We start from the raw sequence: 42,872 nt of genomic DNA, 5'->3' as shown, positions 1-42,872 counted from the left end.
GTCATCGACGGGCCGCCCCTCTGTCATTTATCCCTTCGACTTGAAATTTGCCGCCTCGATGCCGTGCCGATTCAATAGCTTGTAGAAGTCGGTGCGGTTTCTCCCCGCCATGTTGGCCGCCAGGGTCACGTTCCCCTCCGTGGTGCGCAGCAGCCGGATCAGATACTCCTTCTCGAACTCGGCCCGCGCCTCGTTGAACGAGGGAATGCCGCCACCGCCGCCACTCAGGGCCGACTCCACCATGGCCGCGCCTATCACCGGGCTGCAGCAGAGGCTCGCGAGCTGTTCCACCACCCCGCAGAGCTGGCGCACGTTGCCTGGCCAGGCCGCGGCGGCCAGCAGGGCCAGCGCCTCCGGCGAGAAGCCGAGGGCGGCGCAATCGGGGTGACGGTTGCGGTAATCGTCCAGCGCCTGACGGGCCAGCAGGGGGATGTCCTCGCTGCGGGCGCTCAGAGGCGGCAGGGTGATGTTGGCCACGTTTAGGCGGTAGAAGAGATCCTCGCGAAAACGCCCCTCTTCCATGGCGGTCACCAGATCCTGATGGCTGGAGCTGATGACCCGCACCTCGGGGGTACCCTGACCATACTCCGCCAGCACCTGGAGCAACTTGGCCTGGAGTGACTCCGACAGATCCCCTATCTCGTCGAGGAAGAGGGTGCCGCCTTTGGCCTCGGCAAACAGGCCGGACTGGCCATCCTCGCCAAACAGCTGCAAGTCCAGCGCGGGCCAGGGCAGAGCCGCACAGTTGATGGTATGCAGCGGCTTGTCGCGGCGGTGGCTGGCCTGGTGCAGCGCCTGGGTCATCACCCCCTTGCCGACGCCGGAGGGACCCAGGATCAGCACGGGCACGTCCATGGTGGCGATGCTGCTCGCCTGGATCAGCAATTGCTCCATCTGCGGGTTACGGGTCTGGATGAGGGACTGCCACTCCTGCTGCTGCTTCGGACGGGTCAGGCTGAGAGCATGCTCTATGGTGACCAGCAGCTCGTCCTTGTCGATGGGCTTGGTGAGGAAGCTGAACACCCCGGAGCGGGTCGCCTGGATGGCGTCGGGAATGGTGCCGTGGGCGGTCATGATGATCACCGGCATGCCGAGCCACTGGGACTGGATCCGCTCGAACAGCGCCAGCCCGTCCATGCCCCCCATGCGCAGATCGCTCAGCACCAGGTCGGCCCGTTGCTGGCGCAGCCTGTCCAGCGCTCCTTCGGCGCTGTCGGCAGTATCTACCTCGTAACCCTGGCTGCGCAGGCGCATGCTCATCAGCTTGAGCAGGCTGGCATCATCGTCCACCAGCAGAATACGGCTCATCCTCTCACCCCCTCTTGGCGAAAAACGCGGTCATTGCGGCGCGGTCCGGAGCTGTCATGGCTGACCTCCCCCATTGAGCTTACGCTGGTTGAGCTGCTCGTCGATGGCGGAGAGCTGCTCTATCTGCTGGCGCAGACGCTTCACCTCCTGACTCTGATCGTCGCGGCGGCCGTCTCGCACCAGCAGCTCCTCCCCGAGGGCGATCCAGCTGCGCAGGAAGGCCTGGGCATCGAGACCGAGCTCCGGCAACAGAGCTTTCAGCTGATCCAGCCCGGCCCGGCGGCTGGCCACCGATTCGGACGGGTGGGTGTTGACCATGGCCAGGCTGACCCGGCTCTCGAGGTCGGTGGCGCCGGCCAGTCGCTGGCGCTCCTGCATCCGCTGCTGGGGATGGCTGGCCAGCAGCCAGTCCGAGTATTGCAGGCGCACCTGCATCTCCTTGTTGGCAAACTCCATCCGCCTGGCGATCGCCTCCTGGGAAGGCTCGGTGAGGCTGGTAGAAGGCAGCAGGGAACAGCCAGCGAGCAGGCCCATCATCAATACGGGAATCACAAATCGTTTCATCTTGAATGTCACTTCAGATCCTGGTGGGGAACAGGCACCTGCCCGCTCCTCTCAATATTCGGTGTCAAGGCGCCACCCGCACCTGCGGGGTCGCCGCCACGCCCGTCAGCTCGGGCGCACGTTCAAATCCAGCCGGAAACAGACATCCGCCTGGGCATCCTCGATCAGCCTGAGCTCGCCGCCCAGACTCATGGCAGACTCACGGGCAATGGAGAGGCCCATGCCGGAGCCTTTCAGCAATCCCTGGCGCACTATGCTGCCCTGCTCAAAGGGCTCGAAGATGCGCTCCCGTTCGTCTGGCGGGATGACAGGCCCTTCGTTGGCCACCTCCAGCCAGCCGCCGCCCGCTCCCGCCCCGGCGCGGATCCAGATCTGTCCGCCCCTGGCGCCATAGCTGACCGCGTTGGAAAAGAGATTGTCGAGGATGAGTCGCAGGCGGTAGGGCTCTGCCCGCAGGCTGATGGGCTCGGGCGGCAAGTGTACACTGATTTGCTTGGATTCCAGCGCGAGCCGGTACTCTTCGGACAAGTCTGACAACAAGGGCGCCAGGGGCACCTCGGACAGGGTGAACACCTCCTGCTGGCTGAGGCGATTGAAGTCGAGCAGCCGCTCGATCAGGGTCTGCAGACGGCGGCTGTTCTCCTCCAGCATCTGGCAGATCTCCTGCTGATCCCCGTTGAGGGGCCCCACCAGCTGCTCCGAGAGCAGATCAGCCCCCTCCCGCAGCACGGCAAGGGGGGTTTTCAGCTCGTGGGATACGTGGCGCAGGAACTGGTATTTCTGCTGTTCCAGCTCCTTGAGCTTGTCGTGCAGCCAGCTGATCCGCTCCCCCAGCAGCACCAGTTCGGCCGGGCCATCCACCGGGCGCTGATCCGGCTCGACGCCTGCGCCCAGACTCAGGATCCGCGACTCAATCTGACGTACCGGGTGGATGATGAGGTAGGTAAAGAGCAACACCAGCAGCAGGCTGAGCCCGACCACGAAGCCGCTGACCCACCAGATCTGCTGTTTCAGCTCCACGATGGCGCCCCGCATGCGGGTCACGTGATCATCCACCTGGCTGCGGGTGACCACTTCCAGTTGCTGGTTCAGTTCGTTGAAGTCGGTGAAACGGGGGCTGGTCGCCTCCTGCCTGGCCTTGCGCAGATCCTGCAGGCCATCGAGCCAGACCAGCGTCGCCTCGAGATCTCCGTAGACCTCGGCATCCGGAATGGAGTCCTGATGGGTCGCGAGCAGTTCCCGGTAGCGCACCAGCTGCTGCCGATAGCTGGCCAGGATGCGGTCATCACCCAGGACCGCATAGCGGCGCAGGGTGCGCTCCAGATCGATGGCCTGAGTGGAGAGCAGCGTCGCCCGGCGAGTGTCCCGCACCGCACGTTCCATCTCGTCGCTGGTGAGCTGGCCCAGGTGGGAGAGAGCCTGACTGTCGTGCCAGATCATGCCCCCCAGGGGCATCAGCACCAGCACGAAGCCCATCAGTACTACCTGGAGCAGGGAGCGGGGCCGAACCTTGGTCATCTTCTGCGGTCTCGATTCGTCATGGGGGAGCCAGCATATCCGCACTGCCCCAAAAAGCAAAACCGGCCATAAAGCCGGTTTGGTTGCTCACCGAGGCCGGATTCACGCCAGGCCGACGGACGCCACACAGATGACAATGATCATGGCAAGGGCCCCTGACGCGGCCAACAGTGCCCATTTCATTTCTACGCTCATGCAAACCTCCTTTCTGCCAATCAGCGTTGGATCACAACAGATAACGACATGTTAATTCATAGTGAATCCCATAACCGTGAGCTGCGTATATATTTCAGACGAGCCCAACCCAAGGAATGGAAAGCATGTTTTACCTCTGTAGCATTGGATCCAATCTCGACCCCGCCCTGCACGTCAGTCAGGTCGTCGCCGAATTGCTGGCCCGCTTTGGTCGCCTTCACCTGAGTTCCGTCATCCAGACCAAGCCCGTGGGCATGCATTCGCGCCACGACTTCCTCAACTGCCTGTTCGTCGTCCAGAGCGACCTCTCTCCCGTCCAGCTCAAGGCCGAGTTTGTCACCATGGAGCTGGCCCATGGTCGGGATCGCAACAACCCCCTGTGCAAGGTGGCGGACAGGCCACTGGACATCGACATACTGGCCTGCGGCGAACGGGATGACTTCGCCGAGGCCGGGGTGGATGCCTACCTGGGGGATCTGCTGGCGGAGATGTATCAGGGCGGCAGTGTGGACTCCGGCAAGGTGACCCTCGGCCTGCCGGGCAGCAAGGTGTTTGCGAAGCAGCGCATCGGCCAGGCCCCCATCCATCTCTGCCAGCAAGACGAGGCCCTGCTTCCCGGCAACGGCCACCCCGGCCCCCCTTCCCGGCACGCCGCCATCCGGCACCCTTGAGCCGTTCACACACATGAGGCGCCCAAAGGCGCCTCATGTCATGGCGGCCCGCCTTGCCCTAGATGACGGCGAGGGCGCGCCCCCCGTCCACCCGGATGCTGGCCCCGGTCATGTAGTCGTTCTTCATCAGCATCTGTACCGCCTGCCAGATGGGCTCCAGACCCCCTTCCCGCGCCAGCGGCGTCTTCGCCAGCACCTGCTGGCGCCAGTCATCCCCGTGCTCGTCGAGAAACAGGATGGGGCCAGGCTCTATGGTGTTGACCCGCACGGCGGGTGCCAGTTCGCGGGCAAAGCTCATGGCCAGGGAATGGGCTCCCGCCTTGGTGGCCACGTAGGCGGCAAACTGGGGCGCCGGGGCATGGATGTAGATATCGGTGATGTGGATGATGCCCCCGTTGGGCTGGCGGGCAAGGGCGGGGGCCAGCGCCCGGTTGAGCTGGAAGGGAGCCGCCATGTGTACCCGGTAGAACTGATCAAACTGGGCCAGCTGCACCGCAGGATCCGCCGCCTGGGGCTCGAAGGCGGAGGCATTGTGGATGATCAGGGCAAGATCCTCATGGGCCGCCAGCGCCGTCACCACGGCGCCCACCTCCTCTTCCCGGGTGAAGTCCGCCTGTACCAGCTCGACGCCCACGTCTCGCAGACGATCCAGCTCGGGCCGTTCGCTGCGATAGCTGCCCGTCACCTGCCAGCCAGCGGCCACCAGCTGTTCGCACAGATAGAATCCCAGGCGACGGCCACAGCCCGTTACCAATGCACGCATACCCTCTCCTTGTGGTTGTCGCCCTCCCCGATCCATGCAGGATCGCACGGAGGGCCCATTCATCGGCCATGACCTATCGATGTCCGAGGCAAAACCCATTGGCCCCCTGTCATGGCCACCGGGCATAGTGGTCCCATCGACCCCCATGGAGCCACCATCATGCTACAAATTCGCGATCATATGCAGCCATTGACCCACTCACTGCACCCCGGCCTCGGTCTGGCCGAGGCGCTGGACAGACTCCATCGGGCAAACCTGGGGGGCCTGCCGGTACTGGATGACCATCAGCACCTCGTCGGATTTCTCTCCGAGCAGGATTGCATTCCCGCCCTGCTCACGGGCAGCTATCACTGCGACACCCGTACTCTGGTCGAAGATCTGATGAGCCGGACCCCGCTGTTCGTCTCTCCTGATGACAACATCGTTGATCTCGCCCGCCAGATGGCCGGGGCCAGACCCAAGGTCTATCCGGTAATGGAGGGAGGCAAGGTGACGGGCATCATCAGCCGTCGTCAGGTGATGCAGGCCCTCAACACCCAAATGAAACAGTGTCAGGCAACCTGAGACAGGCCACCTCGCACACGTTTCATGCCGGCCACCCTCCCGCCCACAGCCGGCGAGTGGCTGGTCCATCCCGCCCGACTCTGCCACGGGGCGGCCTGTCGAGGCAGCGCCGCCCTCCTCCCACCGGCACCGTTCGTTTGTCCCCTCCCCATTTCAGGGTTTGCCATCCGTGGTCGTCTCTAGTTAGATAGGTGCCGGTCACAGTCCCTGCCGGATGCGACCCCGTCCCGAGTGCTCAGGAGATGTAACGTGCGACGCTTGCTCGTATTCTGCTTGCTGCTGCCCTGCTGGCTGTCAGCCAGGGAGCTGGTCATTGGTGGCATCCTGGAGCCTCCTCTCAAGTGGCTGGATGCACAGGGACACCCTCGCGGGCTGGATGTGGATCTCGTCACCGCCATCTTCGGCACGCTCCATACCCCCATCAGGATTGAGCTCATCGATTCGGGGGCCAGGCTCACCCGCAATGCCGAAAGCGGCTTCTATGATCTGCTGCTGACCCACTCCTACAAACCGGAGCGGGAGGCCTATCTGCTCTACCCCAAACAGGCCCATATGCTCCATAGCTGGCACTTCTTCATACGCAAGGAGTCCGCGGGCCGGATCCATTATGACCATCTGACGGATCTCAAACCCTGGCGTATCGGTGTCACCCGGGATTTCTCCTATACCCCCGAGCTCGCAGCGGCCATGACAGACCCGAGCTATCACTTCCAGGAGATCCCCATCAACCAGCTGCAACTGCGCAAACTCATCGCCGGTCGCATCGACGTGGTGCCCATGTCCCTGGTCACCGCCTTCACCCAGATAAGAGAGGAGGGACTGGAAGGCAAGCTCGACTACCTGCCAAAACCCCTCAAAACCAGTCCCTACTTCAATGTCTGGACCCGTTCCCGGGCCGATGCCGACACCCCGGCCCTGATGGCCGCCTATGATGCCGAACTGCTGCACATGAAGCGGGACGGCCGGCTCAAAGCCCTCTACGACAAATACGGCATCCCCTATATCGAACCCTGATCCACCGTTCAGGGTGTCATCACCCGCAGGGTCGAATTCTGCTGCGCGAACAGGGTCTCGCACGGGAGAGGGATCTCTACGCCCCCCTCAGACCACCCGACTCAGGGCTTCACATCCCGCAGGATCGGGTTTTGCAGCGAAATCAGCGTCTCGGTGGACTGGATCTCGTCGATGGTCTGGATCTTGTGGATCAGTACCGTCTGCAACTCGTCGATGGAGCGGGTCATCACCTTCATGAAGATGCTGTAGTGGCCCGTGGTGTAGTAGGCCTCCACCACCTCGTCCAGCGCCTGCAGTTTGGCCAGGGCCGACGGGTAATCCTTGGCGCTCTTGAGGTTGATCCCGATGAAGCAGCAGACGTCGTAGCCCAGCTTCTTGGGGTTCACCTGCACCCGCGTTCCCTCGATGATGCCCGCCTGCTTCATCTTCTCTACCCGCACGTGGATGGTGCCCGGGCTCACCAGCAGTTGTTTGGCCAGCTCGGCGTAAGGCAGGCGCGCATTCTCCATCAGGGCGGTGAGGATAGCCTGATCGAGATTATCGATCCGATAATTTTCTGACACTTTTTTGCGCTCCTTTTAATGATTCATCATTAATTGATGGCTTATTTTGAAGAAAAAAACACACAAAGCCTATTTCAATTATCGAATATTGAATTTAGTTGGCATTCTGTTGAAGAATCACCGCATTCAACGGATTCACGACAGGTAATTCAGCATGAAACAGCACTACATCCGCAGCCAACAGCAGATCAGCTTCGTCAAAGAGATGTTCTCCCGCCAACTCGCACTGCAACTCGGCCTGATGGAGGTACAAGCCCCCATTCTGAGCCGGGTCGGTGACGGCACCCAGGACAACCTCTCCGGCTGCGAGCATGCAGTGCAGGTCAAGGTGAAAACCCTGCCGGAGCACAGCTATGAGGTGGTCCACTCCCTGGCCAAGTGGAAGCGCCAGACCCTGGGTCGCTTCGGTTTCGGCCCGGGTGAAGGCATCTACACCCACATGAAGGCACTGCGTCCGGACGAGGATCGTCTCAGCCCCATTCACTCCGTCTACGTCGACCAGTGGGACTGGGAGAAGGTGATGCCGGGCGAGCGCCGGGATCTGGCCTATCTGCAGGAGACGGTGCGCGGCATCTGGGCCGCCATCAAGGCCACCGAGCGCGCGGTCTGTGCCGAGCATGAGCTGACCCCCTTTCTGCCGGCGGATATCCAGTTCCTGCACAGTGAAGAGCTGCTGACCCGCTACCCGGACCTCGATGCCAAGGGACGCGAGCGCGCCATCGCCAAAGAGCTGGGTGCGGTCTTCCTCATCGGTATCGGTGGCGCCCTCTCCCACGGCGAACGCCACGACGTCCGTGCCCCGGACTACGACGACTGGAGCAGCGAGAGCGAGCTGGGGCTGGCGGGTCTGAATGGTGACATTCTGGTGTGGAACCCGGTACTGCAGGACAGCTTCGAGATCTCCTCCATGGGGATCCGGGTCGACGCCGAGGCGCTGCGCCGCCAGCTCGCCATCACCGGGGACGAGGATCGCCTGCAGTACGACTGGCACCAGGATCTGCTGGCTGCACGGATGCCGCAGACCATCGGCGGCGGCATCGGCCAATCCCGTCTGGCCATGCTGCTGCTGCAAAAAGAGCACATCGGTCAGGTCCAGGTCGGCGTCTGGCCATCTGAAATGAAGGCTGCCATCCCAGACATGCTGTAACGAATTGATTTGATTGCATCTGTCCTCCTATCGCGGCAACACGGCGCGGGACAGACGCGATAGCGAAGCTGGTCAGCCGGGGTGGAGAGCGTATCCCGACTGACTGTAAGGCGGGCATGGTCGCTGACTGTGCCTGCCGACCCTGGGGCTTGCCCCTGCGATCCGCTCAACCCACGTCAGATCGCATCGAATACATTCCTCCCGGCAATCTTCGGATTGCCGTTTTTTTATGCAGGAAATCGGTACTCGAAACCGGCCCCGATCTGGCGCTGCCGCGGCAGCACCGCCTTCCGTTTGCCGGTGCAATGACAGGCAAACAGCTTCTCTACCGCCTCCTCCTGCAGATAAGTGCCGAGCGCCACCGCCCGCTGCGGGCCGGAAAACTTCAGATGCTGGCCGCCGATGACGGCGTGTATCCGCTCGTCGCCACACACCTCCTTGGCCCGCTCGAGGATGTTCTCGACCCCGGCGTGACCGCAGCCGATAAAGACGATAAGCCCCTGCTCACTCTTGGAGGCCTGCGCCGAGTCGCCACTGATAAGGTCTTTCTCCACCCGCTCGCCGCGCAGGAAGAGATCAGCTCCAGTTACGACAAACTCAGCGCCTCTCAGGCCATATAGAATACATTCCTCTCGGCAATCCTTAATTTTCTGATTTTTTATTTTGGCTCTTTTTGAATCTTTATTTTTCATTTAAAATGCACACTCTAATTTGTAATTTTCGGAGTTTTTCGTATGGCTAGATATGTGTTTCCAGACGTAAATGATCGTTCCCCAAATAATCCGATGGAAATTGTAGAGAAAGATCGTGTTCTCGGGCTTTACAATCAAGAGCATGGAGAAGATGCTCTTTATGTTACTGAAACAGTTAAAGAATGGTTTAAAGCGAAGGCTGGTGAGCAAGACTGGAGCAACGCGAGCTTTGCTGGTAATCAAGCAATTTTGACTGCGAACGTTAAAGTCGAAAAATAATGGTTATCTAAAATAGATGTAATAGAAGTAGCGCCATCATCTGATGGCGCTACTTCTTACTGACTCATGGTGAGACCATGACTATCGCACTCCAACAGCAACGACAGTCCCTTTTCAGGCAGGCAGCCGGGTAGATGAACATCATCATCCACCAAAACGGAAAACGTCAGCATCTCAATCACCCTGAAAACAAAACGCAGGCACGAGGCCTGCGTTTTTCATCGACAATCCCATTACTGGGTCATGGTGAGGCCGTTGCTGTCGGCCCCCAGCCGCAGTGTCTTGCCCGGGATGACCCGACCGCTGAGCAGGGCCTGGGCCAGCGGGTTCTCCACCTTCTGCTGGATCGCCCGCTTGAGGGGGCGCGCCCCGTAGACGGGATCGAACCCGGCATGAACCAGCTTGGTCAGCAGCTCCTCGCTCACCTCCACCTCGAAGCCCTGGGACTCCAGACGGCTCATCAGGCTCTTGAGCTGGATGCGGGCGATGGACTTGATGTGCTCCTCACCGAGGGGGTGGAACACCACGGTCTCGTCGATCCGGTTGATGAACTCCGGCCGGAAGCTGCGGGTCAGCACCTCCATCAGCATGGCCTTCATCTCGTCGTAATCCTTCTCGGAGTGGTGCTCCTGGATGAGATCAGACCCGAGGTTGGAGGTCATGATGACGACCGTGTTGCGGAAGTCCACGGTACGCCCCTGACCGTCGGTCAGGCGGCCATCGTCTAGCACCTGCAACAGGATGTTGAAGACATCGGGATGCGCCTTCTCCACCTCGTCCAGCAGGATCACCGAGTAGGGGCGACGACGCACCGCCTCGGTCAGATAACCGCCTTCTTCATAACCCACGTATCCCGGAGGCGCCCCCACCAGACGGGCCACGCTGTGTTTCTCCATGAACTCGGACATGTCGATCCGCACCATGGCGTCCTGGGTATCGAACAGGAACTCCGCCAGCGCCTTGCACAGCTCGGTCTTGCCCACCCCGGTGGGGCCGAGGAAGAGGAAGGAGCCGATGGGGCGGTTCGGGTCGGACAGCCCGGCACGAGAGCGGCGAATGGCGTTGGAGACGGCGTCCACCGCCTCTTCCTGGCCGATCACCCGGCTGTGCAGCTGATCCTCCATCCGCAGCAGCTTCTCCCGTTCTCCTTCCAGCATGCGGGCCACCGGAATGCCGGTCCAGCGGGCCAGGACGTCGGCGATCTCCACGTCGGTGACCCGGTTGCGCAGCAGGCTGGTCTCCTGCATCTCGGCCTGGGTGGCGAGATCCAGCTGTTTCTCCAGCTCCGGGATGCGGCCGTACTGCAGCTCGGACATGCGGCCCAAGTCCCCTGCGCGGCGCGCCACCTCGAGATCCTGACGGGCCTGCTCCAGCGCAGCCTTGATGTGCTGGGTCCCGGCGAGGGCAGCCTTCTCGGCCTTCCACACCTCTTCCAGCTCGTTGTATTCCCGTTCTTTTTCCGTCAACTCCTGATTGAGCAGATCGAGGCGCTTGCGGCTGGCGTCATCGTCCTCCTTCATCAGCGCCTGCTGCTCCAGCTTGAGCTGGATGATGCGCCGCTCGAGCCGGTCCAGGGATTCCGGCTTGGAGTCGATCTGGAGCCGGATGCTGGCCGCCGCCTCGTCGATGAGGTCGATGGCCTTGTCAGGCAGCTGGCGATCCGCGATGTAGCGGTGGGAGAGCTGGGCCGCCGCGACGATGGCGGGGTCGGTGATCTGCACATGGTGGTGCAGCTCGTAGCGCTCCTTCAGGCCACGCAGGATGGCGATGGTGTCCTCCACCGAGGGCTCCTCCACCAGCACCTTCTGGAAACGGCGCTCCAGCGCGGCATCCTTCTCCACGTACTGCCTGTACTCATCGAGGGTGGTGGCCCCGACGCAGTGCAGCTCGCCGCGGGCCAGGGCGGGCTTGAGCATGTTGCCCGCATCCATGGCACCCTCGCCCTTGCCGGCACCGACCATGGTGTGCAGCTCGTCCACGAAGAGGATGACGCTGCCCTCCTCCTTGGCCAGATCGTTCAGGACCGCCTTGAGCCGCTCCTCGAACTCGCCGCGATACTTGGCACCGGCCACCAGGGCCCCCATGTCGAGCGACAGCACCCGCTTGTTCTTGAGCCCTTCCGGCACTTCGCCATTGATGATGCGCTGGGCCAGCCCCTCGACGATGGCGGTCTTGCCGACGCCGGGGGCACCGATCAGGACCGGGTTGTTCTTGGTGCGGCGTTGCAGCACCTGGATGGTGCGGCGAATTTCGTCATCCCGGCCGATCACCGGGTCGAGCTTGCCGAGTTCGGCCCGCTCGGTGAGATCGATGGTGTACTTCTCCAGCGCCTGGCGATTCTCCTCGGCGTTGGCATCCTCCACCTTCTTGCCGCCACGGACCTTGTCGATGGCTGCCTCGAGTTTTTCCTTGGTCAGCCCCTGGGCACGCAGCAGCTCGCCCAGCGTCCCCTTCTCGTCCAGGGCCGCCAGCACGAACAGCTCGGACGAGATGAACTGATCCTTGCGCTGCTGGGCCAGCTTGTCGCAGACGTTGAGCAGTCGGCCGAGGCCGTTGGAGAGCTGTACGTCCCCTTCCACCCCGCTGACGCGGGGCAGGCGATCCAGCTCCTCGCCGAGGCGCGAGCGCAGGGTATTGATGTCGAGCCCGGTCAGGGTGAGCAGCGGACGAATGGATCCGCCGTCCTGATTGAGCAAGGCGCTCATCAGATGGACGGGTTCGATGAATTGGTGGTCACGACCCAGTGCAAGAGACTGGGCATCGGAAATGGCAATCTGGAATTTGCTGGTCAGGCGATCGAGGCGCATTGCACTCCCCCTTCAAGACAGACGCCGCATGCGCGGCAACAACATCGCTTTCTGACAAGGAACATGTGGTCTTGAAGGGCAATTTCAAGGGGTGGCTGTTTATTTTTTCCTCAATAGCAATGACCGAGGGAAAACGACCTCGCAATGGCAGCCTGTACCCTGAGCCTGCTCGGCAGCAAGACATGGCCGCCAAAGGGCCATCACCAGGGAGTGAAGAGGCGCTTGCGGCCACTCGCGAGCGCCTCTTCGGCTATTTTTCCAGCCACACAAGGGAGGCCATGCGACCCGTCTGCCCGTCGCGGCGATAGGAGTAGAAGCGCTCGCTGTCGCTGAAGGTGCAGTATTCGCCGCCATAGATGGCGGTGACGCCGGCGCGGGCGAGGCGCAGTCGGGCCAGCTGATAGATATCCGCCAGCCATTTCCCTTCGTTGAGGGATGGCACGAATGCAGTCGCCGCTTCCGCCTGCTCCGCCATGAAGGCATCGCGCACCTCGCCACCCACTTCGAACGCGGCGGGACCGATGGCCGGGCCCAGCCAGGCCAGGATCTCGCCAGGCTCGCAGCCCATGGCGGCGATGCTTGCCTCCAATACGCCCCCCTGCAGTCCGCGCCAGCCGGCATGGGCCGCCGCCACTACGGTGCCTGCCCGATCGCAGAACAGCACCGGCAGGCAGTCGGCAGTCATCACGATGCAGGCCTGCCCCGCCTCACGGGCACAGGCGGCATCGGCATCCGGTACGCGCTCATAACGGTCGCTCACCGGATGGACGGCGATGCCATGTACCTGGTTGAGCCAGTTGAGAGTGCCGGGGATCCCCGCCACCTGCTGCAGTCGGGCGCGGTTGGCCTCGACCCTGGCCTGTGCATCGCCCACATGGGCCCCGAGGTTCAGGCCGGCAAAGACCCCTTCGCTGATGCCGCCGTCCCGAGTGGTCGAGAGAGCCCTGACATTGCCCGGTGCGGGCCAGTCGGGTGCGATCCAGTTCATCTGTGGCTCCTTTCGTTCATATGAAAACGGGGCCCCTTGGCTGCAACCAGTCAAGGGGCCCCGCATCAGATCATGGAGGGCAGGTTACGGCAGGAATCGTCGCAAGGCCGCCCCCGGGATCAGTTCCAGACCAGATCGTCCGGATTGGCCAGGGTATCCGCCCGCAGCACTTCCATCAGCGCCACCATGTCCTGCGGCGTGGGGGAGTGCCACTCCATCACTTCACCCGTGATGGGGTGCGCCAGCTTCAGCATGGTGGCGTGCAGCGCCTGACGGTGGAAACCGCGCAGGGCCTCGGTCAGTTCGGGGGTGGCGTTGCGCAGCAGACGCAGACGACCGCCGTAGGCGGGATCCCCCACCAGCGGATGCTTGATGTGGGCCATGTGGACACGGATCTGGTGGGTACGGCCGGTCTCCAGCCGCAACCGCAGACGGGTGTGACCACGGAACTTCTCGTGCACCCGGTAGTGGGTGACGGACTCGCGCCCGTTGGGCACCACTGCCATGTGGGTACGCTGGGTCGGGTGACGACCGATGGGGGCATCGACGGTGCCGCCGGCGGTCATGTGACCGATGGCAATCGCCTCGTACTCACGGGTGATCTGGCGTGCCTGAAGGGCTTCCACCAGGTGGGTCTGGGCGGGAATGGTCTTGGCCACCACCATCAACCCCGTGGTGTCTTTGTCCAGACGGTGCACGATACCGGCGCGGGGGACCTCGGCGATGCCGGGGTAGCGGTGCAGCAGGGCGTTGAGCACGGTGCCGTCCGGCGTACCGGCGCCCGGATGAACCACCAGACCGGCCGGCTTGTCGATCACCAGGATGTGTTCATCTTCATAAACGATGTTCAGCTCGATGTTCTGGGCATCCCAGCGGGTGTCGTCTGCCAGTTCCACATTCACATGTACCTGCTGCCCGGCCACCACTTTCTCGCGCGGGGTATTGGCAACCTGACCGTCCAGGGTCACTCTGTCCTGTAAAATCCACTCCTTGATGCGGGTCCGGGAGTAGTCGGGAAACAATTCGGCCAGGGCCTGGTCGAGTCGTTGCCCGAATTGGTGATCCTGAAATTCGCCTGTCAGTTCAATATGCTGGCTCATGTATGGTCTCTTGAGCGGGGGTATCAATTCGAAATAATCCGGGTATTCTAGCTTTTCTTTTAGCCAAGCATAACGGATACTTTGCCAATTTCGTGGAAATGGACCGGATGTTGTTGATGGGAAAGAAGTCTCACCTGCTGATGTCGCTCGCCTTGGTCGCTACCCTGATCACTGGCTGTTCCAGCACCAAACCCAAGGTTCCCGACGAACCGCCGGAAGTTCTGTACCAGAAAGCCCGCATCAAACTGGATACCGGCAACTACCTCAATGCCATCGAACTGCTGGAAGCGCTGGACTCTCGTTACCCGTTCGGTGCCTACTCAAACCAGGTTCAGCTCGATCTCATCTATGCCTACTACAAGCAGGATGATACCGCCCAGGCGATCGCCAATATCGACCGTTTTATCCGCCTGAACCCGGCGCACAAGAACATCGATTACGTCTTCTATATGCGCGGCCTGACCAACATGGCGGCGGATTACAACTTCTTCCAGGATTTCCTCGGCATCAATCGGGATGACAAGGACCCCTCCTACGCCCGTCAGGCCTTCCAGGACTTCAAGACCCTGCTGCAGAACTACCCCAACAGCAGCTATGCAGCCGATGCCCGTGCCCGCATGATCGGCCTGAAGAACCGTCTTGCCCGCTATGACCTGGGGGTAGCCGAGTACTACGTCAAGCGTGACGCCCTGATCGCCGCCGCCAACCGCGCCAAGCTGATCGTCGAGACCTATCCCGACACGGTGGAAACCGAGAAGGCGCTGGAGATCATGGTCAACGCCTATGACACCCTGAAGATGCCGACCCTGGCCCAGCATGCCCGAGAAGTGCTTGCCAAGAACTACCCGGACAACCGTCTCGGTCGCGGCTGAGTAGCGAACGGACAATGAAAAACCGGAGCCACTGGCTCCGGTTTTTTTATGGCCGACGGCGGCACTCCGGGGTCACTGGCGCTTACCCTGCTGCTTGGCCCGCATGATGTTGATGATCTCGATGTCGGTATCCAGCATCCCCTCCCTGGAGAGGCGACCCAGGTTGGCGATGGTCTGGTCCACATCGTCCGAGACGATCCCCTCGCTCTGGGGCACGCGCAGGTTGTTGATGGCCATCAGCGAGGATTTCACCGCCGCCGAGGTGGAGGTGGAGACCTTCATGGAGCAGGCGCTGCCGGCGCCGTCGCAGATGATGCCGGAAACATCCCCAATCATGTTGTTGATGCAGTGGCTGATCTGCTCGAACTGGCCCCCCAGCAGCCAGGTGATGGCGGCCCCCGATCCCATGGCGGCGGTACTGGCGGCACACAGGGCGGAGAGCTTGTTCTGGTAGGCCTTGATGTAGATGGCCACCAGGTGGCTCATCACCAGGGCACGGGCCAGCTGCTCGTCATCGGCCTTGAGGAAGCGGGCGGCGGCGACCACCGGCATGGTGGCGGCAATGCCCTGGTTGCCGGAACCGGAGTTGGACATGGCGGGCAGCATGGCGCCATCCATCCGCGCATCGGAGGCGGCAGACGACAGGCGCATGGCCAGGGTCATCAGGTCGTCGGAGAGCAGCTTGCGCTCCACCTGATCGGTGAGGATCTTGCCGATGCGCAGGCCATAGCCCTGCAGCCCTTCGTCCGCCAGCGCCTGGTTCATGGTGGCCGCCTCGCGGATGAAGTCGATCTCGGCCAGCGGCACCTCCAGGGCGAAGGCCACGATCTCCTTCAGGGTCATGGCGGGCTTGCCGGCCTTGGCTGGCTGGATCTGCACCCCGGGGGCGCTGTCCTGCACCATCAGCACCTCGCCATCCTTCTCCATCAGCACGATGCGGGTGTGGTCGGTACAGATCACCACCCGGGCGCTGTGCCCCTCCACTTCGGCCAGCACCTCGGCGTAGAGCACGTCGGGCACATCCTTCACATCCACCTCTATGGTGGGCAGCAGCCCCTTGGCCGCCTCGACCTGATCCGGCGTGAGGCTCTTGAGCACCTCCAGCCCGGCATCCGGGTTGCCACCGGTGATGCCGACGGCGGCGGCCACCGGCAGGCCGATCATGCCGGTGCCGGGCACCCCGACCCCCATGCCGTTCTTGAACAGATTGCCGCTGACCCAGACGCGGGTGCGAGTCGGTACCTGCCCCAGCAGCTTGCGGCAGTTGGCCGCCGCCAGGGCGACCGACATGGGCTCGGTGCAGCCGAGGGCCGGCACCACTTCACGCTTGAGCAGGGTAATAAAGTCGGTCCATTGTGCATTCATTGCGATGTGTCTCATGTTCATGGCGCCCGCGTGCGGGCTCGTCATTGTTGTTCGGCCAGTTCCGCCTTGTGATTGCGGATATGCAGGTAAACGGTATGGCGGGAGATGCCGAGCAGTTCGGCCACCAGTTGGGCGGCATCCTTGATCTCGAAGATGCCCATGTCGTAGAGCCGGTGCACGATCGCCTTGTTGCGCACGCTGCTGCCCAGCCCGGGATCCCTGTCCACCTTGGCGATCACCTGCGCCACCAGATCATCCACCGAGCTGGCGAAGGTCTCGGTGCCGTGGGCAGGGGGCACTGCGGGCGGGGCAAAGGTGTCGAGCAGGCTGCCAAGGGGCGTGTCCAGGCTGAAATTCACGCACAGCATGCCGATGGGTTTGCCCTCGCGGTTGCTGATGGTGATGGACGAAGACTTCAGCAGGGTGCCCTCCCGGGTGCGGGAGAAATAGCTGCTCCACTGGCTGCCGGCGGCACTGTGCAACTTGTCGAGCGCAAAATCGGTGACCGGCGCTCCCTCCTGGCGGCCGGTGATGTGGCCGTTGGCAATCTTGATGACGGAGGCGTGCAGACTGTCAAAGGCGTGCAGCACCACCTCGCAGCCCGGGCCAAACAGGGCGGACAGCGCCGCCACCGCAGGCTCGAAGCTGGCGATCAGATGGCGCTCTTCATCGGTCAGTGTGCTGGCGTCGCGCAAGGGAGCTACCTCGGTCATGGGGTCATCCGGTCAACGTTGGGTAAGGATATTCAAAGCGGACTCAAATAAAATTGAGCAAATCCGCTTTTTGCGCGGGCATTATGCCCGACTGGTGAGACAACACCACAAAATGTGAGCAAAATCACGACTGAAATGACAAAAAGGCCCCATGAGAGGCCTTCAAGGTGGTTTTTTGGTGCTTTTGCTCAACTTTAATTGAGCCAGGGCTCGTCAGTCAGTCCGGACAGGCAGGCACCACCGCCTGTCTGTTCCCTGCCACGGTCATCCACTCTGGTCATAAAAAAAGGGGGCCGAAGCCCCCTTTTTGTCTCATCCGGTCAACGCTTACAGCGCCTTCAGGATGGCCTCGACGCTGGCCTTGGCATCGCCAAACAGCATCTGGGTGTTCTCCTTGAAGAACAGCGGGTTCTGGACACCGGCGTAGCCAGTGTTCATGGAGCGCTTGAAGCCGATGACGTTCTGCGCCTTCCACACTTCCAGCACCGGCATGCCGGCGATGGGGCTGCCCGGATCTTCCATGGCGGCCGGGTTGACGGTGTCGTTGGCACCGATCACCAGCACCACGTCGGTGTCGGCGAAGTCATCATTGATCTCGTCCATTTCCAGCACGATGTCATAGGGGACTTTCGCTTCCGCCAGCAGCACGTTCATGTGACCAGGCAGACGACCGGCCACCGGGTGGATGCCGAAGCGCACCTTGACGCCGCGATCACGCAGCTTCTGGGTGATCTCGGCCACCGGGTACTGGGCCTGCGCCACCGCCATGCCGTAGCCTGGGGTGATGATGACGGAGCTGGCGTTCTTCAGCATGTCGGCCACGTCTTCGGCGTTGGTCTCGCGGTATTCGCCCAGCTCCTGCTCGGCGGTGGAGGCCACGCCGTCGGAGCCAAAGCCTCCTGCGATCACGGAGATGAAGGAGCGGTTCATCGCCTTGCACATGATGTAGGAGAGGATGGCACCGGAGGAACCCACCAGGGCACCGGTGACGATCAGCAGGTCATTGGAGAGCATGAAGCCCGCCGCCGCCGCCGCCCAACCGGAGTAGGAGTTCAGCATGGAGACCACCACCGGCATGTCCGCGCCACCGATGGAGGCGACCAGGTGCCAGCCGAAGGCGAAGGCGATCAGGGTCATCACCAGCAGGGCGAAGGTGGAGCCACCGGCGTTGACGAAGTGGATCATCAGCGCGATGGAGACCACCACGGCCAGCAGGTTCAGCTTGTGGCGGTGCGGCAGCATCAGCGGCTTGGAAGAGATGAGGCCGCGCAGCTTGCCGAACGCCACCACGGAACCGGTGAAGGTCACGGCACCGATGAAGACGCCCAGGAACACTTCCACCAGGTGGATGTTCAGCATGGCGCCGGAGAGGTGCTCGACCTGGGCGACGCTTGCCGCCTGCTCGAACGCCGCCCGGGCGGCTGCCAGGGTCGCATCCAGGTTGGAACCGACGGAGACCACCACTTCAGCGGGGGCGGAGGGGTGCAGATCGATGAAGCTGTTGAAGCCCACCAGCACCGCTGCCATGCCCACGAAGCTGTGCAGCACGGCCACCAGCTCGGGCATCTCGGTCATCTCGACCTTGAGGGCCAGACGCACGCCGATGGCGCCACCGATGGCCATGGCCAGGATGATCCAGTGGACGCCACTGGTTTCCGGGTTGAAGACGGTGGCGAGCAGGGCGATGGCCATCCCCGCGATACCGAACAGGTTGCCATGCTTGGCCGTTTCTTGCTTCGACAGTCCCGCGAGACTGAGGATGAAGAGCACGGCGGCAACGATATAGGATGCTGTTACCAGTCCTTGAGACACGTTAAACCCCCTTAATCCTTACGGAACATCTTCAGCATGCGCTGAGTGACGGTGAAGCCACCGAAGATGTTGATACTGGCAATCAGCACGGCGACAAAGGCCAGCACGGTGACCAGGGTCGACCCTTGTCCAATCTGCAACAGCGCACCGACCACGATGATGCCGGAGATGGCATTGGTGACCGACATCAGCGGCGTGTGCAGGGCGTGAGAGACGTTCCACACCACGTAGTAACCGACCACGCAGGCCAGGATGAAGACGGTGAAGTGGGAGAGGAAGGCGGCAGGCGCCACGGCAGCCACCCAACCGAAGGCGGCGATGCCGAGGGCACCGAACACGAACTTCTTGTTGGAGGGCTTGGCCTCTTCCTTCTTGGCGGCCGGTTTGGCGGCAGCCGGTTTCTGCGGGGCGGCAGAGACGGAGATGGCGGGGGGCGGGAAGGTCACTTCACCGGCCTGGACCACCGTCATGTTGCGCTGCACCACGTCTTCGAAGTCGATGGCGACGTTGCCGTCCTTCTCCTTGCACATCAGCTTCATCAGGTTCACCAGGTTGGTGCCGTAGAGCTGGGAGGATTGGGCAGGCAGGCGGCCCGGCAGATCGGTGTAACCGATCACCTTGACGCCGTTGTCGGTGACATGCAGTTCACCCGGTACCGTGTATTCGCAGTTGCCGCCGGCCTGGGCCGCCATGTCCACGATGACGGAGCCCGGCTTCATGCTGTCCACCATTTCCTTGGTGATGAGCTTGGGTGCCGGCTTGCCCGGGATCAGGGCGGTAGTGATGATGATGTCCACTTCCTTGGCCTGCTGGGCGAACAGCTCCATCTCGGCCTTGATGAACTCTTCGCTCATCACCTTGGCGTAGCCGTCGCTGGAAGCGCCATCTTCGCCGCCGAAGTCCAGCTTGAGGAATTCCCCACCCATGGACTCGATCTGCTCGGCCACTTCCAGACGGGTATCGAAGGCACGCACGATGGCACCGAGGGAACCGGCGGTCCCGATGGCGGCCAGACCGGCCACACCGGCACCGATGACCAGCACCTTGGCGGGCGGTACTTTACCGGCGGCGGTGATCTGGCCGGTGAAGAAGCGACCGAACTGGTGCGCGGCTTCCACGACGGCGCGATAGCCACCGATGTTGGCCATGGAAGAGAGGGCGTCGAGGGACTGGGCACGGGAGATCCGCGGCACCATGTCCATCGCCATCACATTGATGTTGCGCTCGGAAAGCTTCTTGACCAGCTCGGGGTTCTGGGCGGGCCAGATGAAGCTCACCAGGGTGGCACCATCCTTAATTTGTGCGATTTCGGCCTCGGTCGGCGCGTTGACCTTGAAGACAAGGTCGGCTTGCCAGACGTTCGGTACCACGCTGGCACCGGCAGCCTCGAAGGCGGCATCATCGAAGCTGGCTCGCAGGCCGGCACCGGCCTCGATGGCAACCTCGAAGCCGAGCTTTTTCAGCTGCTCGACAGTGGCCGGGGTCGCTGCGACCCGGGTCTCACCGGCGAGACTCTCTCTCGGTATTCCAATCTGCATGACTATTCCCTGATGGTTAATAAACAATCATCGCCAAGTCTCTCATGTCTGAGGGGACAAGGCATGATCAAAGTGCAGGTCACGGGCCCTTTGTTATGAAAATCAGCAGGCTTCACCTCGACCTCCTGTCACGGTCAGGCCCCCGCTTTTCAGGCGCGAGGGTGATTAGTATCAAATTTTGGAGTTTTATTACAACCACGGCCCCGGGCGGGCGGGTACAGAATTCAGCCCATCCCGGACCGTGATTAAAAAAAACAAACCAAATTAGGGGCTTATACCAGCAAAAAGCGCTAAAAAAAGTGATCCAACCAGTCAAAAAAAATGTTTAACCCGGCCTCTACCTTAGCGTTTTTTGTTCTTACGAAATCTGCCGTTGGCTCATCTGATGAGATGAAAAGGGAAAAAGTAACCATTTTGCAACGATCAGGGGGCCGCGTCCCCGCCTGCTGGCGGGTTCGGGCCCCCTGGTGCAACCGGGCCTTGGGCCCGGTTCAGGCGTGCTCTGCTTACCAGGCAGCCTCATAAATATGCCGGCTCTGGGCCAGGTCGATGTCGCCGTGCTCACCCAGAGCGGTCATGCCGTGCTCTTCGAGCTTGGCCAGCAGGGCGTCGATCCGGGCGTCGGCCACGTAATCCCGCAGCCGGGTCTTGATCCCCATCCGCTCGAAGAAGTCGCGGGTGGCGGCGATGGCACCGTCGATACGCGCCTCGTCACTGCCGCTGCGCAGATCCCAGACCCGCTCGGCGTATTGCAGCAGCTTGGCGCGCTTCTGCTCGCGCTTGGCCTGCAGCAAGGCGGGCAGCACCACCGCCAGGGTCTGGGCGTGGTCCAGACCGTGCAGGGCGGTGATCTCGTGGCCCAGCATGTGGGTGGCCCAGTCCTGGGGCACACCGGCTCCGATCAGGCCGTTCAGTGCCAGGGTGGCGCTCCACATGATGTTGGCACGCACGTCGTAGTTTTCCGGCTCCACCAGCGCCTTGGGCCCCTCTTCCGCCAGGGTCAGCAGCAGCCCTTCTGCAAAGCGATCCTGCACCTTGGCATCCACCGGGTAGGTGAGGTACTGCTCCAGGGTGTGGATGAAGGCATCCACCACCCCATTGGCCACCTGACGGGCGGGCAGGGTGTAGGTGAGCACGGGGTCGAGCACGGCGAAGCGCGGCATCACGAAGGGCGAGAAGAAGTGCTGCTTGTCCCCAGTGCTCTTGCGGGTGATGACGGCGCCCATGTTCATCTCGGAACCGGTGGCCGGCAGGGTCAGCACGCTGCCCAGGGGAATGGCGGAGGCCACCTCGCCCCCGACGGTCTCGAGGATGTGCCAGGGATCCCTGGCCGGATCGTAGTGAGCGGCCGCGGCGATGAACTTGGAGCCGTCCAGCACGGAGCCGCCACCCACCGCCAGCAGGAAGTCGACCTTCTCGGCGCGGGCCAGTTCGACGGCGCCCATCAGGGTCTCGTAGGTGGGGTTGGGCTCGATGCCGCCAAATTCAAACAGGGTCAGGCCGGCCAGCTCGCTGCGGATCTGGTCCAGCAGGCCGCTGCGCACCACGCTGCCACCGCCGAAAGTGACGAGGATGCGGGCGTCGCTGGGGATCTGGCCGCGCAGCTGGGCCACCTGGCCCTTGCCGAACAGCACCTTGGTGGGGGTGTGCAGGATGAAGTTGTTCATGGGATCTCCCGGGGTGGTCGTAGTCGGTAAGGTATGGGTTGCATTTTTCTCTTATAACCCCCTACCATCAAGGGGGCTTTCTGCCGATTTCTTGCCTATTTCTACTGAGCCTGGATAAATGAGTACAAATCAGCCCATCGCGGTGACCCACCAGTCCGCCCTCGCCAGCCGACTCGCCGCCCTGGCACCCCACCCGGGGATCACCGCCGCCCCCGTGCCCGGCGTGCACCTCATCTACACCACGGAGCATCACGACCGCATCCCGGTGCTCTACCGCCCGCGCATGATCATCATCCTGCAGGGGCACAAGGTGGGCTATCTCTCGGACTTCACCTTCCGCTACGACCCCGAGCATTACCTGATGATGACCCTGCCGCTGCCCTGCGAGTGCGAGTGCTTCGCCTCCCCCGAATCCCCCCTGGTGGGGCTCTCGGTGGAGATCGACGTGGCGGCGCTGCAGGCCCTGCTGCTGGAGATGGGGGACGCGGCCCCCGCCCCGGCGGAACCGGGTCGCGGCGTCGTCTCCGTGCCCCTCTCCGAGACCATGCTCTGCGCGGTGGAGCGCCTCATCGACGTGATGGACAAGCCGCTCCACGCCCGGGTGCTGGGGCCCCAGATCGTGCGCGAGATCCTGTTCCACGCCCTGCACGAAGGGGGGGCCCCCGCCCTGCTGGCCATGGCCAGCCGTCACAGCCAGGTGAGCCAGATAGCCCGGGTGCTGCGTATCATGGAGCAGCGCTTTACCGAGAACCTGACGGTGGAGGAGCTGGCCCGGGAGGCAAACATGAGCGTCTCGGCCTTCCACCACCACTTCAAGGCGGCCACCGCCACCTCGCCCCTGCAGTACATCAAGACCCTGCGCCTGCACCGGGCGCGGCTGATGATGCTGCACGACGGCCTCAAGGCCGGGGTGGCGGCGGACAAGGTAGGCTACGAGAGCGGCTCCCAGTTCAGTCGCGAATACAAACGCTTCTTTGGCAACACCCCGAGCGAACACGCGGCACGCTTCCGCTCGGGACAACTGCGTATCGTGGAGGGATGACATGCGCACACTGATCCTGCTCGTTCTGACCCTGCTGGCCACCGCCTGCACCGGCATTCCACCGGGGCACCAGGTGGTCAAGCCCTTCCAGCTCGACCGCTACCTGGGCACCTGGTACGAAATCGCCCGCCTCGATCACGGTTTCGAGCGCGGCCTGAACCGGGTCACCGCCACCTACAGCCTGCGGGATGACGGCGGTGTCAGGGTGATCAACCGGGGGCAGGACGAACAGGGGGAATGGCGCGAGGCCGAGGGGCGCGCCTACTTCGTGGGCGACAGCGACGAGGGGCGCCTCAAGGTGAGCTTCTTCGGCCCCTTCTACGGCAGCTACAACGTGCTGGCGACGGACTATGACCTCTCCCTGGTGAGCAGTTACAACCTCCAGTACCTCTGGATCCTCTCCCGCACGCCCCATCCCCCCAAAGAGAAGGTAGAGGCCCTGGTCGAGCGGGCCCGGGGGCTCGGCTTTGCCACCGACCGGCTGATCTGGGTCAGCCAGGATCCGGCGGGGAACGCCCCATGAGGATCTTCCTGGCCACCCCCGGGGACATTCCCCGGGTTACCCCCCTGTTCGTGCAATACCGGGCGTTCTACCAGCTGCCTGCCCGGCCCGAGGCCGCCGAAGCCTTCCTGCTGGAGCGCTGCACCGCCGGGGAGTCGGTGCTCTTCGTGGCCCAGAGCGAGGAGGGAGAGGTGCTGGGATTTGCCCACCTCTATCCCCTGTTCTGCTCCCTCGCCCTGAAGCCCGTCTGGCTGCTGTACGATCTGTTCGTGGCACCGGCGGCCCGCCAACAGGGGGTGGCCCAGGCGCTGCTGGCGCGGGCCGATCGCCACGGCCAGGAGACGGGCGCCGCCTTCCTGATGCTGAGCACCGCCACCGACAACCGGCAGGCTCAGGCCCTCTACGAAGGGCACGGCTACCAGCGGGACAACGAGTTCTACAGCTACATCAAGCCTCTCTGAGCCTCTGCCTGCGCCCGTTGCAGGGCCAGGACCCGATATTATTCAGCAGGTGCATGGCGAAATAATATCCATACACAGGATGAATAAAGGCGACCCCGGGGTCGCCTTTGTCACATCCGGGTCGCAGCCTAGAGCCGGAAGCGCCCGATCTCCTGCTCCAGCCGCTCGGTGAGAGACTTGAGCTGGGCCGCCTGGGCGGCCTCTTCGCCGGCCTGGGCCGCCAGCGCCTGGGAGACGTGGCGGATATTCTCGGTGTTGCGGCTGATCTCGCCGGTCACCGAGGTCTGCTCCTCGGCCGCCGCCGCGATCTGGGTCGCCATGTCGCTGATGGCGCCGATGGCCTCGTTGATCCTGCCCAGGCTGAGATTCGCCGCTTCGGCGTCCTCCACGCTGGTGCCCGCCAGCTGGCGGCTGGTCTCCATGCCGCCCACCGCCTTGCGGGTGGTCTGCTGCAGCGCCTCGATCATCTGCTGGATCTCGGCGGTGGAGTCGTGGGTGCGGCGCGACAGCACCCGCACCTCGTCCGCTACCACGGCAAAGCCGCGCCCCTGCTCCCCGGCCCGGGCCGCCTCGATGGCGGCGTTCAGAGCCAGCAGGTTGGTCTGCTCGGCGATGCCGCTGATGGTGGCCAGAATGCCGCTGATCTGCTGGGCGTGTCCATCCAGCTCGTGGATGGTCTGGCTGGCGTCGGAGACCTCCCCCGCCAGCCCCGTGATGCTGCGCTGGCTCTGGCCGACCTGGGACTGGCCGGCCACCGCGAGGCGCACCGCATCGCCGGCGGTGTTGGCGGCAAACTCGGCGTTGCCGGCGATTTCCTGGGTGGCGGAGGCCATCTCGGTCACCGCGGTCGCCACCATGACGATCTCGTCCTGCTGCTGGCGCACCCGCTGGCTGCGGGCCTCGGCCCCCACCGCCTGGGTGCGGGACTGGGCCGCCAGCTCGACGGTGACGTCCCGCAACCGGCTGACAATGCCGTGCAGCCTGGCCACGAACTGGTTGAAGTTCTGGGCCAGCTGCCCCACCTCATCCTGGCTGCGGGTGGCGATCTGCACCGTGAGATCCCCCTCCCCGTGGGCGATGTCGGCAAGCGCCCTGGAGACCCGTCCCAGATCCGCGAACAGGTAGTTGAACATGGCGATGAGCAGGGCACCGAACACCAGCAGCAGTACCAGGGTCAGCCCCACCAGTTGCCACAGCAGGGAGGCGAGCGGCGCCTCCAGCACCTCCTTGTACATCACCATGGCGAGCAGCCAGTCGGTGCCGGGCACTCCCTGCACCGAGAGCAGCACCTCGCGCCCGTTCAGGTTGGCGCCGTGCAGTTCGCCGTCGCGGCTCCACGCATCCAGCGCCGCCCCGGTGAGACCGGGATCCAGCTCCGCCACCTGCTTGAGCGCCAGCTCCTTGTTCGGGTGGCCGACGATGAGGCCGGTGCGGTCGAGCAGCATGGCGTAGCCCTCTCCCTGCACCTTCATGGCCAGCACCTCGTCGATGAGGGCGTCGAGGGAGAGATCCGCCCCGGCCACCCCGATCACCCGGCCCTGGTGGCTCACCGGCTCGGCCAGGGTCACCACCATCTGCTGCATGGTCACGCTGACATAGGGCGGCGTGACGATGAGCTTGCCCGCCTTGTCGGCGTTCTGGTACCAGGGGCGGGCCCTGGGGTCATAGTTGGCGGTGTTGAGGGCGGGATCGTGGCGGGTCATCTCCCCCTGCGCCGAACCAAAATAGGTGAGGCCGAAACCGCCGGAGGTGCGGGTCTGCAACAGGTGGGGCACCAGGGCCGTGTCGGGGTCGCGCGCAATGACAGCGGCCAGGGCGTCGACCGCGTGCTTGCGATCCTCAAGCCAGTTGCCGATGGCCACCGAGTGGGCGTGGCCGTAGTTGACCGCCTCGCTCTGGATGGCGTCAAGGGTGCGGGATTTGAGGGTGTGGAAGGCGACAATACCGAGCAGGGCTGCCATCAGCAGCACTACCCCCAGGCTGGCCGCGAGCAGCTTGCCGCGCAACGAGAGAGTCATGACAACGAATCCTTGTGGTAGCCGGGGGCCGGGAATACCCCCATCTTGGTAGTTCTATCGGCACAATGATGAACGGTCTTTAGTGAATCCTTATATTTTTTCATCTATCAACAACAGAACGCACTACCAGCAACAGACTGTTCACTATTCCATGCTGACACCCGCAGGCACCACAAGGCCGCCCGAAGGCGGCCTGTCACTTACCCCTGATAGGCACCGGCGGAGTAGGTCAGCTCATAGCTGTGGCTGTAGATCTCGATGATGTTGCCGAAGGGATCTTCCATGTAGACCATGCGGTAGGGCTTCTCGCCCGGATAGTACTCGCGCACCGGCATCCGCTGCTTGCCACCCGCTGCGACGATGCGCGCCGCCAGCCCCTCGACATCCGGATCCTGCACGCTGAAGTGGAACACCCCGGTCTTCCAGAATTCGAAGTTGTTTTCGCGCTGCTCGCTGTTGGGGAACTCGAACAGCTCGATGCCGATCTTGTCGCCGGTGGAGAGATGAGCGATGCGGAAAGAGCCCCAGCCCGGGCCAAATACGTCGTTGCACATCACGCCGATGGCGGAGTCATCCTCGGTGATGGTGGTCGCCGGCATGATGAGATACCAGCCCATCACCTTGGTATAGAACTCGACTGCCTTGTCGAGGTCAGTCACCGTGATGCCGATGTGGGAGAAGTTGCGCGGGTAAGTCATAAGTCACCTTGAAATTGTGTGTGGGAAACAGGTGACATGATAGGAAGAGACGCCATAATGAAAAATAAGGTCAAACTAATGGAATACATAAATTAAATTTATGGTTAATCCACTCTGGCTCCACACCCTGGTGGTGGTGCATGAAACCGGCAGTTTTACCCGTGCCGCCGATCGGCTGGATCTCACTCAGGCCGCCGTCAGTCAGCATATCTCGCGCCTCGAGGCCGAATTCGGCCCCCTGCTGCTACGCAAGCCCCGTCAGCTGGAGCTCACCCCGCGCGGGCTGGTGCTGCTCGACTTCGCCCGCCAGCAGGCGCAGGCCGCAGAACAGCTGCGAGCCCGTCTCTCTGATGACGACCCTCACCGCGGCGCCATCACCCTCACCACCCCCGGCAGCATTGGCCTGCTGCTCTATCCCCTGCTGCTCGATCAGCAACAGGAGCATCCCGGACTCACCATCCAGCACCGCTTTGCCCCCACCCCCGACATAGTGCAGGCGGTACTGGCGGGGCGCAGCGATCTGGGACTGGTGGATCAACCGCCGGAGCACCCCAGCATAGCCGCCGAGCCCTTCGCCCGCGAACCCCTCTGTCTGGTAGTACCCAACGACGGCGAGGAGCCGAGCTGGCAGCACCTCTGTCAGCTCGGCTTTATTGACCACCCGGATGGCCGCAGCATGGCTCAGCGCCTGCTGGGACGACGCTATCCCGGCCAGCGCTTCGGCGAGATCCCGCTGCGCGGCTTTACCAACCAGATCGGCCTGATCCTGGAGCCAGTCGCCCGCGGCCTCGGCTTTACCGTGCTGCCCCGCTTCGCCGTCACCGCCTTTGCCCAACAGGAGCAGATCCGGGTGATCCAGAGCAGCATTGAGGTGATCGACACCCTCTGGCTGATCTACCGCGCCGAGTGGCCGCTCCCCGCCCGCCACCAGCGGCTGGTGGAAACCCTCAAGACGCAGGTCGGCGCCATCTGATGGACAAACAACAAGGCCGCCTCAAGGGCGGCCTTTTACTGTCCGGCGGCTGGGTTATTTGACCCGCGCCAGCGCCGTGTTGATCCTCAGGTTGGTCGCCTCCAGCCCCGGCTGCTGGCCGTAGAAGTCGAACGCCAGCTCGACCCCGGGGCGAAACAGCAGGCAGTGGGTGGAGCCGCCGAAGTGGAACATGCCGAGCTGCTCCCCCTTCGCGATCCGCTGCCCCGGCTGCACCGTCACCTCGCAGCTCGACACCTCCGCCATGCCCACCGGCACCACGCACATCAGGCCGATTTTGGGGTTGTCCGCCTCGATGAAGATGAGTGCCCGGGTCGCCACCGCGGTGAGGAAGGGCTGGGACTGGTTCGGGGCGCTGGGGTCGGGCCCCGCCGGGCTGTCGAAACCCTGGTGGCGGTTGGCCAGGTAGTAGCTGCCGTTGACCACCTTGACCGAGCGCACCGTGCCGCTCACCGGGCTGTGCCAGCGGTGATAGCTGAGGGCGCTGAGGAAGGCCTGATAGAGGGTGCCCCCCTCGAACGCGGCGGCGCGCGGGTCGAAGTCCAGCAGGTTGTCCAGGGAATAGGGCTGCCCCTTGAGCCAGAAGGCGTCCTGCCGCCTTACCCCGGTCACCACCTGCAGCGGGGCCGACTCGCAGGCGTTGGCGATCACGCTGTCATCGTCCGGGGCCGTCACCGGCCGCACGCCGGGGCAGAAGCGGCGGGTGAAGAAGTCGTCCCAGCTGGCGAAGCCCTCGTATTCCTCTCCCGGCGCGGTGTGGAAGATCCCCTCGAAGCGCTCTGGGGTGGGGTTGTCGCCGGCCCCGAGCGCCCCCTGCGCCACCCGGACCATCTCCTCCTTCGCCACGTCACCCAGCCAAGGGACGATCAGGGTCTGGCGATCCAGGGGGCTCACCGACTCCGTCAGCACATAACGGGACGCGGGACTTTGCAGGAAGTCGGCCCAGTAGCCGAGGATCTTGCGCAGTTGCTGGTTCACCAGCGCATTGGCAAAGAAGTCATACCCGGCGGCCGTCGCCATGGGCCAGTTGAGCAGGGCATTGATGGGGAATCCGATCAGCCCGGCAGGCTCCTGGGTCTGCACATCCTGATAGGCTTCCGGGGCCGTGGTCATGATGCCGTTGAGCAGCTGCAGGAACTCATCGAAGCTGCGCACCTGGACCTGACCGAGCGGCGTGCTGTGCTCGTGCTGCCACGCCTCGTCAAACATCCCCTGGGCCTGCTGATGCAGGAGAGGATCCTGCTCCACCAGCGCCTTCAATCCGGCGATCGGGGCCACCAGCGGGCGAGGCTGGCGGGTGACCGCCTGACGCAGCCGCTGTACCCAGCGCGCCACATGGGCCTGATCCCGGGGGACCCAGCCACCGGCATGGGCATGGGGGTGACGCGTATCCACTGCCTTGTTCATCGCTCTCTCCTTGTTGAAGCGCCTTGAGCCCGCCGGATGCGATGCGCCTGAGGGCGCCATCTGGCAGGAAGCAAGGTGTAGCACAGGGGAAAAGCGGCCTCCATTGACAGAAATGGCAGCGGCGAAGCGGGGAAAAAGAGGCTAACGGAGGCGGTGGCAAACGCCGGAAATGCGAAAGGCCAGCTCAATGAGCTGGCCTTTCTGAAAAATGGCAGGGGCGGCAGGACTCGAACCCGCAACCATCGGTTTTGGAGACCGCTGTTCTACCAATTGGAACTACGCCCCTGCAACAAACGAGGCGTAGTATACAAAGCGGAGGTCAAAGGTAAAGGCTTTTTTTCTCACTTTCGATGCGATCGAACAAATGACGAGCAGATCCCCGCAATTCCAACAAGGAGCGGGGGTAAGCTGCTGTATTTGCAGCCCCGACGGGGTAGGAATGGGACACAAATGGGGGTAGGGTGAAACCAGGCTCAGGGAGGCTGCCCATGCTCAATTACCGACTGCTGCAACAGCTTGCGCCCCTCAACTTCCGGGATGAGCGCAAGACGGAGACCCTGGCCGACTATCTGGACAGAGTCTCTCCCCTGGTGCCCTCCATTCCCTCCAATGTGCTCGCCCAGTGGATTTACCGCCATTGGCGCGGTTTTGAATCCAACTGGAGCTTTATCGATCTCGCCAGCCACCAGTTCGAGTGCGAGCACTGGCCCACCGCGCAGATTATCGAGCAGATAGACTCCCGCCACATGGAGGTGATCGATCGCTGGGGCGAGATGCTGCGCAGCAACCGCTACGTGCGCCGCTCCTGGCTCGGCGATGACATGCTGCGCCGGGGCACCTGGTCCGAGCCTGTCATCGTCCTCGCCACCGCCCCGGGCACCTGCTACCCGGACGGTCACCCCCTGCCCCATCCCTACTGCCTGCTGGAGGGGCACCACAGGCTCGGCTACCTGCGCAGCATGGCCGCCGATGGCGCCCCCTTGCAGGCGCAGCACGCACTCTGGATTTGTCGACCCGTTCGCGACACTTAAACGTTTTTCCGGCCAAATCCTGCCTCTGAAATAAATTTTTGACAATTCAAAAACCAGCCCTATAATCGGTGCGGTTTTGAAAAAGGTCGGGACAGGACGATGCCGTTTTTGATGAAAAAAGCAGCCTTGCAGACGGGTGGAGCGCACCAGAGCGGCCCCGTTGTTTCCGGTTCCCGTCCCACAGATCCCCCGTTTTTTTTGAAAAGAGCCCCTGTTTCAGGGGCTTTTTTTTGTGCCGGAAAAACCTTCATTGATGCCAAAGGGAATGCAGACGATGACCAATCCACTCTATAACAAACACGTCATCTCCATCTCGGATCTGACCCGGTCCGACATGGAACTGGTGGTCGCCACCGCACAGCGGTTGAAGGCCGAACCCGACAGCCGCCTGCTGAAAGACAAGCTGGTCGCCAGTTGCTTCTTCGAAGCCTCCACCCGCACCCGTCTCTCCTTCGAGACCGCGGTCCAGCGCCTGGGCGGCAACATCATCGGCTTCGCCGACGGCGGCAACACCAGCGCCAAGAAGGGCGAGACTCTGGCCGACTCCATCAAGATCATCAGCTCCTACACCGATGCGGTGGTGATGCGCCACCCGAAGGAAGGGGCAGCCCGTCTGGCCTCCGAGTTCTCCCGGGTGCCGGTCATCAACGGCGGTGACGGCTCCAACCAGCATCCCACCCAGACCCTGCTCGACCTCTTCTCCATCCACGAGACCCAAGGCAAGCTGGACGGCCTCAACGTCGCCTTCGTCGGTGACCTGAAGTACGGCCGCACCGTCCACTCCCTGGCCCAGGCCCTGAGCCTGTTCAACTGCCGCTTCTTCTTCATCTCCCCGGAGGCGCTGGCCATGCCGGACTACCTCTGCGAGGAGCTGGAAGAGAAAGGCATCCGCTTCAGCGTGCACGAGACCATGGAAGAGGTGATGCCGGAGCTCGACATCCTCTACATGACCCGCGTCCAGAAGGAGCGCTTCGACGAGACCGAGTACAAGCACATGGCCGCCAAGTTCGTGCTGGAGCTGGCGACTCTGGAAGGGGCCAAGCCCACCATGAAGATCCTCCATCCCCTGCCCCGGGTTGACGAGATCGAGGTCGCCGTCGACAAGACCCCCCACGCCTACTACTTCCAGCAGGCGGAGAACGGGGTCTATGCCCGCCAGGCACTGCTGGCACTGGTACTGAACGAAACCGTCTAAGGGAAAGGGGAACATCATGTCCGAGAAGAACCAACTGCAAGTCGAAGCCATCCGTCACGGCTCCGTCATCGACCACGTCCCCGCCGGCCAGGGCATCAAGATCCTCAAGCTATTCCAGCTGATCGAGACCCAGGAGCGGATCACCGTCGGCTTCAACCTCAAATCCGGCGCCCTCGGCAAGAAGGATCTCATCAAGATCGAGAACACCCGTCTGACCGAGCAGCAGGCCAACCAGCTCGCCCTGTTCGCCCCCAAGGCCACCGTCAACATCATCGAAGACTTCGTGGTGGTGAAGAAGCACCAACTGGCGCTGCCGGAGTTCATCGAAGGGGTCTTCCACTGCCCCAACTCCAACTGCATCTCCCACAACGAACCGGTGGAGAGCTACTTCCGGGTGCGCGAGGTGAAAGGGGCGGTGCGGATGAAGTGCAAATACTGCGAGAAGTCCTTCACCCAGGACATCGTCAGCGAACGCTACTGATTTCCTGCCGACAAAAGATTTCCATGTGGGCCCCATTGGGCCCATTTTTGAACCCTGTCACATCACTTATTCCCCCTTTGGTTATAATTTGCCATCCCGTAATGGATATACCTCGCTCATCCCCTGCTTGAGTGCTCCTCATTAGTGTTTTTCGCTATGAAAAGCCGGAACGACAGACTGGGCGAGACCGCCATCGCTCATCGCCAAAGGAAGTCGCCATGGTCAACACCCTCAGCCGCCCAGCAGAACCGGAGTCAGATCTGGCTCAGCTCGACGCCTGCCGCCAGATCATCGGCCAGCACTGCTACAGCACCCAGGAGGAGATCCGCCGCGAGCTCTCCGCCCGCGGTTTTGCGGACATCAGCCAGTCCACTATCTCCCGCCTGCTGCGCCGTCTCGGGGTCGCCAAGGCCCAGAACGCCAACGGCAAGAAGGTCTACACCCTGGTGGACGAGCAGCTGGAGCCCGCCGGCAGCACCCGCTCCATCCATGACATGGTGCGCGCCGTGGTCCACAACCAGCAGATGGTGCTGGTGCATACCACCCCGGGGGCCGCTACCGTGGTGGCTCGCCTGCTGGATCGCAACGCCAATCCCGAGATCCTGGGGGCCGTGGCCGGCAACGACGTGGTACTGATCGCCCCGCGCCACATCAGCCGAACCCGCCAGGCTCACGCCGCCGTGGTGCGCACCCTGGAAAACGCCCGCTGACCCCTGCTGGATGCCAGAAGGCGACCCCGGGGTCGCCTTTTTGTTGCCCGCGCGGCAAGGAGCCAGGCCACGGGAGAGCCTGGGCGCCCTGCCTTGCCAGCCACAAAAAACGGGAGCCCCAGGCTCCCGTTGTTGTCCCTATGTCTGTCGGCATTCATGCCAGCACGGCGCCCAGGCTCAGGCAGAGCACGATCAGCACGGTCAGCATGCCGAGCAGCGGGGCCACCCACTTCAGCCAGCGCACATAGGGCACCTTGGCAATGGCCAGCCCCCCCATGACCACGGCGGAGGTCGGGGTCACCAGGTTCACCAGCCCGGAGGCGGACTGGTAGGCGGTGACCACCAGCTCGCGGCCCACGTTGGCGAAGTCGGCGAGCGGCGCCATGATCGGCATGGTCAGCACCGCCAGACCGGAGGAAGAGGGCACCAGGAAGGAGAGCACCACTTCCAGCACGAACATCACGTTGATGAACACTACGGTGGAGAGGCCGGTCACTATCCCCTCTGCACTGTGCAAGATGGTGTGGGTGATCATGCCGTTGTCCATCACCACCACGATACCGCGGGCGATACCGATAATGAGGGCCACTCCGAGCAGGTCACGAGCGCCGTCGATGAAGTTGGAGGTCAGCTCTTCTTCGCTCATGCGGGAGATGACACCGACGATGATGGCGGCAGCCAGGAACACGCCGGAGATCTGCGCCATCCACCAGCCCAGCACGGCCACCCCGTAGATCATCACGGCAAAGGCGGCGACGAAGATACCCAGCACGATCTTGCGGGTGGTGGTGAACTCCAGCATCTGGTCGCTCTTGTTGCCAAGGAAGTGGGCACGGTTCTCTTCCCACTTGTCGGCCACCAGGGACTTGCTGGGATCGCTTCGCACCATCTTGGCGTAACGCATCACATAGGCCACGCAGATCAGCCAGCCGGCCACCAGCATGGCGACCCGCAGCCAGATGCCGTCGGTGAAGGAGATGCCGGCCGCGTTGGCGGCGATCACGGTGGCGAACGGGTTGATGGTGGAGCCCAGGGTACCGATACCGGCTCCCAGCAGCACGGTCGCGGCAGCCACGACAGGGTCGAAGCGGGCGGCCATCATCACCGGCACCAGCAGGGTGTAGAACGGCAGGGACTCTTCCGCCATGCCGTAGATGGTGCCCCCTGCGGCGAACAGCGCCATCAGAATGGGGATCATCCACTCTTCACGGCCACGCAGGCGATCGGTGACGCGCTCGATACCGGCATCGATGGCACCTGTCTTGGTCACTATGCCAAGGAAGCCACCGATGATCAGGATGAAGAGGGAGACGTCGATGGCGCCAGCCTCGTAGGTGTCGTGGTTGTAGAGACCGTCGATGGGTGCCAGCAGCACGTCGACGATCCCCTGGGGATTGGCATCCACCAGTTTGTAGGTACCGGCCACCGGCACTTCCTTGCCGAGGGCCTCGTTCATGGTCATCTCGTATTTGCCGGCCGGCACTATCCAGCTCAGGGCGGCCACCAGGGCGATCAGCACAAACAGTATCGTGTAGGCTGACGGGAACTTGAATTTGGTCATGGTCCAGCTTCCTTCTGTGGGTGTGGTATCCATGCAGGCTGCGGGTCGTAGGGTTGGAGGTATTATGCCGCTGTCACATGGTTGAAAAGCCGGGGGTCACCCCCCGGCACCACTACTGCGACCTCAGTCGCCCAGCGTAGCCACCATCACTGCCTTGATGGTGTGCATCCGGTTTTCCGCCTCGTCGAACACGATGCTGTGCTCGGATTCGAACACGTCCTCGGTCACTTCCAGGCCCTTCATGCCATATTTGTCGGCCACTTCCTTGCCCATGGTGGTCTCGTCGTTGTGGAACGCCGGCAAGCAGTGCATGAACTTCACATCCGGGTTCTTGGTCGAGTTGATGACGTCCATGTTGACCTGATACGGGGTCATCAGTTTGACCCGTTGATCCCAGGCTTCCTTCGCTTCGCCCATGGAGACCCAGACGTCGGTGTAGAGGAAGTCGGCACCCAGCACACCCTCTTTCACGTCTTCGGTCAGGTGGATGCGCGCACCGGTCTCTTCGGCGATGAGGCGGCAGGTGGCAACCAGCTCCTCTTCCGGCCAGAAGGCTTTCGGCGCCACCAGGCGGATGTCCATGCCCATCTTGGCGGCACCCACCATCAGGGAGTTGCCCATGTTGTTGCGGGCGTCACCCAGGTAGGCGAACTTGATCTGATCCAGACGTTTGCCCTTGCCGTGCTCCAGCATGGTCATGAAGTCCGCCAGGATCTGGGTCGGGTGGAATTCGTTGGTCAGGCCGTTCCAGACCGGTACACCGGCGTGGGCCCCCAGCTCTTCGACGATCTCCTGGCCGTAGCCGCGGTATTCGATGCCGTCATACATGCGGCCCAGCACCCGGGCAGTGTCTTTCATGGACTCCTTGTGACCGATCTGGGAACCGCTCGGGCCGAGGTAGGAGACCTGGGCGCCCTGGTCGAAGGCCGCCACTTCAAACGCACAGCGGGTACGGGTGGAGGTCTTCTCGAAAATCAGGGCAATGTTCTTGCCGACCAGATGCTTGCGCTCATAGCCACCGTATTTGGCTTTCTTCAGGTCGATGGCCAGATCGATCATGTATTGGATTTCGCGAGGGGTGAAGTCCAGCAGTTTCAGGAAGTTACGGTTACGCAGATTAAAAGCCATGATGAGTTCTCTCTATATTTGTTCAGACCAATTTGGCAGTGTCATTGACTACGCAGTTGTTCAGACCAGAGCCTTGGCTCAGGCATTGACGGTATTGGTGGCGACGATGTTGGTGCCGGCTTCCCCCTTGAGGATGGCGAGGCCATCTTCCAGGGAGCCGATGCCGACCATGCCGCCGGTCGCCTTGACGAATTCACAGGAGGCTTCGACCTTGGGCCCCATGGAGCCTGCATCGAACTTGACCCCGGCCAGCTCGTCCGGGCTGGTGATCCGCAGCGGACGCTGGGTCGGCTTGCCCCAATCCAGATAGACGGCATCGGCATCGGTCAGGATCAGCAGGGCGTCGGCCTTGATCTGCTTGGCCAGGTAGGCGGCAGACATGTCCTTGTCGATGACGGCCTCGATGCCGGTCAGGCTCTGGCCATCCCAGGTCACCGGGATGCCGCCACCACCGGTACAGATGATGAGGTGACCCTGGGCGATCAGGGTTTCGATGGCGTCGCCTTCGACGATGCGTTGGGGCAGCGGGGACGGCACCACGCGGCGGAAGAACTTGCCGTCTGCCTTGACCACCCAGTGCTTCTCTTCTGCCAGGGTGCGGGCTTCCGCCTCTTCGTAGACGGGGCCGATAAATTTGGTCGGATTGGCAAACGCCGGATCCTGGGGATCAACCTGCACCTGGGTCAGCAGCGCGGTGACGTTGCGGCTCGGCATCAGGTTCTTCAACTCCTGGATCAGCATGTAGCCGATCATACCCTGGGACTCGGCACCCAGCACATCCAGGGGATAGGGGGAGACCTTGGTGTAGGCGCTGTTCTGCAAGGCCAGCAGGCCGACTTGCGGGCCGTTGCCGTGTACCAGCACCACGTTGTAATCCTCGGCGATGCGGGCGATGGTCTTGGCGGCGGTGGCGATGTTCTTGCGCTGGATGTCGGCTTCCAGAGGTTCACCGCGGCGGAGCAGGGCATTGCCCCCCAGGGCGACGACGACAGTTGGTTTTTTCATGAGTGTTACTCTCGAGTCTTGGTATCTGTGGCGCCGGCCTCTTGCCGGCGCCACGCCGTCTTGTTAGATGCCGTCGCGTTCCATCGGGCAGCTCATGCAGCGGGCGCCGCCGCGACCACGTCCCAGCTCTTCACCCGGGATGGGCAGCACTGTGATGCCTGCCTTGTCGTACTTCTCGTTGGTGTAGGTATTGCGCTCGTAACCCACCACCACGCCGGGACGCACGGTCAGCACGTTGTTGGCATCGTTCCACTGCTCGCGCTCGGCCTCGAAGCTGTCGCCGCCAGTGGTGATGAGCCTGAGCTGATCCACCCCCAGCGCCTTCTCGATCGCGGTCACGAAGTAACCCTCTTCCTTGATGTTCATCCCGGTGGCACCTCCCGGGGTCAGGCTCCAGCAGTTCACATCCTTGCGGATGACTTCCGGATAGACGGAGAAGGTGTCGACATCCATGTGGGTCATGACGGTGTCGAGGTGCATGCAGCTGCGGTGTTTCGGCAGCTCCATGGCGATGACCTGTTTCGCCTGACCGTGCTTGAACAGGCTGCGGGCCAGGTGCTCCACCCCTTGCGGCGTAGTGCGCTCGGACATGCCGATGAGCACGGCGCCACGGCCGATGACCAGGACGTCGCCCCCTTCGATGGTGGAGTTGTCGTAGTCGCGCTCCTCGTCACCGAAGTACTTGATGAACTCCTGACCGGCAAACTGCGGGTGCCAGCGGTAGATGGCCTTCACGTGGTTGGTCTCGCGACGACGGGCGGCCTTGGCCATGGGGTTGATGGAGACGCCGCCATAGACCCAGCAGGAGGTGTCGCGGGTGAAGAGGTGATTGGGCAGCGGTTCGATGATGAAATCGGTCGGTGCATGCATGCCGACCACCATGTTGACGCCGCTGTAGGGCATCTCGGAGTAGGTCAGGCCGCCGGAGAGGATGCGGGCCAGCTCGCGGTGAGGCATGTCCGCCAGGAAGCAGCGCACGTCGTTGGCCAGGGCAGTGCCGAGGCGATAGTCGGAGACCTGGTGTTGCAGCAGCCAGGCTTTGGCTTCCGGCACGTCCAGGGTTTCCGCCAGCAGATTGGTCAGGAGGAAGACTTCGACATTCTGATCGCGCAGTACCTGAGCGAATTTGTCGTGCTCCTGACCGGCACGTTCCACGGACAGGACGTCGTCAAACAGCAGATCCTGGCAGTTGGAAGGGGTCAGACGCTTCAGACTGAGGTTGGGGCGGTGCAACATGACACGGCGCAACTGGCCAACTTCAGAACCTACATAAAATTTGCTCATGATGATATTCCGTCTAGCAGTGGTCCCTGCGAGTGATTGAATAGATTCCTTCTATTCAGGCTCGTGGCTAAGGCGGGATATTCTTTATGTAGGGTACTCGACTTGTGTTCTATCCTGCCCTTGCCTTTCGACGCAGAGATTAGGTCTGGCAACTCCACCAAACTTGGACATTGATCACATTCACCCTAGACTGCATAAATTCAGAAGTTAATTTATGATGGAGTTTACATATCTGACATTTCCCTCACCCGCCATCCGGCATAAATACGCAATAAAGCCCCAATATATTCCACAAAGAACGCAATTCCATTCACCCATGATATCCAAAAATGGATAGCCACCAATAAAAAACATCAAATAAATCATTATATTAAAATCAAAACGCTCATTTTTTGAATAAACTTCACCCACCTTTGAATTTATCCTCGCTTGTCATCCCGTTTGCTCTCGCATAAATAATCACCTGCTCCTTTATCGTTGAATAATCCATCTCTTGTCCCAGATCATGGCGGCCCGCCCGGGCCAGATGGCTAGCCTCATCGCCAAGTCGTGTGCACTATCTCTTTTATATGGATATGCATTTTGCACGCATCCTGATGGCGCCTTTTTCACCGACCGGAGTGCAACCGGGATTCAAAGTTTTTTCATTAGTTGAATTTTTTCAGTCACCTTGCGCCGATTTCGGGTTCGCCTTAACTCAAAAAGTGATGCTTGTCACATTCGTTCCCGTCACCAAGGAGATAACCATGAAGATCCCGTCGCTGTTTCTGCTCGTCGCCCTGGTCCTGCCCATGACACCGGCCCTGGTGCATGCCCAGGGAGCCCCCGCCATGCCGCTGGTGGTCTGTCACGTTGACCAGGCACCCCAGATGCTGGTCCCCGCCTACCTATGCCAATGGCACGGTGGCAGCCAGCATCCCTGACCCTCTCGCCCAAGGGGAGGCGATCTCCTCTTGGGTCATCTCAGCTTTCCCTCCTTTATCTCCTGAATGGGATCCGGACCACGCCACCTGCATCATGCCCGTTGCCCTCCTCCACCCTCATCTGCGATCGACACTGACCGGCCTCCCCGGATTCTGAACCGCAGTTAAACGCCTTGTGAGATATTCGCCATCGACTGCGTAAGCAAAGTGCCAACAAAATTCTCGCCATAGTCGGAAGATGCGCGTGAAAAAACAGCATGATAGATCATTAACATCATGATTTTAAAAAAGATAACTTCATTATCCTTTCGCGGGAAACCAGTTTGAATAAAACGTTTTTCAGCATGTCATTGTCGCCCTGCGCGAAATCCTTATAGTTACTCCTGCACGGACGCAATGAAGTCGGTCAGGAAGACTGGCTGCCAGGGTTGGGCAAATGGACTCACCACAGGATGTGGTAAAGGACACCTCCCAGGACGGAGAAAGTGCGACGGGAACGGATGACTCGTCAGGCCATGATGGCTAAAGGACACCCCAAAGGATTGGGAAGGGGAAACCTAAAGGAAGAGGTATAGTCAGGGATTGCAGGGAGCAACTTCGTTCAAGGATATGAGCGATAAGACTATCGGGGGCGACGCAAGTCGCCCCCATCTTTTTTGGGTATTTTTCACGTCTGCCCGCTGATGAGTCACCCCGGCCACGGCATTGCTGGCCAGGGTACCCGGGACTCGCCCAGCCGGCGCTATTCCAGCCGGAAGTGCCCCACTATCTCCCGCAGCCTGTCATAGGTGCGCTGCATGGCGTTTGAGCTGTCCACGGTGCGCTCGCCATTCCCCTTGAGCTGGGTGATCACCTCGGCGATGGCACTCATGTTGCGATTGATCTCCTCGGCAACGGCACTCTGCTCCTCCGCGGCCGTGGCGATATGGCTGATGAGATCGTTGATCTCCACCACTTCTCCCGCCATCAGATCCAGTGACGCATTCACCTTGCTGGTGTTTTCCGCCGCATCCTGGCAACTCTGCCGGGTGTTGCCCATGGCGGCCACCACGGTCTGGGTACCCCGTTGCAGCCGGGTCAGCATGGTCTGGATCTCGGCAGTGCTCTTCTGGGTGCGTCCCGCCAGAGAGCGCACTTCGTCCGCCACCACCGCAAACCCCCGCCCCTGCTCACCAGCCCGGGCCGCCTCGATGGCGGCGTTGAGGGCCAGCAGGTTGGTCTGCTCTGCGATGCCACCGATGACCCCGAGAATCGAGCCTATCTGCTGCACATCCTGCTGCATGGCTTCGATGGAGTGTGCCGTGGTCTCCACCTCCGTCACCAGCGCAGTGACGCTGGCCATGGCCTGATCCACCACCTGACGCGACTGGTTGGCCAGTTGCTGGCTCTGGCCGGTCAGCTGGGCAGTATTGGCCGCGCTCTCCGATACCGAGACGGCAGTACGGCTCATCTCGTTGATGGCGGTGACTACCTGTTCGGTCTCCCGCACATGCTCGGCCAGCAGGCCCTGGGCCGACCCCGTCTGCCTCGCCAATGCCGATATCCCTTCATTGAGCTGGCCGCTCGCTTGTCTCACCTCCCCCATCATGCTCTGCAACTGCTCGATGAAACGGTTGATGCCCGCCGAGATCTGGCCGAGATCATCCTTGCTGGTCACCGTGAGCCGGCGGGTCAGATCCCCATTGCCCTGAGAGAGCTCCTGCACCAGGTCGCGCAAGGAGAGGATGGGTCTATAGGCCAGATTGAGGGCCACCATGGAGAGGGCCAGTACCAGCGCCGCCACCCCGAGCAGGGCCAGGGTGATCTTCCCGTTGAGCGCCTGGGTCATGGCCCGGATATAGTCGAGATCCACATAACCGGTCAGGGTCCACTCGCTGCCGCGAATATCCAGCTTGTTGGGGCGACTCTCGCTCTCTCCCTGGGGCTTGCTGCTGTAGAGCACCTGTCCCTGACTGTCGGTGAGGGAGAAGTAACGCCCTTCCCCGCTTACCTTGGTCAGCAGCGTCTTGAACTCGCTCATGTCGAGGTAGTAGAGGTAGGCGGAGTCTGCACCGCGCGGCACCAGGATGGAGATGACGGGTTTGCCGTCCAGCTGCTCCAGCGGGCTGACGGTGATCTGGTTGTTGGCGGCGGGGATCAGCTTGCGCAGGGCGTCAACCCTGGCCTTGTCGTCGATGACCCCGTTCGCGTCGAATGCCATGTCGCCAATGAGCTTGACGATGTTGTGAAAGCCGGTCTCCTGCAGCGCCTTCTTGACGCTGGTCACCCCGAGGTTCAGGTTGGCGGCCAGCAGCACCTTCTGGTTGATGTCACCCGCCAGCTTCTCCCTGACCAGGGTGATCTGCTCGTTGATGTTCTGGGTGGCCTGGGTGCGGATGTAGCCGCTGATGAAATGGTTGACGCTGAACCAGGCGGTACCGATGGTGACCAGAATGGCGAGCAACAACAGCACGTTGATTTTGACTTTGAATGCCATGGTATGGGTCCCTCCAAAGAGAAAGGGCCGGGATGACCCGGCCCTCCCTGCCAATGCTTACTTCTTCTTGGCGTACTTCATGGAGTCCAGGGCTACCGCCAGGATGATGATGCCGCCCTTGATGATGAACTGCCAGTAAGGGCTGACACCGATGTAGGTCAAACCATAGTTGATCAGCGTGAAGATAAGTACGCCGGTGATCACACCCGCGACAGTTCCCACACCGCCGGCAAACGAAACGCCCCCCACCACGCAGGCCGCGATGGCATCCAGCTCATACATGAAGCCGAGGTTGTTGGTGGCACTGCCGATCCGCCCCGCTTCCAGCATGCCGCCGAAGGCGTAGAAGACACCGGCCAGGGCATAAATGACCACCAGGTTGACGGCGACGTTGACGCCGGACACCTTGGCCGCTTCCGGGTTGCCACCGATGGCGAAGATGTTCTTGCCAAAGCGGGTCTTGTTCCACAGCACCCAGACGAAGACGCTGGCGATGGCCGCATAGAAGGTCAGGTACGAGAGCTTGAACCCGCCAATCCGGATGAAGCCCTGCGCAAAGTTGGAGAAGCGAGGATCAAACCCGGCTACCGGGGAAGCCCCCACGGAGTCAAAATAGAGGGAGTTGATGCCGTAGACGATGATCATGGTGCCCAGGGTGGTGATGAAGGGCGTCACGTTCAGGTAGGCGACGATAAGGCCGTTGACCAGACCAATCAGGGCCCCCACCACGCACACCAGCAGGATCACCGCCGGAATGGGCACCTCCCCCAGGGTGGGGAAGACCTTGTTCACGTTGGTCAGGGCCTGCAGCATGGTGGCCGCGATCAGCGCCGCCAGACCGACCTGACGACCGGCCGACAGGTCAGTACCCTGGGTGATGATGATGCCCGCCACCCCGAGGGCAATGATGACCCGTACCGAGGACTGGGTCAGGATGTTGCTGAGGTTGGTGAGGCTGAGGAAGGAGGGCTCCTTGATCACGATGATCATGAGCAACACCAGCAACACCACATAGATGCCGTTCTCTTTGAGCGCCTGCATCAGATTGAAATTTTTAGCCGACTCCATAATGTCTTCCTGTCTTTATAGGTACAGAGATGCCAGGCGCAGGATCTCGCTCTGGTCAGTTTCTTTGGTGTTGACGATCCCCGCGACCCGGCCATTGCTCATGACCATGATGCGGTCCGTGATGCCGAGCAGTTCCGGCATTTCGGAGGAGATGATGACGATGCCCTTGTCCTTCTTCGCCAGCTCCAGGATGAGCTGGTAGATCTCGAACTTGGCGCCGACGTCGATACCCCGGGTCGGTTCATCCAGCATCAGGATCTCGGGCTGGGTCAGCAGCCAGCGACCGATGATCACCTTCTGCTGGTTGCCACCGGAGAGGGAGCCGATCTGGGTCTGCTGGGTCGGTGTCTTGACCCGCATGGAGTCGATGACCCACTGGGTATCGCTCTTCATCTTGTTGTCGCTGAGCAGCCCCATGGATCCCTTGTAGTTGTCCATGTTGGCGATCAGGGAGTTGAAGGCGATGTCGAGGCGTGAATAGATCCCGGTGGAGCGGCGCTCCTCGGTCACCAGGGCGAAGCCGTTCTGGATCGCCTCGTGGGCGTTGTGGTTCGCCACCTCTTTGCCGTGCAGCTTGATGGTCCCTTCGCTGCGATCGCGGATGCCGAACAGGGTCTCCACGATATCGGTGCGCTTGGCCCCCACCAGACCGGCGATGCCGAGGATCTCCCCCTTGTGCAGGTTGAAGGTCACGTCCTTGATGGAAGGCTGGTTCTTGGCCGTCAGGTGCTCGACCTCGAGGATCACCTCT

The 42,872-nt window shown here is 62.1% G+C and carries 39 protein-coding genes, 1 tRNA gene and 2 pseudogenes (1 of these 42 cut by a window edge); 15 read left to right on the top strand and 27 right to left on the bottom strand.

All coding sequences use genetic code 11. From position 1 onward, the window contains the following. Positions 1-27 precede the first annotated feature (27 nt). The 4 genes from AB5Y93_RS10400 to AB5Y93_RS10385 all read right to left on the bottom strand — a co-directional run bounded on the left by AB5Y93_RS10400 (position 28) and on the right by AB5Y93_RS10385 (position 3,573). The gene (locus AB5Y93_RS10400) at positions 28-1,308 is read right to left on the bottom strand and encodes a sigma 54-interacting transcriptional regulator (protein ID WP_041211929.1); all 1,281 of its coding nucleotides are present in this window, start codon (positions 1,306-1,308) and stop codon (positions 28-30) included. Between the two features lie 54 nt (positions 1,309-1,362). Continuing rightward, a complete protein-coding gene (locus AB5Y93_RS10395; protein WP_368229285.1) occupies positions 1,363-1,872 on the bottom strand; it encodes a hypothetical protein in 510 nt (169 codons plus the stop codon). A gap of 105 nt (positions 1,873-1,977) precedes the next feature. After that, entirely contained in the window at positions 1,978-3,390 is a 1,413-nt protein-coding gene (locus tag AB5Y93_RS10390; RefSeq protein ID WP_045522797.1) for a sensor histidine kinase KdpD, read from the bottom strand. Between the two features lie 102 nt (positions 3,391-3,492). Next, complete coding sequence (locus AB5Y93_RS10385; RefSeq protein WP_223302605.1) at positions 3,493-3,573, bottom strand: YnhF family membrane protein; 81 nt, start codon at positions 3,571-3,573, stop codon at positions 3,493-3,495. A 137-nt stretch (positions 3,574-3,710) separates the two neighbouring features. Between AB5Y93_RS10385 and folK the strand changes: the two genes are divergently transcribed. Continuing rightward, positions 3,711-4,256, top strand: coding sequence for a 2-amino-4-hydroxy-6-hydroxymethyldihydropteridine diphosphokinase (folK, locus tag AB5Y93_RS10380; RefSeq protein WP_042864786.1), 546 nt, complete (start codon positions 3,711-3,713; stop codon positions 4,254-4,256). Between the two features lie 58 nt (positions 4,257-4,314). Here folK and AB5Y93_RS10375 read toward each other — a convergent pair whose 3' ends face one another. Further along, the gene (locus AB5Y93_RS10375) at positions 4,315-5,019 is read right to left on the bottom strand and encodes an SDR family oxidoreductase (protein ID WP_039039618.1); all 705 of its coding nucleotides are present in this window, start codon (positions 5,017-5,019) and stop codon (positions 4,315-4,317) included. Positions 5,020-5,178: 159 nt separating this feature from the next. Here AB5Y93_RS10375 and AB5Y93_RS10370 point away from each other — a divergent pair, with 159 nt between their 5' ends. Both AB5Y93_RS10370 and AB5Y93_RS10365 read left to right on the top strand, forming a co-directional pair. Next, complete coding sequence (locus AB5Y93_RS10370; protein ID WP_029314862.1) at positions 5,179-5,583, top strand: CBS domain-containing protein; 405 nt, start codon at positions 5,179-5,181, stop codon at positions 5,581-5,583. A 249-nt stretch (positions 5,584-5,832) separates the two neighbouring features. Further along, complete coding sequence (locus tag AB5Y93_RS10365) at positions 5,833-6,597, top strand: ABC transporter substrate-binding protein (protein WP_039039620.1); 765 nt, start codon at positions 5,833-5,835, stop codon at positions 6,595-6,597. Positions 6,598-6,698: 101 nt separating this feature from the next. Here AB5Y93_RS10365 and asnC read toward each other — a convergent pair whose 3' ends face one another. Then, positions 6,699-7,160, bottom strand: coding sequence for a transcriptional regulator AsnC (gene asnC, locus AB5Y93_RS10360; protein ID WP_010675986.1), 462 nt, complete (start codon positions 7,158-7,160; stop codon positions 6,699-6,701). A gap of 154 nt (positions 7,161-7,314) precedes the next feature. Between asnC and asnA the strand changes: the two genes are divergently transcribed. Next, on the top strand, positions 7,315-8,307 hold the full coding sequence (asnA, locus tag AB5Y93_RS10355) for an aspartate--ammonia ligase (protein WP_316287083.1): 993 nt from the start codon (positions 7,315-7,317) through the stop codon (positions 8,305-8,307). A 227-nt stretch (positions 8,308-8,534) separates the two neighbouring features. Here asnA and AB5Y93_RS10350 read toward each other — a convergent pair. After that, positions 8,535-8,864: pseudogene (locus AB5Y93_RS10350) on the bottom strand (MBL fold metallo-hydrolase); the annotation flags it as partial. 177 nt (positions 8,865-9,041) lie between these two features. On the opposite strand from AB5Y93_RS10350, the gene AB5Y93_RS10345 reads away from it, so the two are divergent. Further along, the gene (locus AB5Y93_RS10345) at positions 9,042-9,278 is read left to right on the top strand and encodes a hypothetical protein (protein ID WP_368229284.1); all 237 of its coding nucleotides are present in this window, start codon (positions 9,042-9,044) and stop codon (positions 9,276-9,278) included. A gap of 83 nt (positions 9,279-9,361) precedes the next feature. On the opposite strand, the pseudogene AB5Y93_RS10340 reads toward AB5Y93_RS10345, so the two are convergent. The 4 genes and pseudogenes from AB5Y93_RS10340 to rluD form a co-directional block, all read right to left on the bottom strand. Beyond that, positions 9,362-9,451 (bottom strand): annotated as a pseudogene (locus AB5Y93_RS10340) (MBL fold metallo-hydrolase); the annotation flags it as partial. 60 nt (positions 9,452-9,511) lie between these two features. Next, complete coding sequence (clpB, locus tag AB5Y93_RS10335; RefSeq protein ID WP_039039623.1) at positions 9,512-12,085, bottom strand: ATP-dependent chaperone ClpB; 2,574 nt, start codon at positions 12,083-12,085, stop codon at positions 9,512-9,514. Positions 12,086-12,335: 250 nt separating this feature from the next. Then, positions 12,336-13,073 (bottom strand): peptidoglycan editing factor PgeF, encoded by a 738-nt coding sequence (gene pgeF, locus AB5Y93_RS10330; RefSeq protein ID WP_368229283.1) that lies wholly within the window; start codon positions 13,071-13,073, stop codon positions 12,336-12,338. 119 nt (positions 13,074-13,192) lie between these two features. Next, positions 13,193-14,173 (bottom strand): 23S rRNA pseudouridine(1911/1915/1917) synthase RluD, encoded by a 981-nt coding sequence (rluD, locus tag AB5Y93_RS10325; protein WP_010675991.1) that lies wholly within the window; start codon positions 14,171-14,173, stop codon positions 13,193-13,195. A 116-nt stretch (positions 14,174-14,289) separates the two neighbouring features. Between rluD and AB5Y93_RS10320 the strand changes: the two genes are divergently transcribed. Continuing rightward, on the top strand, positions 14,290-15,045 hold the full coding sequence (locus AB5Y93_RS10320; protein ID WP_039039695.1) for an outer membrane protein assembly factor BamD: 756 nt from the start codon (positions 14,290-14,292) through the stop codon (positions 15,043-15,045). Between the two features lie 72 nt (positions 15,046-15,117). Here the strand turns inward: AB5Y93_RS10320 and AB5Y93_RS10315 are convergent, their stop codons facing one another. From AB5Y93_RS10315 to yqhD, 5 genes are all read right to left on the bottom strand, one after another. Next, positions 15,118-16,425 carry a serine dehydratase subunit alpha family protein gene (locus AB5Y93_RS10315; RefSeq protein ID WP_191967275.1) on the bottom strand — a complete coding sequence of 436 codons (1,308 nt, stop codon included), beginning with the start codon at positions 16,423-16,425 and terminating at the stop codon, positions 15,118-15,120. A gap of 26 nt (positions 16,426-16,451) precedes the next feature. Then, entirely contained in the window at positions 16,452-17,123 is a 672-nt protein-coding gene (locus AB5Y93_RS10310) for a transcriptional regulator (protein ID WP_039039625.1), read from the bottom strand. 327 nt (positions 17,124-17,450) lie between these two features. Next, on the bottom strand, positions 17,451-18,935 hold the full coding sequence (gene pntB / locus AB5Y93_RS10305; RefSeq protein ID WP_010675995.1) for a Re/Si-specific NAD(P)(+) transhydrogenase subunit beta: 1,485 nt from the start codon (positions 18,933-18,935) through the stop codon (positions 17,451-17,453). A gap of 11 nt (positions 18,936-18,946) precedes the next feature. Beyond that, positions 18,947-20,473 (bottom strand): Re/Si-specific NAD(P)(+) transhydrogenase subunit alpha, encoded by a 1,527-nt coding sequence (locus AB5Y93_RS10300; RefSeq protein ID WP_010675996.1) that lies wholly within the window; start codon positions 20,471-20,473, stop codon positions 18,947-18,949. 506 nt (positions 20,474-20,979) lie between these two features. Continuing rightward, complete coding sequence (gene yqhD, locus AB5Y93_RS10295; RefSeq protein WP_368229282.1) at positions 20,980-22,140, bottom strand: alcohol dehydrogenase; 1,161 nt, start codon at positions 22,138-22,140, stop codon at positions 20,980-20,982. Between the two features lie 118 nt (positions 22,141-22,258). Here yqhD and AB5Y93_RS10290 point away from each other — a divergent pair, with 118 nt between their 5' ends. The 3 genes from AB5Y93_RS10290 to AB5Y93_RS10280 are packed head-to-tail and all read left to right on the top strand — an operon-like array spanning position 22,259 to position 24,145. After that, a complete protein-coding gene (locus tag AB5Y93_RS10290; protein WP_128342173.1) occupies positions 22,259-23,182 on the top strand; it encodes an AraC family transcriptional regulator in 924 nt (307 codons plus the stop codon). A 1-nt stretch (position 23,183) separates the two neighbouring features. After that, positions 23,184-23,705: a lipocalin family protein gene (locus tag AB5Y93_RS10285; RefSeq protein WP_010675999.1), complete on the top strand. Its 522-nt coding sequence runs from the start codon at positions 23,184-23,186 to the stop codon at positions 23,703-23,705. Next, positions 23,702-24,145 carry an N-acetyltransferase family protein gene (locus AB5Y93_RS10280; RefSeq protein ID WP_368229281.1) on the top strand — a complete coding sequence of 148 codons (444 nt, stop codon included), beginning with the start codon at positions 23,702-23,704 and terminating at the stop codon, positions 24,143-24,145. Before AB5Y93_RS10285 ends, AB5Y93_RS10280 begins: the two co-directional genes overlap by 4 nt. Positions 24,146-24,273: 128 nt before the next feature. Here the strand turns inward: AB5Y93_RS10280 and AB5Y93_RS10275 are convergent, their stop codons facing one another. After that, the gene (locus tag AB5Y93_RS10275; protein ID WP_201901993.1) at positions 24,274-26,163 is read right to left on the bottom strand and encodes a methyl-accepting chemotaxis protein; all 1,890 of its coding nucleotides are present in this window, start codon (positions 26,161-26,163) and stop codon (positions 24,274-24,276) included. 200 nt (positions 26,164-26,363) lie between these two features. Beyond that, a complete protein-coding gene (locus tag AB5Y93_RS10270; protein WP_041209527.1) occupies positions 26,364-26,861 on the bottom strand; it encodes a lactoylglutathione lyase family protein in 498 nt (165 codons plus the stop codon). 100 nt (positions 26,862-26,961) lie between these two features. Between AB5Y93_RS10270 and AB5Y93_RS10265 the strand changes: the two genes are divergently transcribed. Further along, a complete protein-coding gene (locus tag AB5Y93_RS10265) occupies positions 26,962-27,834 on the top strand; it encodes a LysR family transcriptional regulator (protein WP_049636044.1) in 873 nt (290 codons plus the stop codon). A 54-nt stretch (positions 27,835-27,888) separates the two neighbouring features. Here the strand turns inward: AB5Y93_RS10265 and AB5Y93_RS10260 are convergent, their stop codons facing one another. Further along, positions 27,889-29,259, bottom strand: coding sequence for a phosphatidylserine decarboxylase family protein (locus AB5Y93_RS10260; RefSeq protein ID WP_368229280.1), 1,371 nt, complete (start codon positions 29,257-29,259; stop codon positions 27,889-27,891). 209 nt (positions 29,260-29,468) lie between these two features. After that, positions 29,469-29,545 (bottom strand) — tRNA-Trp (locus AB5Y93_RS10255). Positions 29,546-29,747: 202 nt separating this feature from the next. Here AB5Y93_RS10255 and AB5Y93_RS10250 point away from each other — a divergent pair. From AB5Y93_RS10250 to AB5Y93_RS10235, 4 genes are all read left to right on the top strand, one after another. Then, positions 29,748-30,290, top strand: a complete 543-nt coding sequence (locus AB5Y93_RS10250) for a hypothetical protein (protein WP_039039632.1) — start codon at positions 29,748-29,750, stop codon at positions 30,288-30,290. A 274-nt stretch (positions 30,291-30,564) separates the two neighbouring features. After that, positions 30,565-31,485 (top strand): aspartate carbamoyltransferase, encoded by a 921-nt coding sequence (gene pyrB, locus AB5Y93_RS10245; RefSeq protein WP_010676005.1) that lies wholly within the window; start codon positions 30,565-30,567, stop codon positions 31,483-31,485. Between the two features lie 16 nt (positions 31,486-31,501). After that, positions 31,502-31,966 (top strand): aspartate carbamoyltransferase regulatory subunit, encoded by a 465-nt coding sequence (pyrI, locus tag AB5Y93_RS10240; protein ID WP_010676006.1) that lies wholly within the window; start codon positions 31,502-31,504, stop codon positions 31,964-31,966. A gap of 218 nt (positions 31,967-32,184) precedes the next feature. Next, a complete protein-coding gene (locus AB5Y93_RS10235) occupies positions 32,185-32,676 on the top strand; it encodes an arginine repressor (RefSeq protein WP_039039633.1) in 492 nt (163 codons plus the stop codon). Between the two features lie 154 nt (positions 32,677-32,830). Here the strand turns inward: AB5Y93_RS10235 and AB5Y93_RS10230 are convergent, their stop codons facing one another. The 4 genes from AB5Y93_RS10230 to arcA all read right to left on the bottom strand — a co-directional run bounded on the left by AB5Y93_RS10230 (position 32,831) and on the right by arcA (position 37,654). Next, positions 32,831-34,237: a YfcC family protein gene (locus tag AB5Y93_RS10230; protein WP_041214260.1), complete on the bottom strand. Its 1,407-nt coding sequence runs from the start codon at positions 34,235-34,237 to the stop codon at positions 32,831-32,833. A gap of 123 nt (positions 34,238-34,360) precedes the next feature. Continuing rightward, positions 34,361-35,365: an ornithine carbamoyltransferase gene (gene argF / locus AB5Y93_RS10225; protein ID WP_368229279.1), complete on the bottom strand. Its 1,005-nt coding sequence runs from the start codon at positions 35,363-35,365 to the stop codon at positions 34,361-34,363. A 78-nt stretch (positions 35,366-35,443) separates the two neighbouring features. Next, complete coding sequence (arcC, locus tag AB5Y93_RS10220; protein ID WP_253583727.1) at positions 35,444-36,370, bottom strand: carbamate kinase; 927 nt, start codon at positions 36,368-36,370, stop codon at positions 35,444-35,446. A gap of 63 nt (positions 36,371-36,433) precedes the next feature. Continuing rightward, positions 36,434-37,654, bottom strand: a complete 1,221-nt coding sequence (gene arcA, locus AB5Y93_RS10215; RefSeq protein WP_010676011.1) for an arginine deiminase — start codon at positions 37,652-37,654, stop codon at positions 36,434-36,436. A gap of 746 nt (positions 37,655-38,400) precedes the next feature. Here arcA and AB5Y93_RS10210 point away from each other — a divergent pair. Continuing rightward, entirely contained in the window at positions 38,401-38,577 is a 177-nt protein-coding gene (locus AB5Y93_RS10210; protein ID WP_134997205.1) for a hypothetical protein, read from the top strand. Positions 38,578-39,319: 742 nt separating this feature from the next. Here AB5Y93_RS10210 and AB5Y93_RS10205 read toward each other — a convergent pair. The 3 genes in view from AB5Y93_RS10205 to mglA are tightly spaced (at most 57 nt apart) and all read right to left on the bottom strand, a layout consistent with a single transcriptional unit that may run on beyond the window. Then, the gene (locus AB5Y93_RS10205; protein ID WP_368229278.1) at positions 39,320-41,053 is read right to left on the bottom strand and encodes a methyl-accepting chemotaxis protein; all 1,734 of its coding nucleotides are present in this window, start codon (positions 41,051-41,053) and stop codon (positions 39,320-39,322) included. 57 nt (positions 41,054-41,110) lie between these two features. Beyond that, positions 41,111-42,121, bottom strand: a complete 1,011-nt coding sequence (mglC, locus tag AB5Y93_RS10200) for a galactose/methyl galactoside ABC transporter permease MglC (protein WP_010676014.1) — start codon at positions 42,119-42,121, stop codon at positions 41,111-41,113. Positions 42,122-42,136: 15 nt separating this feature from the next. Beyond that, positions 42,137-42,872, bottom strand: partial view of a galactose/methyl galactoside ABC transporter ATP-binding protein MglA gene (mglA, locus tag AB5Y93_RS10195; RefSeq protein WP_010676015.1) — the 3' portion only. 785 nt of this gene lie beyond the right edge of the window; only the last 736 of its 1,521 coding nucleotides appear in the window; its start codon lies off the right edge, out of view; it ends in the stop codon at positions 42,137-42,139.

Source organism: Aeromonas sp. R10-1, assembly GCF_040908465.1.
Classification (GTDB): Bacteria; Pseudomonadota; Gammaproteobacteria; order Enterobacterales; family Aeromonadaceae; genus Aeromonas; species Aeromonas caviae.
The sequence above is the reverse complement of the archived record's forward strand: the minus strand, read 5'-3'. Positions and strand labels throughout refer to the sequence as shown.

What these genes read in the sequence shown, in the direction of transcription:
- AB5Y93_RS10400 (WP_041211929.1), bottom strand. Translation starts at nt 1,308, where the DNA reads ATGAGCCGTATTCTGCTGGTGGACGATGATGCCAGCCTGCTCAAGCTG.
- AB5Y93_RS10395 (WP_368229285.1), bottom strand. Translation starts at nt 1,872, where the DNA reads ATGAAACGATTTGTGATTCCCGTATTGATGATGGGCCTGCTCGCTGGC.
- AB5Y93_RS10390 (WP_045522797.1), bottom strand. Translation starts at nt 3,390, where the DNA reads ATGACCAAGGTTCGGCCCCGCTCCCTGCTCCAGGTAGTACTGATGGGC.
- AB5Y93_RS10385 (WP_223302605.1), bottom strand. Translation starts at nt 3,573, where the DNA reads ATGAAATGGGCACTGTTGGCCGCGTCAGGGGCCCTTGCCATGATCATT.
- folK (WP_042864786.1), top strand. Translation starts at nt 3,711, where the DNA reads ATGTTTTACCTCTGTAGCATTGGATCCAATCTCGACCCCGCCCTGCAC.
- AB5Y93_RS10375 (WP_039039618.1), bottom strand. Translation starts at nt 5,019, where the DNA reads ATGCGTGCATTGGTAACGGGCTGTGGCCGTCGCCTGGGATTCTATCTG.
- AB5Y93_RS10370 (WP_029314862.1), top strand. Translation starts at nt 5,179, where the DNA reads ATGCTACAAATTCGCGATCATATGCAGCCATTGACCCACTCACTGCAC.
- asnA (WP_316287083.1), top strand. Translation starts at nt 7,315, where the DNA reads ATGAAACAGCACTACATCCGCAGCCAACAGCAGATCAGCTTCGTCAAA.
- AB5Y93_RS10345 (WP_368229284.1), top strand. Translation starts at nt 9,042, where the DNA reads ATGGCTAGATATGTGTTTCCAGACGTAAATGATCGTTCCCCAAATAAT.
- clpB (WP_039039623.1), bottom strand. Translation starts at nt 12,085, where the DNA reads ATGCGCCTCGATCGCCTGACCAGCAAATTCCAGATTGCCATTTCCGAT.
- pgeF (WP_368229283.1), bottom strand. Translation starts at nt 13,073, where the DNA reads ATGAACTGGATCGCACCCGACTGGCCCGCACCGGGCAATGTCAGGGCT.
- rluD (WP_010675991.1), bottom strand. Translation starts at nt 14,173, where the DNA reads ATGAGCCAGCATATTGAACTGACAGGCGAATTTCAGGATCACCAATTC.
- AB5Y93_RS10320 (WP_039039695.1), top strand. Translation starts at nt 14,290, where the DNA reads ATGGGAAAGAAGTCTCACCTGCTGATGTCGCTCGCCTTGGTCGCTACC.
- AB5Y93_RS10315 (WP_191967275.1), bottom strand. Translation starts at nt 16,425, where the DNA reads ATGAGACACATCGCAATGAATGCACAATGGACCGACTTTATTACCCTG.
- AB5Y93_RS10310 (WP_039039625.1), bottom strand. Translation starts at nt 17,123, where the DNA reads ATGACCGAGGTAGCTCCCTTGCGCGACGCCAGCACACTGACCGATGAA.
- AB5Y93_RS10300 (WP_010675996.1), bottom strand. Translation starts at nt 20,473, where the DNA reads ATGCAGATTGGAATACCGAGAGAGAGTCTCGCCGGTGAGACCCGGGTC.
- yqhD (WP_368229282.1), bottom strand. Translation starts at nt 22,140, where the DNA reads ATGAACAACTTCATCCTGCACACCCCCACCAAGGTGCTGTTCGGCAAG.
- AB5Y93_RS10290 (WP_128342173.1), top strand. Translation starts at nt 22,259, where the DNA reads ATGAGTACAAATCAGCCCATCGCGGTGACCCACCAGTCCGCCCTCGCC.
- AB5Y93_RS10285 (WP_010675999.1), top strand. Translation starts at nt 23,184, where the DNA reads ATGCGCACACTGATCCTGCTCGTTCTGACCCTGCTGGCCACCGCCTGC.
- AB5Y93_RS10280 (WP_368229281.1), top strand. Translation starts at nt 23,702, where the DNA reads ATGAGGATCTTCCTGGCCACCCCCGGGGACATTCCCCGGGTTACCCCC.
- AB5Y93_RS10275 (WP_201901993.1), bottom strand. Translation starts at nt 26,163, where the DNA reads ATGACTCTCTCGTTGCGCGGCAAGCTGCTCGCGGCCAGCCTGGGGGTA.
- AB5Y93_RS10270 (WP_041209527.1), bottom strand. Translation starts at nt 26,861, where the DNA reads ATGACTTACCCGCGCAACTTCTCCCACATCGGCATCACGGTGACTGAC.
- AB5Y93_RS10265 (WP_049636044.1), top strand. Translation starts at nt 26,962, where the DNA reads ATGGTTAATCCACTCTGGCTCCACACCCTGGTGGTGGTGCATGAAACC.
- AB5Y93_RS10260 (WP_368229280.1), bottom strand. Translation starts at nt 29,259, where the DNA reads ATGAACAAGGCAGTGGATACGCGTCACCCCCATGCCCATGCCGGTGGC.
- AB5Y93_RS10250 (WP_039039632.1), top strand. Translation starts at nt 29,748, where the DNA reads ATGCTCAATTACCGACTGCTGCAACAGCTTGCGCCCCTCAACTTCCGG.
- pyrB (WP_010676005.1), top strand. Translation starts at nt 30,565, where the DNA reads ATGACCAATCCACTCTATAACAAACACGTCATCTCCATCTCGGATCTG.
- pyrI (WP_010676006.1), top strand. Translation starts at nt 31,502, where the DNA reads ATGTCCGAGAAGAACCAACTGCAAGTCGAAGCCATCCGTCACGGCTCC.
- AB5Y93_RS10235 (WP_039039633.1), top strand. Translation starts at nt 32,185, where the DNA reads ATGGTCAACACCCTCAGCCGCCCAGCAGAACCGGAGTCAGATCTGGCT.
- AB5Y93_RS10230 (WP_041214260.1), bottom strand. Translation starts at nt 34,237, where the DNA reads ATGACCAAATTCAAGTTCCCGTCAGCCTACACGATACTGTTTGTGCTG.
- argF (WP_368229279.1), bottom strand. Translation starts at nt 35,365, where the DNA reads ATGGCTTTTAATCTGCGTAACCGTAACTTCCTGAAACTGCTGGACTTC.
- arcC (WP_253583727.1), bottom strand. Translation starts at nt 36,370, where the DNA reads ATGAAAAAACCAACTGTCGTCGTCGCCCTGGGGGGCAATGCCCTGCTC.
- arcA (WP_010676011.1), bottom strand. Translation starts at nt 37,654, where the DNA reads ATGAGCAAATTTTATGTAGGTTCTGAAGTTGGCCAGTTGCGCCGTGTC.
- AB5Y93_RS10210 (WP_134997205.1), top strand. Translation starts at nt 38,401, where the DNA reads ATGAAGATCCCGTCGCTGTTTCTGCTCGTCGCCCTGGTCCTGCCCATG.
- AB5Y93_RS10205 (WP_368229278.1), bottom strand. Translation starts at nt 41,053, where the DNA reads ATGGCATTCAAAGTCAAAATCAACGTGCTGTTGTTGCTCGCCATTCTG.
- mglC (WP_010676014.1), bottom strand. Translation starts at nt 42,121, where the DNA reads ATGGAGTCGGCTAAAAATTTCAATCTGATGCAGGCGCTCAAAGAGAAC.